Consider the following 56,312-nt stretch of genomic DNA (forward strand, 5'->3'; position numbering starts at 1 on the left):
TCAGCTGTCCGGTTCGGTGAGCGACGCTTCCCACCGCCGCGACCACTCCCACACGCCTTCCAGCGCGACACCGAGTTCTGTTCCCGCACTGGTCAGTTCGTAGGACTTGTCCGCGTTCTTCACGATCAGCCCGGTGCTCTGCAGGTGCTGCAACCGCACCGAAAGCATGCTGGAGGAGCAGTTGTCCATCCGCCGGCGCAGCTCGAGGAACCCGAGCCGACCGGGCGCCAGCTCCCACAACACGCGCAGAATCCACCGCTGTCCCAGCAGTTCCATCGCGGCCGGCACCGGCGCGCTCGCCGGATCGCCCCGGCCGTTGGGCGGCTTCGCCCCGCTTGCGCTTCTCATTTAGAACTACCATAGTGATTCTGATTTAGAAGCAATCCGCCGGGCCGACGGTCCGCCATCGAGAGGGAAATGTGGGTCATCCAGCCGGACAGCGAGTCGTTCTGATCACCGGTGCCTCCCGCGGCATCGGCGCCGAAACCGCGCGCATTCTCGCCGCCCGCGGCGACCACGTGATCATCAACTATCGGGAAAAGCTCAAGCGCGCCAAGACGATTGCCGACGAGATCATCGCCGCGGGCGGCAGCGCCTCGACCGCCGGCGCCGACATCTCCGACGCGACCTCCGCCCGCACCCTGGTGGAAACATCGTCGAGCAGTTCGGCCGCCTGGACGTCCTCGTGCTCAACGCCTCCGGCGGCCTCGAACGCAACGCCGCCCCCGACTACGCCATGTCGATCAACCGCGACGCCCAGACCCGCCTGGTCGAACTGGCCGTCCCGCACATGCCGTCCGGCTCCCGCATCGTCTTCGTCACCAGCCACCAGGCCCACTTCCACGGCCGCAAGCCCGTCCCCGCCGACTACGAACCCATCGCCGCCAGCAAACGCGCAGGTGAAGACGCCCTCCGCGGCATGATCCCCACCCTCGCCACGCACGGCATCACCCTGCACACCGTCTCCGGCGACATGATCGACGGCACCGTCATCGTCCAACTCCTCGAACGCCGAAATCCCGCCGCCGTCTCCGCCCGCCGCGACACCGCCCCCCTCCCCACCATCCCCGAATTCGCCACCGCGGTAGCCGAAGCCACCACCAGCCCCACCGAATCCGGCCACACCGTCTACATCGGCGGCCCCGACTACCTCACCGCCCACTCGCACTGACATCTCACTCGGCAGCCCTTCTTCACCGAGCCTGCCGAGGTGCGGCCTGGATCGACTTGGTGTTGCTCGCACCGTATTTCGAGGACTGTGGCGTCGACTCGGAGCCGATCATCGCCGGGCATCCGGTCACCGAGAACGTCGAGCCTGGGGTGATCGATGCGTTCGTGTGCGCGCTGGCCGGGTACTGGGCGGTCAACGCCCGGAGACCGTCGCTGCCGCGTTCACCGCATCTGCGCGCGCATCAGGCGCGATTTGCCCGACTCGCCCGGGAATGGTTGGGGCGGCGGGTGGGCTGGGCATAGCCGCAGGTGAATACTTCCGAGTGGCAGATTAAGGTGTGGTCACTCTAGGTTTGCCGCGGCCGATTCCGGGGGCGGCGTACTGGTGGGGAGATGGCTGACCGGTGCGTGTCGGACGGGCGGAAGTAGGTGAAATCGAGGTGAAGGGGGGAAATCTCGTTCACGCTATCGATGTGTGCCAAGTGCGGGATGTGCTGCGGCAACGGCGTCACCACCCGAGGGGCGGGGCGCACCGGCGCACGGCCAGGTGGGGGTGTTGCGATGGGTTATGACCGAAGACTGCCGGGGAAGGACCTGCTGCTGGCCGCGTTCCGCGGCTTCCCGCACGCCGATCATCCGATGCTGGAGGCGGCGGGTGAACTGGCCCAGCTGCACCTCGCGCGCGAACGCACCCCGGCCATCGAGGCGGTGAAGATCGATCGCCGCCGCACGCAACTGGTGCGGACCATCGATCGCTGGGTGACGCTGGCGACTCCGATCCCGGAGATCGCGGCGCCCGAACACTCCGAAACCGTCGGCCGACTGGTGGACCGGCTCGCGGGCCTGACCGCGCAGGCGTTCGCCGGACTGGCCTTCGCCCCGGAAGCGGTCTTCTACGACGCCTGGGTGCAGATCGAGGAAATGGCCGACGGCTACCAGGATCTCATCGACGACCTGCGCAACGGGATCCGCCGATTACCCGACGACCCGTACGACCACTGGTGACTCACTTCCGCCCGAACAACCGGAACGACCGGCTCCTTCGCTGCGGCAAAGTGGCATAAACCATGGTCATATCGGCGAACACCTCCGCCTCCCGCTCCCGATCGACCCCGAATTCACTGCGCCCGAGCACATGCTCGACCGACTGCGGCGAAATCGACGGCAGCATCAGCGTCAACGCCGGCGGCACCGACGCGGAGCGATCCGACTCCTGGGTGCCGTGCCCGAGCAGCATGTGTCCCACCTCGTGCAGGATGATGTGATCGGCATTGCGATCGGTCGCCTCCGCGTCATAGATGACGAGGTCGTCGTGTTTGCGCGCGACCCACAAACCGCCTCCGCCACAACCGATCTCGTTCAACAGTGCCTTGGGCGCGGTGTGCAGGCTGATGGAGCGGCCACGGTGCGCGGCGACGGCGGCGAGGTAGGCGGTGACGTTCCACGGGTTCGGGAGGGGCACGGTTCGGGTCGCGTCACCGAAACGAGCTTCCATGCTGGTCATCTCGGCACACATTACTCACAGGGTCGGCACTAGTCATCTAGTGATCCGGACGAACCCGGCGTGAGTTGGTGCACTGTCCAGGACCAAGATCCACTATTCGGCCGGCGGTTCCGCGGCCGCGGGTTCGGCGTGCAGGTACCGGATCAGCACCTGATTCACCGCCCACAGCACGACGCCGATCGCCAGCAGAATGCCCGCGATCGTGTATTGCTGCGGATTGCGATCGGTCCACGGCGTCACCAGGAACCCGCACGTCAGCGCGCCGATCACCGGCAGTACGGTCGGCGTGTGGAAGTGCTCGTGCTCCACCCGATCCCGGCGCAACACCAGCACGGTGACATTCACGATGGTGAACACCGCGAGCAGCAGCAGCGCCGTCGTGCCGCCGAGTTCCGGCACCTCGCTGACGAACGCGATCAGCGCCAGCGCGAGCAGCGTGGTGAACAAGATCGCAATATAGGGCGTGCGCCGACCGGAATGGACCCGCCCGAGCGCCCGCGGCAACACCCCCTGCTTGGCCATGCCGTAGAGCAGGCGACTGGCCATCAACATGTTGATCAGCGCGGTGTTGGCCACGGCGATCATGCTGATGTAGGCGAAGACATGCGTCGGGAACGACGGCCAGCCCACCCGCACCACCTGCAGCAACGGTGTGTCGCCCTGGCTGAGCTCGGACACCGGCACCAGCGCGACCGCGGTGATCGACACCAGCACATAGACGACGACGGTGACGGTGAGCCCGGCCAGCAGCACCTTCGGGAAGATCCGGCTCGGCTGCTTGCACTCCTCGGCCATGTTCACCGAGTCCTCGAAGCCGACCATCGCGTAGAACGCCAGCGTGGTCGCGGCGATGACGCCGCCGACGGCGGTCCGGTCACCGGTGTCGAATTCGGTGATCCGCCCGAAATCCCCGTCCCCCGCGCCGAGCGCCCAGCAGCCGATCCCGATGACGATCAGCAGACCGGTCAGCTCGACACAGGTGAGCACCACGTTCAGCTTCACGCCCTCGCTCACCCCGCGCAGATTGATCACCGCGATCACCGCCATGAAGCCCAGCGCGATCACCGTGACCACGAAACCGGTGCCGATATCGAGGTTGAACGCCTCGGCGAAGTTGGCCGCGAAGGCGCGCGAAGCCGTCGAGGCGGAGGTGATCCCGGAGCACATCACCGCGAACGCGACCATGAACGTGAGGAACTGGATGCCGAACGCCTTGTGCGTATAGAGCGCGGCCCCTGCGGCATTCGGGTATTTGGTGACCAGCTCCAGGTAACTCATCGCGGTGACCAGCGCGACCAGGAAGGACACCACGAACGGCACCCACACCGCGCCGCCCACCTCGTGCGCCACCTTTCCGGTGAGCGCGTAGACCGAGGAGCCGAGGATGTCGCCGATGATGAACAGCAACAGCAGCCACGGACCCATCACCCGCTTCAGCTCCGGTTCTGCTTCCCGCTGTGTGGTGACGTCGGCCATGCGGTCCCTCCCAGATGTTTCGCAACAGATGGTTGAAGTACCCGAATCGTCCGAAATTAGTCGACCGATGAACCGAATCGCACGCTATTTCGGTATCTCCTAGGACAGCCGCCCACGACATGCGGGCAACCGCCGGTTCCCGGCAAACCGGCGGGGATATCCGCAGGATGAGAGCGTGCAGATGAGCCTGCTGACGGTGCCGTCGCGGCCGCGGATCGGGGCGGTCGCCCAGTGGTGGGTGCTGACCTGCCGCCTGATCCGGCCGTCCTGGCGCAACGGCGAACTGGTGACCGCGGTGGTCGCGCCGACCGTGTTCACCCTCGGGTTCTATGTGCCGTTGAACCTGGTCATGAGCGTGTACGGGCACGGACTCAGCAGCTACGCGCAGTTCCTCATGCCGATGATCGTGATGCAGGCGGTGGCGTTCTGCGCCACCTCGGCCGCGTTCCGCGCGGCCAGCGACGCCAAGGACGGGCTCACCGTGCGATTCGGTTCCATGCCGATGCCCGCGGCGGCGCCGCTGGCGGCCCGGATCACCGCGGCCATGTATCGCGCGGTGATCTCGTTGGCGGTCGCGATGCTGTGCGGCCGGGTGATCGGCGTCCGGTTCTACGGAAGTTTCTGGGAGACCGCGGGATTCATGGGTTTCGCGGTGCTGGTGGCGTTGGCGCTGTGCGTGGGTGCGGATCTGATCGGCAGTCTGGTCAAGAGTCCGGAGGCGATCACGCAGGTGCTCATCTTTCCGCAGCTGATCCTCGGCCTGGTGTCCACCGGTCTCGCGCCCGCGACTCAATTCCCCTCGTGGTTGCAAGGTTTCGCGCGCAACCAACCGGTGTCGCAGTTCGTGTACGGAATGCGGGCGCTGGCCGGTGATTCGACCGGCAATGCGGGCGTCGTCGGCTGGCCGGTGCTCGGACCCGGCTTGGCTTGGGCGGCAGGGATACTCGTGGTGCTCGGTGCGCTGGGCGTGGCGGTAGCCGTGCGGAGGTCGGAATGACGACGACCGAGGACCGTGCCGCGAATCTGCCCTTGGTGCACGGCCGGACCGAGACCTGGCGGCTGCTGGTGCCGCAGACCATTATTCAAACGCGACGCCTGTTATTGCGTTGGTGGCGTGACCCGTTGACGATGGTGCAGTCGCTGGTTTTTCCGGCGTTGCTGCTGATCGTGTTGAATACCGTGCTCGGCAAGCAGATTTCGATGTTCTCCGGGGCGAGCGCGTTGTACGGGTCGGTGCCGATGGTGGCGCTGGTCGGGGTGATGTCGGGGTCGCTGGCGGGCGCGATCACGCTGGGCCGGGAACGCGATCAGGGTCTGCTGGCCCGGTTGTGGGTGCTGCCGGTGCATCGCGCGTCCGGGCTGGCCTCGCGGATCGTGGCCGAAGGGGTGCGGATTCTGCTGTGCACCATGGTGTTGTTCGCGGTGGGCATGGTGCTCGGTTTCCGGTTCGAACAAGGAGTGCTCGCCGGGCTCGCATTGTTCGGGGTGCCACTGCTGTATGGGCTCGGGTTCGCGACATTGGTTACCGCCGTCGCGGTCTTCAGCGCGAAAACAGCTCTGGTGGAAGCGGTTTCGCTCGGCTCATCGATCATGATGTTCTTCAGCACCGGCTTCGTGCCGCTGACCGCGTACCCGGCCTGGGCCAAACCGATTGTCGCGCATCAACCGATGACCTACGCGATCGATGCCATGCGCGGACTGTCACTGGGTGGGCCGGTGCGCGCGCCACTGTTGGCGACCGTGACCTGGTCGGTCGGCGCGATCGTGGTGTTCGCGGTGCCGGCCGCCGTCGGATACCGCAGGGCCAGCCGGGCTTAACGACCCATCCGCGCGGCGGTGTCCATGATCATCTCCGCGGAGTCCCGCGGGCTCAGCGCCATCGCGCGCAACTGGTCGAAAATCACGCCGAAGCGACGTATTTCGGGATGCCCCTCGATCAGCTCGTCACCGGCGATGCCCTCCACGTACACCAGCTCCGGGTCGGCCGGATCGTGGAAATCCAGCAGCGTGAACGAACCCGCCATGCCCGGATGCGCGCCCGCGTCGAACGGCAGGATTTGCAGGATCACGTTCTTGCGCTTGGTTTCCTGCAGCAGCCGATCCAACTGCCCGTGCATGACCGCGGGCCCGCCGACGGTGCGCCGAATCGCCGCCTCGTCCATCACGACCCACAGTTCGAGCGGCTCTTCCTTGGTCAGATTCGCGGCGCGATCCATCCGGGCGCGCGCCCGATCCTCCATGATCGCCGCTTCGACCTTCGGCATCGACGTGTCGATCACCGCCGTCGCGTACTCCATCGTCTGCAAAAGCCCTGGGATGGTGGAGGTCTGGTAGTGCCGGGCGGACAGCGCCTCGGCCTCGAAGTTGATGTAGGCCGCGTACACCTCCGACACGCTGCCCTCGTACGCCCGCGACATGCCCGGTTTCAGCGCGTCCGCCAGCAGTTCCATCGCGTCCTCGCGCTGTTCCTCGCTCATGCCGTACAGGTCGAGCATCGCCTGGAGGGTGCGCCGCTGCGGCCGCGCCTGGGCCGTCTCGATCCGGTACAACGTGGTCACGTTGATCCCGGTCTGCGCGCTCACCTCCTCTTTGCTGAGTCCGGCGTGTTCACGCATTTCGTGCAGCATCGCGGCCAACCGGCGCAATCGCACGGTCAGGACGGTGCGCTTGCCTGCCATGACAACATCCCTTCGGTCCCGCCTGCGACGACAGCGCGCATTCGATAGGACGAAAGAGTACCGCTTCCTAACCTGGTGAGGTCCAAGGTTTCCGGTTCCGAACTGGCAGATTCCCGAAGCCGGTCAGCCGCGCTTGTGCCGGAACGCGTCGAGGCCGTTGCGGCCGAGCATGGACACGGTGGTCTTCCACCACGGCCGGGTGGGGTCGGGATCCGCGCCCGCGCCGAGGCGGTGCAGTTGGTCGGTGTGCCATTGCAGATCGAGGGCGCCGTCCAGCGAGCGGAGGCTGGTGAACGCGGACAGCGGGCCGCGCAGGCCCATGGCGATGCCCGCGCTGCGCAGGCGTTCGTCGCGGCCGGTGAGCACCGCGTCGGCGGCGTCGGGGGTGAGGCAGGTGGGGCGGCCGATGCCGATCACGTCGCAGTCGCCGGAGGACACGGCCTCGGCCATGGCGGCGCGGGAACGGAAGCCGCCGGTGACGGCGAGGGGCAGGCCGCCTGCCGCGGCGCGGACGGTGCGCGCGTAGTCGAGGAAGTAGGCCTCGCGGGCGAGCGTGCTGGCCGCCGGTGCGTCCTTGCGGCCCATCATGGCGGGAGATTCGTAACTGCCGCCACTGATTTCGATCAGGTCGAGGCCCTCGGTGGAGAGTCGCTCGACCACCGCGCGGGACTCGTCCTCGGTGAATCCGCCGCGCTGGAAGTCGGCGGAGTTGAGCTTGATCGCGACGGCGAAGCGCGGGGCGACCGCGTCGCGAATCCGCCGGACCACCTCCACGGCGAAGCGCATGCGGCGCTCGGGATTGCCGCCCCAGCGATCGGTGCGCTGATTGGCCAGCGGCGAAAGGAATTGCGACACAAGGTATCCGTGCGCGCCGTGGATCTGTACGCCGTCGAAGCCGGCGATCTCGGCGATCCGCGCGGTGGCCGCGTACCGGTCGATGACGGCCTCGATCTCGGCGTCGGTGAGCGCTCGCGGGGTCGGCATGCCGGGGATCTTCGGCGCGATCGCCGAGGGGGCGACCGGCCGGGTTCGCGTGGCCAGCGGATTGGCCTGCCGGCCGGGGTGATTGATCTGCATCCAGATCGGCGCACCGCCGTCGTGGGTGGCCTTGGCCCACGCGGTCAGCGCGTCGAGGTCGCGCTCGTCGTCGACCACGACATTGCCCGGCTCGCCGAGGTGGCCGCGGTCGACCATCACGTTCCCGGTGACCACCAAGCCGTAGCCGCCCGCGCCCCAGCGCGTGTAGAGCCGGGTCAGCCGCTGGTCAGGCGCGTTGACGGGGTTGCCGAGCCCCTCGCTCAGGGCCGACTTCATCAGCCGGTTCGACAGGACCTGGCCACACGGCAGCGGGAGTGCGTCGGCGAGCGTTGTCATCGGTGAGTCCTTTTGTCGCGCAGGGTGTTCGGGATCGGCGATGGGCACGGCGACCGCGTGCGTGCGTCCGGCCGGCCGGCCGGGGTGATCGGCGGCGCATTCCTGTTACGGCGGGTCACGTGTGGTCTCAAGGTAGTAGAATGATCGGTCTATCGCAAGCGGGAGATGGGTAAGCTGCGACTATGACGATGCGGCCACGTGAACGGCTCATCATGGGCGCGATCGACCTGATCCGGCGCAATGGCGTCGCGGGCACCGGCATGACCGAGCTGCTCGCGCACAGCAACACCGCCCGCCGGTCGATCTATCAGAACTTTCCGCGCGGCAAGCAACAGCTGATCGAGGAGGCGACCCGGACGGCGGGTCAGGTGATGGCCGCGGCTATCACCGCCACCGAGGAGGGCGGAAGTTCGGCGTCGCGGCTCGCGAGCTTCGTCCGGATGTGGAAGGACACGCTGCTGGCCGCCGACTTCACCGCGGGGTGCCCGGTGGTCGCGGCCGCGCTGTCCGGCTCGGAGGTGCCCGCGGCGCCGACCATCGCCGCGGAGGCCTTCGCCGAATGGGAAGGGCTGATCGCCGAGCAGCTGACCGGCGAGGGGCTCGATGCCGCGGCGGCGGAATCGCTGGCCACCATGGCGGTGGCCGCGATCGAAGGCGCTGTTGTCATGTCCATCGCCACCCGTTCGGTCACCCCGCTCGACCGCGCCGCGGAGCAGCTCGACTATCTGCTGCGCTGCCGGATGTCCGAACGCGGGTAGTCGCCAACGTTTTCCGGATCGGAAACCTGCCGAAACCTGGAGTTCGGCTTGGGCACGTAGGTTCACGCGGTATGACTGGGGCGGGATCGACCTCGAAGCGGTTCGTGCACATTCTCGCCGTGCTGGTGGCGACTTTGGCGCTGGTCTTCGGGCTGTCGACGGGGGAGCAGTCGCCGCGCTCGGTGTACGCGGACTCGGTCACGCTGGTCAGCACCGCCATCCCGCAACGCGCCTGGGACACCCTCGCCCGGATCGACGCGGGCGCCTGGCCGCCGAACGACGGGTCCGGCACGAAGGGCGGTGGGACCTGGTCGAATCGGGAGGGGACGCTGCCGAGCACGGATTCGGCGGGACGCCGGATCGCTTATCAAGAGTGGGACGTCAATATCAAGAAGCCCGGCCAGAGCCGCGATGCCGAACGCATCGTCACCGGAAACGACAAGTCCGCCTGGTACACCGGCGATCACTACGCCACGTTCACCCGCATGCGCTGACCCGGAGTAATCAGACCCGGGCGCGGTTCGCAACCCACCTTGACATGTTTTACGGCGGATAGTGCGATCTATGGTGTCGATGAGCAACCGCTCGGCATCCATTCGGACGCAGGCCGATCGGCTATCGGGACACGCTGTTGCCAAGTCTGAAGCGGGCAGGGGGAGTCGGCTCGCGCATCGCCCGAGGTCATCGGCGACGCCCCTGCTCACGGGGTGCGGAAGCTGTTGTCCGGGTACGAAACCGGACGGTCGAGAGTGCGGGAACAGACGGGTCGCAGCAATGCAGACGCACTCTTGCGTTCTTGCATCAGTAAGTGCATGATCCAGCTAGCCTAGTTGTGAACAACCGATCCGATGACCGGGATAACCGAATCGAGAGCCAATTATGTTGGTACAAAGCGTGTTGGTGTCGGGCGAACTCGGGGTGAACGTATGAGTGCGCCAACGGTGGGGGTACTGCCGACAGCTCCGCAATTACTGTGTGCCTTTCAAGGACGCCGTTTTCAAGATCGAGAAATGCTCCGCTCCGCCCATGCGCTCGCCGAGTTGCATGCGCGCAGGCAGCAGGTGTGCGATTCCGCGCTGATCATCGAAATCGACTGTCGCCGAAGTGAACTCGTCGACGACATCAACGATTGGATCGGCAAGGAGATTCCGCAGCATCGCAACGGAGCCTCGCTGCACACGGAAAGCCTTGGGGCGGTGGTGGACCGGATGGCGCGCAGTTGGGTGGACGCGAACCAGGCCATTGACGTCGACGGCGCGCGCAGCGACAATACCCATAAACATTGGTACCACCTGGCAGAACTTGTCGATGGGTACACTGATTTGGTAACCGACGTGGCCGGTGGCCGCCGCCGATTGCCAGAGCAGTGATCATTTCCGATCGACGGTTTACCCCGCGATAGTGACACTGCCCCGACAGCGTCGCTTGCTCGAGGGCGATGTCCCAGGGTGGTCATCCGACCAGTGACCCCCTATGGACGAAACGTCGCCTGCCCAGTGACGGCGGGCGCAACGGGGCGCCCCGCCCGGCGTGCCGCGTGGTCGACTGGCGCGGCACGCCCGCTGAGAATTTCACCGCACCGCATTCGGTGCCGCCCCTCATTCGGCAACGGTGAAGATTTCGTGCGCCATCACTCGGACGTTGCTCTGCCCGTGCGTACGCATTCTGGCGAGTAGTTCCACCCACGTCGGCGTCCAGCCGAAGTGATTGCCGCACTGCGCGATCAACGCCAGCGCGGCCAGCGCGGTCGCACTGTCGACATCGGTGGACAGATCCCGCGCGACCGTCGTCATGGTGTCGGCATCGACCATCTGCCCGGTCCGCGCCAGCCGTATGCGCAGCTGCTCGGCGGGGTAGACCACCATCGCACCGCGGGCCAGACCGCACGCCTGCTGAATCGCCCGCACGCTCGACGCCGTATCGGCCCAACGGATCTGGGCGAGCAGCAGATCGATGGCAAACCGCCGCCACTGCGTCTCGCCGGAGAGGCGCTCGGCCACCGCGACCGCCGTCGCCCGCGCCGACTCCGACCGTCCGGCCGCCTGCTCGAGGCTTTCGAGCAGGCTCGAAAGCCGTTGCCGGGCCGGCAGATCACGACCGGGGATGACGATGTCCTCGGCGGCCAGCAGCCGATCCACGGCGGCAGGCACCTCCGCCCGGAAGGCGCCGCCGACCAGCACCCGCGCGGACTGCCGCCACAGCCCGGCCTCACCCAGATCGGCGAGCCTGCGCACCAGCATGTCGCCGGTGTCGGCGGGCGCCCAGCGCTGCCAGGCGCTGAGCACCCGCATCGCCTCGGTGGCCAGCTGGACGTCGGTGCCGCCCGCCATCTCCCGCACCAGCGCGGCCATCCGGCGGCGCTGCGGAATCGGCAGCAGCGTCGGCGTGAGATTCAGCGCCTCGCCGGCCACCGCCGGGTCGAGGGACGCGTCGGTGAGGATCTGCCAGGCCTCGTCGTGGTCGAGCAGCCAGCGACAGGCGAAGACGACCGCGCGTTTGACGTCGCGATGCTGATTCGGCCGGTCCCAGATCGCCCGGATGGTGTCGATCGCCTCCGGTACGTGCAGCGCGGCGAGCAGCCGCACGCCCTCCTTGAGCGAGGTGATCTTCGGCGAATCCAGCAGCGGGGTGAGCGCGGCCGCGAGCCGATCCGGCGCGATGCTCCTGGCCCGGGAGGCGATGCCGCTCACCGCGACTCGCGCCCGGTCCGAATCCACGTAGCGACCGAGCACGCCGATCGCGGCCTCGGCATCGGCACTGCGGCCGAGCGCGGTGAGCGCGGCCTCGGCGACCGTCAGTTCGGCATGCTCGACGTAGCCCACCAGGCGCGCGAAGCTACCCGGCAGGCGGCCCAATCGCCGTACCGCCCAGGTCTTCTCCCACAGCGAGGACTCCTTCGACCGGACCAGCCCGGTGAGCGCCCGCGCGTACAGCTCGATCTGGCGCGGCGTCCAGCCGTCGAAGCCGGCCGAGAACTCCGGCACCAGACGCACTTTCGGCGCGATGAACCGGCCCGGGGTGGCCCCGTTGAGCACCAGGTCGAGCAGATCCGTTCGGCGCGTGGCGATCACGTGCTGCACCCGGGGTAGCGAGATGAGCGAGCGATCCCGGTTCAGCAGGACGGCCAGGTGCTCGTCGCGGGTGATCGGGTTGGCCAGTACCAGATCTACGGCGTTGTGGATCACGGAGTCGTTGCGCGCGCCGCAGGCCCGGAGCAGCAATTGCTGCAAGGCGCCGACCTTCCATGCCCGCTTGTTCAGGCCGTTGGCCAGGCCGAGCGTCAGAGTCCACTCGTCGCGCATCGCGTCGTTGTCCAGTCGCCGGTGCAGCGCCGCGAACAGCCGATGCTCCGCGCCGCGGGGCAGATTGCGGTCCAGATCGCGCAGCGGGATCGAGCTGGCATGCGCCGCAAGGCTTTCGATCAGCCGCAAGGCCGACTCCGTGCAGGCCGGATCGTCGATGCGGGCGCCGTGCACCAGCAGGGTGCGCGCCAGCGTGCCGACCGCGCCGGTGGTCATGGTCGATCGATCGCGGGCTTGCAGTGCGTCGGTCGCCAGGATTTCCAGCGCGGGCAGGTGCGCGGGGTGCAGCAGGCTCGGCGGGATCTCGTTGATCGCCTGTAAAGCGGTGCGCCGCACCGGGTCCTGCTCGTTGCGCAGGCGGCGCAGGGATTCGAACAGCGCGCCAACCACGTCGGGATCGCGGCTGCCGACCGCCGCGACCACCAGCAGCGGATACGCCTCGGACCGCTCGTCGGCGGTCGGCCTGCGGATGCTCTCGTGCAGGACGGGTTCGGCCTCCTCCCAGGAAAGCCGGGCGATCAGCCGCTCCCGGATCTGCCGATCATCGGAGCCGCCATGGCGCGAAAGCAATTCGCGCGCGAGCGTCGCTCGATCGGACCGGGGCAGGCTGTCCAGCGCATCGAGATCGACCAGCGCGGCGTCGACACCGGGGCGGATGAACACCTCCCGCACCAGTTCGGTGCGCCGGCTCGGCGGCAGCGAATGCAGGAATTGCCGCCGGTGATAGCCGGAATACGCGGCGCACACGGCGATCAGCCGATCGTCGGACAGCTCGCGCAACGCGGTGAACACCGCGCGCCCGGCGAGGCAGTTGCCCCGGCCGCTCGGGTGCAGGATCAGTGCGACGACCGCCTCGGGGTCGTGCCGAGTCAGCTTGCCCGCGATCGCGTGCAGGCCGTTGATCTGCAGGTGCGTCACCGCCTGCGCGGCGAGCGCGAGCAGGCGGTCCGGGTCGTGGATCGCGAAGGTGCCTGACCCGGTGGCGATGCGCGGCCACAGCTCGGGCCAGTCCGACTCGCCCGCCTGGGCCGCGAGGTCGGTCAGGTAGGTGAGTACCGCCTCGCCGTGCCTGCGGGCCAACGTCTGCCAGTTCGGTGCCGCGTAGGCGAACTCGGGCAGGTACTCGGTGACCAGTCGCGTCGAGCAATAGGGGAGGATGCGCGCGGCCTCGGCGTCGCCGAACAGTCGTCGTACCTCGGGTAGCAGGGCGTCGGCCAGACCCGGGTCGTGTGCGCGGCGGCCGACCGCGCGATACAGCACCCGCCGCGTCCGGTGCGCCATCCGCGGCAACCGGTCGACCAGCAACCGCGGTTCGACGCCGAGCCGGACCAGCGCGACGACCGCCCGCGAGACGAACTCCTGGCCGGACGAATCCAATTGGCCGACAAGGTGATCGCGCTCGGCGGCGATCGCCGCCAGATGAATCGAGAGGACCCGCTCGTAGCGTCCGCGTCCGGCCAGATCGGTCAGCAGCGCGGTGAGTTCGGCCGTGCCGGCCAACCGCAGCGCGACCGCCGCGATGGCCCGGCGCCGCTGCGGCGCGGACAACGGCTCGATGTCCTTCACTAGCTTCGTCGCCGGTGATGCCATTGTTCGACCGCCAACCTTCCCTCTGAAGCGGAGGAATCCCCCGTGGTCGTTGTGAGGATATGTCGCGCACACCGGGTTTCGCCGGACCGAGATCGAATCGGCGGCCCGTGCGGCAACCCGCCGCGCTCAGGTAGCGGCGGCGCTGCGCGCCTCCCGGCGCTCTCTGCGGCGGCGCAGATAACGGCGGATGCGGGTGGCGAGGAAGGCCACCAGGATCAACCCGGTCACCAGCAGCGCGCCCGCGACGATGGCCGCGAGCAGCGGATGGAAGATGGCCAGGGTGACGATGCCCGCGACCGACACGTCCTCGGCGGTGCTGGTCACGATGTTGGTCACCGGTTCCGGCGAGGTGTTGATCGCCATCCGGGTGCCCGCCTTGACCAGGTGGCTGGCCAGCGCGGTCGCGCCGCCGACTGCGCCCGCCGCCAGCTCGGGCAGCGAACCGTCTTGTCCCGCAAGCAATGCCGCGACGACCGCGCCCGCGGCGGGGCGGACCACGGTGTGCAGCGCGTCCCAGAACGAGTCCAGGTACGGAATCTTGTCCGCGACCGCCTCGATCAGGAACAGCACCGCCGCGGCGATCAGCACGTCGGTGCGCTGCAGGGCGTCCGGCACCGCATCGGACAGGCCGGTGCGGCCGAAGAGGCCGAGCAGCAGCACCACGGCGTAGGCGTTGACGCCGCTCGCCCAGCCCGCGGTGAAGATGAGGGGAAGTGCTGACACGAAGTCATCCTAGGTCGAGACGGGATCGCCCGCCTCGACCGTCGAGAACACGCGGGGTCAGCGCAGGGCGGCGCGGCTGCGCAGGCGGCCGAGCAGGATCAGCGCGACCAGAGTGACCAGGACCAGGAGGGTGGTGCTCGCGGCGGCGTCGAAGACCTCGCCGCGGTCGGTTTCGGCGAAGATGCCGACCGGCAGGGTCTTCCAGGTGGCCGGATAGACCATGATGGTCGCGCCCAGTTCACCCATGGACAGGGCCACGGCGAGACCGGCGGCCGCGCCGAGCGCCGGCAGCAGCAGCGGCAGCGTGACCTGGCAGAGCACGCGGATCGGACTCGCGCCGAGCGATTCGGCGGCCTCGCGGTAGCCGGGGTCGAGGCGGTCGAGCGCGGCGGCGACCGCGCTGAACGCGTAGGCCAGCACGAGCACCGAATGCGCAAGGATGACAATCCATTTGGTGCCGCCGAGCAGCACCGGCCGCTCGTTGAACGCGATCAGCACGCCGAGGCCGATGGCCACCGACGGGACCGCGACCGGCAGGTGGAACACCGCGTCGGTGCAGCGCCGCCACCAGCCCGGCGCCTCGCGAGCGGCCAGCGCCGCCCAGGTGCCGAGGACCAGCGAGACGGCCCCGGCCAGCAGCGCGGTCTGGAGACTGACCGACAGGCTGGCCGCCTGTTCACCGGACAACGCGCGGTCGAAGTTGGCGAAGCCGAGGTCGGAGGGCAACGGGCCGGTCCAGTGACCGGCGAACGCGGCCGCGATGACGGTGGCGATCGGCGCGACGAACACCACGAACACGACCAGCGCGAAGGCGGCGAGCACCAGGCCCCGGCCGCGTTTGGTCCACATCAGCATCGCGTCAGTTCTCCTTCCGGGCCGTGAACCGGGCGAAGATCAGCCGGTACCCGATGTACAGCGTGAGCGAGAGCAGCACCTGCACCGAGGCGAGCACTGCCGCGCCGGGCAGGTCGAAGGTGACGATGCCGCGGGTGTAGATCAGCGCGGGCAGCGTGATAACGCCTTTCGCGCCGGTGAACAGGACGATGCCGAACTCGTTGAGCGTCAACAGCAATACGAGGCTGCCGCCCGCCGCGAGTGCGGGCCACGCTTCTGGCAGCACCACCTGGCGCAGCACTCGCCACGGCGAAGCGCCGAGACTGGCTGCCACGTCGAGCTGTTCGCGCGGGAGTTGGGCGAACGCGGCGAGCAGCGGGCGCACCACGAACGGCGTGAAAAAGGTGATCTCGGCCAGGATTACGCCGAGCGGAGTGCTCAGGAAGTTCAGTACCGGTTCGTTGTTCCCGGTGACGCGGGAGATCAGAGCGTTCACCGCGCCTGCCGTTCCGTAGAGGAACGTGAAGGCCAGCGTGATGAGGAACGACGGCAGCGTCAGCACGGTATCGATGAGCCGGCCGACCACCTGCGAGCCCGGAAACGGCACGAACGCCAGCACGATCGCCAGGAACGTGCCCAGCACCAGGCAGCCCGCGACCGAGCTGACCGCGATGAACACGGTGCGCCACAACGCATCCCGGAACGACTCCGAACCCAGCACCTGCGACCAGACCGAAGTGCCCCGGCCGGTCGGCGTCACCGTCGACTCGGCGAGCACCCGGATAATCGGGTACACCGCGATGAACAGGACCACCAGCATCGGCGGCAGACTCCACACCACCGGCTTCCAGTTACGTTGCCGCCCCGGAAGACTCGACGGCTCGGCCGCAGCAATCGGCTCCAGCACCGCGGGTGCACTCATGCCCGGCCGCCTTCCAGCGCGCCGCATACCCCTTGATCTCCCGCACACCGAATCGCATGCGATTGCGTATGCGGTGAGTCAGCAGGTGTGCGCGAATTCTGGTTGCGCGTCATTGCGGGACCTCGATGGGGGTGGTGCGGCCGACCGCGCGGGGGATCAGGACGCCGGCGGGGTCGGGGAAGCGGACGCCGACGACCGCGCCGATGGCGGTGTCGACCTGGCCGGGGACGTCGGCCGTGACCTCGTCGGCCAAGCCGTCTACCGCCACATTCAGCCGGGTGGACGCGCCGCGCCAGACGGCGGAGATCACCCTGCCGCGCAACGCGTCTCGCTCGGAGGTCGCGCCGATCCGCACGGTATGCGGACGAACGCACAGTAGTGCGGGGGAGTCGAGGACCCAATTCTCCTGGCCGACACCGGGGGTGGGTGCCTCCGCGCGCAGCGTCTGGGTGCCGACCGTGACGAGTGCCGACCCGCCCGACAGTCGATTCACCGTGCAGGGCAGCAGGTTCGCTCCACCCAGGAAGGCGGCGGTGAAGTCGCTGGGCGGTCGCCGCCACAGGTTCTCGGCGGTGTCGATATCGACCAGATGCGCGTCACACATGACCGCGATCCGATCGGCCAGCGCGAGCGCCTCGGATTGATCGTGTGTCACGTACAGCATCGCCGTGTCCGGCAACGCCTTTCGCAACTCCTGCAACTCGCCGAGCATGGACTGGCGCAGCTGCGCGTCCAGCGCGGCGAGCGGCTCGTCGAGCAGCAGCACCTTGGGCCGGATGGCCAGCGCCCTGGCGATCGCCACCCGCTGCTGCTGGCCGCCGGACAGCTCGCGCGGCAGCCGCTTGGCGTACGCGCCCATGCCGACCATGGCCAGCGCCTCGGTCACGCGGGCGTCGATCTCGTTGCGCGGCACCCGATGTGACTTCAGCCCGAAGGCGACATTGCCGTGCACGCTCATGTGCGGGAACAGCGCGTAGGACTGCACGACCACGCCGATCCCGCGCTTGGCGGGGGACAGGTCGGTGACGTCGCGCCCGGCCAGCCGGACCGCGCCCGAGGTCGGCCGGACGAAGCCGGCCAGGGCCTTGAGCGCGGTCGACTTGCCGGAGCCGCTCGGTCCGAGCAGGGCGACGGTCTCGCCCGCGGCGACGCGCAGCGTGAAATCGGCCAGCGCGACAGTGGTTTTGCGGCCGCTGCGGTAGCTGACGCCGACCCGGTCGAACACGATCGCCGGTTCGGCGGCGGCGGTTCTGGGCGGGGCAGAGGTGGATGACTTCGTGAGCGCGTCACCGGTGGACATGTCGACTCCCTAAGTGGTGGACGGCGTTTCAGCTACCGGTGGCCTTCTGGTAGGCGGCCAGGTCGCCGTCCAGGTCGGTGAGCACCTTGTTCCAATCGACCGGCAGCAGCTCGACGCCCTTGAGCGCCGAACTCGGCGACGGCCCCGATCCGGTGGCCGGGGCGTCCCGCAGTTCCGCGCGGGCCGGCACCGCGAACGCGTCCGGGCCCAACGTCTTCTGCGCCTCGGCGGAGAGCAGGAAGGTCATCAGCTTGGTCGCCTCGGACTTGTGCGGTGCGCCCTTGGCCAGGCCCATCACGTAGGGGACCGCGACGGTCGACTTCTTGCCGTCGGCGGTGGCCGGGAAGAAGACGTTGAACTTCGAACCCTTGTCCTTGATGGTGGTCAGGTTCATCTGTACGTCACCGTTGGCGACGGACAGCTCGCCTTTGTCGACCTTGGCCTGCAACTTGCCGGTGGACGAGGACGGCCCGACGTTGTTGGCCTGCAACTTGTTCAGGTAGTCCAGCGCGCCCTGCTTGCCGAGCAGCTTCTGCAGCAGGATCAGCACCGCGGTGCCGTCGCCGGCCTGGCCGGGCGTCGAATACTGCAGCTTGCCTTTGAATTCCGGCTTCAGCAGGTCGTCCCACTTCAACGCGGCGGCGTCGACCGACGGGTTGGCGATGAAGCACAGGTAATTGTTGGCCAGGGTGACGAACTTGCCCTCGGGGTCCTTGTCGGCCGCCGGGACCGCGCTGGTGTCGACGCCGCTGTCCTGCAGCAGCCCACTGGCTTTCGCCTTCTGGATGAACGGCGGCAGCGTGACGACCACGTCGGCCTGCGGGTTGGCCTGCTCCTTGTCGACCCGGTTGACGACCTCGCCGGAGCCCGCCTCGACCAGGTTGACCGCGATCCCGGTCTCCTTCTGGAACGCCGCGAACTGGGTCTGGTACCAGGGGCCGACGCCGTCGGCGGAGTAGACCGTGACGGTCTTGCCGCTGGCGCTCTCGGTCCCGGTGCCGCCGCAGGCCGCGGTCGCCGCGACGGCGGTCGCGGTGGCGACGAGCAGGGTGGTGCGGGCGAGGGTGCGTGCCAGCTGGACCGGCTTGTACGAAGTACGCACGATGACTACAACTTTCGGTTCGTGAGGAGTGTCGGAGTCGAAGGGGCGGATGGACCGTCGGCGGCCGAGGCCGGTCGACGGGGGTCAGTTGTGCTCGGCCAGCACCAATTCGGCGAACTCGACCACGGACGGCACGACATGGGTTGCCCCGGCCGCGCGCAGCTGCGCCTCGTCGTGCGCGCCGGTGAGCGTGCCCGCGACGATCCGGGCGCCCGCGGCCAGGCCGGTGGCGACGTCGCTGGTCGTATCGCCCAGCACCGCAACGCGATCCACGGCGTCGGCGTGCAGGCGCAGCAGCGCGGTGAGCACCAGGTCGGGGTAGGGGCGACCACGACCGGCGTCGGACGGGGCGAGCGTCAGGTCGGCGATGTCCTTCCAGTCCAGCGCGTTCAGCAGGCGGTCCTGGGTGCTGCGGCTGAAGCCGGTGGTGAGCGCGACCTTGACGCCCGCGCCGCGCAGCTTGCCGATGGCTTCGGCGGCACCCGGAATCGGGGTGATGTCGACCTCGTCGATCAACGCCTCGTAGGCGCGTTCGAAGGCCGCGTTCGCGGCCTGGGCGCGGTCCTCGTCGTCGAGCAGCGCGCGGAAGACGGCGATCTTGGACTGGCCCATCGTGTCGAGCACGTACTTGCGCGCCCGTTCACGGTGCGGCCCTTCGGCTTCGATGCCCGCCGCCGTCGCGGCGACGTCGAAGGCGCGCAGGACCAGTCCGCCGTCGGCCACGGTGGTGCCCGCCATGTCCAGCGCGACTAGTTGAATGGTGTTGTTCGACAACGTGATTCCTTAAAGATTCAGCAGGTCGGCGGTTTCCTCGCCGAGCGCGGGGCCAAGGGTCATGCCACGGCCGCCGGGGCCGGTGATCACCCACGTGTGCTCGCCCGCCTGCGCGCGGGTGACGATCGCGGTCGGGTCGAGGCTCTGGCTGTACACGCCGGCCCAGCGCCGAACCACCTGCGGCAGTTTGCGTCCGAGCAGTTCCTCGGTGACCGCGGTGAGGTGTTCGTAGGGGGACTCGTCCACGTCGAACGCGAACGGCTCGTCGTATTCGTGGGTGTCGCCGATGGTGAGCCCGCCGTGCAGGCGCTGCACGCAGAGCAGCTGCATCTTGTGCTCGGCGGCGGTAGCCGATTGGGACTGTTCGCGATTCAGCGTGTCCACCTGCTCGCCCGCGAAGCCGGGGTAGTAGCGGAAGCTGTCGCCGTCGGCGATGGCGGTGGCGAGCGGTTCGCCGAGCGGGGCGGTCTGCATCATCTGCAACCGGACCCGGCGCACCGGGAGGTGCTCGACCAGCTCGCGGGTCAGGCCGCCGTGCGCCGCGCCGGGGCAGGCCAGCGCCAGGTCGGCGTCGAAGCGGCGGCCCTGATCGTCGAGTACGGTCGCGCCCGTGCCGGTGTCGGTGACCGACCTGGCCTCGGTGCTCGCGTGGAAGGTGTAGCGGCCGGTGGCGGCCATATAGGCGCGCAACGCGGGCAGCGCCTGCCGCGACTCGACCGCGGCGTCCGTCGAACAGTGCAGTCCGGCAAAGAATTTCCCGCGCAGTGCGGGGTTGAGCGCGCGCACCTGTTCCGGCTCGAGCAGCTCGAATCCGCGCGCCTCGGCCGACGGACCGGACGCGGCGGCCTCGGCGACGGCCAGCTCGACCGGGGTGCGGACCAGCGTGATCGATCCGGCCGGCCGGAATCCGACGCCGGGAACCTGGCCGCCGATCTCCTCCCACAGCTCCCGGGAGCGCAGCGTCAGCTCCAGTTCGGCGGCGGAGCGCCCGGAGACCCACACCAGGCCGAAGTTGCGTACCGTGGCGCCGCGGGCCTCGGTCTCCCGCTCCAACTGCACGACCTCGTGCCCGCGGCGAACCGCGGCCAAGGCGTGGGCGGTGCCGAGGATTCCACCTCCGATGATGACCAATCGCATGGCACCCATGGTGCACATTGGTCTAGACCAACGGGTGTTTCCTGCGCAAACGCCAGGTTAACAATTGGTATAGACCAATTGTGGGTATGCTGTGCCACATGAAAGCAACGGAGGTGGACGGAGTCGGCGCCGCGGTGGCGCCCGGCGAGATGCCCGGCGGGCGAGCCGAATTCGCGCTGCCCGACCGGCTGCCGAAGTCGTATCGCGTGCGCACCGAGTTGGAGACCATCCTCGACGATCTGGCCGAGGGCGATCCGGTGCCGTCGGAGCGTGATCTGGCGGTCCGGTTCGAGGTGGCGCGCGAGACCGTCCGGCAGGCGCTGCGAGACCTGTTGGTGGAAGGCCGAATTCGCCGGCAAGGCCGCGGCACCGTGGTCTCTCGCCCGAAAATGGTGCAGCCGCTGTCGCTTCGCTCCTACACCGAGGGCGCGATCAGCTACGGCCGCGTCCCCGGCCGCCTGCTGGTCAGCTGGGACGACGTCCCCGCCGACGCCGACACCGCCCGCGATCTCGCTGTCCCCGTGGGCACTTCGGTCATGCACCTGGAACGAGTGCTGCTCGCCGACGGTGAACGCATCGGCCTGGAAAGCACCTTCCTCCCGCTGCACCGCTTCGCGGACTTGCGCAGTACCTACGACCCGACCACCTCGCTGTACGCCGCGGTCCGCGGCTCCGGCGTGATCTTCGGCCGCGCCACCGAGCGCATCGAGACCGTCCTCGCCTCCCCGCGCGAGGCCGCCCTCCTCGAATGCACCACGGCCCTACCGCTTTTGCTCCTGCACCGCCGCAGCCTCGACGCCGACGGCGATCCGATCGAACGCGTCCGCGGCCTCTACCGCGGCGACCGGATCGCCTTCGAAGCCCACCTCACCAAATAGCTCAGGCCGGGAGCAGTCGGCCCATCGAGTGGATTTCGTTCACGTCGGCACTGGTGATGAAGGACCAGGGGGCGGTGAAGAAGCCGTTTTTGCCCCAATTCGGGCCCCAGGAATTCTCGACCGTCACGCCTTTCGCGTCGTAGGCGACGATGGTGACCTCGTGGCCGCCCAGGATTTTCTCGCGGGGCGAGGGGTTGTAATTGTCGTTGGTGCTGTCCAGGTCTTCGAAGCTTTCCTGGCGTCGAAGCCGAAGGGGACCGGCAGGCCGGAGGCGATCGCCTTCTTGATGTTGGTGACGATATCGCCCTTGGTGAGATCCAGTGCGCCGGACAGTTTGTAATGAGTGGCGTTCGCGCGTTCCTTGGCGTCGGGCTGGGTGGTGTAGTCGAAATCGCCCTGCCAGTAGTCGGCTTTGGTGTCGATGCCCTGCTGCTGTTCCAGCGGCAGCGCGACTCCGGCGTAGGTGCCTTGATCGTTGCCCTGCGCGATCTGCGCGTAGATGAACATGGGCGCCATCGGATCGCCGGCGATCTGCTGCTCGTTCATCAGTACCCCGTACCCGGTGTATCCGGTCGCCCAGGTGACGCACGAGCCGACCGGGCCCTGATCGCCCGCGGGTAATGCGTACTGGCGCAACGAATATGCGGCGGGTGGCGCACCGATCGCGCCCAGCTGAACCGGCAGCGCCGACCCGACGGTGGTGTCGCGGCCGAGGCTGTCGTGCGCGGCCGCGCGGTCGAGGCCGAAGGCGTGGTGCTTGATCTGCGGAGCGGGTTCGTCCGGGGCGGCGTGCGCGGTGACCGACACCGCGAGGCTGATTCCCAGGGCGGATACGAAAGCGGTGGACAAGCGCGAATAGTGCAAGGTTCCTCCTGCTGAGCCCCCATGGTCAATCACTTCCGGATGGAATGATCGGTGAACTGAACAGGGAGTGTTCCACGGCATTTCGGCGGCGACAATATAAAAGTCACGATGATTCATTTAAGTCATGGTTAACGGCGATGTCTCGCAAGTAAATTCGCCCAAGTCGCCCATCCCTCCGGTGATTCGGCGCGACCTTATTGCGGCCGGCTGCGCGGATATGTAGCGTGCCATGGTATTTCCGCTCGGAAGGATGAGGCATGGCGCGAAAATGGAAGCTGTTCGGCGGCCCCGTCGCGATGTTGCTCGCCTTGGCGCTGCACGGATCCGCGGTCGCCGACCCGGGCCCGGTCGAGGGGAATGCGGGCGGGCGTTCCTATGGATTGACGGTGACGCCGAATCTGCCTCGGGTGCCGGAACCGCGCGTCGCTGTTTTCGGCGCGCAGACCCTGCCGTATCTCCAGCAGGCCCAGATCGCCGATCAGTGGTGCTGGGCGGCCGACGGCTCATCGATCGCCACCTACCTGCACCGGCCGATCAGCCAGAATCAATACTGCGCACTGGTACACGGCGTCAGCGCCGAGGGCGCCTGCCCCGACGAGGAGGCATCGCTCGAGCAGATCGCCTCGGCATTTCGAGGGATCGGGTTCGACGCGGCCGTCGGCGCGCCCTTGTCGATGACCAAGGTCGTCGACGAGATCTCGGCCGATCGGCCGATCCTCACCGGTATCGCGTGGGCGTCCGGGGGCGGGCACGCGCAGGTGATCTACGGGTTCGACGTGGATGCGGGCACCGTCACCTACGGGGACCCGTGGCCGTCGTCGCGGCGCAGTGTCACGCAGTCGATCGACTCCTACACCCGGAATTCGGACTGGACATGGTTCGGCGAGGATTACGGCATCGCGCCTCGATGAGCGGGTCGGTGCTGCGTTTCCTGGTCGGGCTGTCGGCTGTCGGGGTCCTGGCGGGGTGTGCGGATGATGCCGCACCCACGCCGGCGTGGGAGCGCGAGCCGGACAGCGGTGTCGTCGACAGTGCGATCGATACTCCGGCGGCGCAGCGCCTCGTGGGGTCGTTCCTTCGATCGTCGGGTGCGTCGAATGATGCTGGCGCCGTGAAGTTTCGGCGAGACGGCGCTCCGGTCACGGTGTACGCGACCGATCCGTCATTCCGTGACGATCCCGGACGCACCCTCGAGCGCGCCGGGATCGAGTCCTATCTCGCGGTGCCGGTTCGCGTCACCGGGCGCGATGCCGCCGATACGTTGCAGTTGACGCCATCGCCCGCGTATCTCCCGCAGGCCATGGCAACCGGGGTGGAAGAGACGAGTCAACCGCGCGCCGCCGACGCGCGACTGCTGCTCGACTATCCGACCCATACCTGGTTCGCGTGGACGCGAACCAGGGTCACCGTCATTTCCTCGGGCACGACCCCGGCCTTGGCGGGCAAGGCATTCGACGGCCCGGAGTTCCACGCCTGGCTCCGAATGCGTTGACCCGCCCCGGGTTTCGGCTCAGCCGACCTGCGGGGCAACCTTCGCGCCGAGCAGTTCGATGTTGTGCAGGACCTTTTCGTGCGGCAGCGTGCCGACGCTGGTGTGCAGCATGAAGCGGTCCAGGCCGAGGGTGTCGCGGATGTCGGCGATCTTCTCGGCGACATAGTCGGGATTGCCGACGAACAGCGAACCTTCCTTCGAACAGAGGCCGTCGAACTGGGCGCGAGTCATCGGGCCCCAGCCGCGTTCGCGGCCGATGACGCTCATGGCTCGGGCGTACGGCTCGTAGAAGTCGGCGACGGCTTGTTCTTCGGTGTCGGCGATGTAACCGTGCGCGTGCACGGCCACCGGCTGCTTCTCGTGGCCGCCCTCGGCGAGGGCGCGGTGGTACAGATCGACCAGCGGCTTGAACCGGGCCGGCTGTCCGCCGATGATCGCGATGGCCAGCGGGAGGCCGAGAAGTCCGGCGCGAACGACGGATTCGGGGGAGCCGCCGACCGCGATCCACACCGGCAGCGGACGGTTGTCGGTGCGCGGGTAGACGGTGGCCTCGCGCAGCGGTGCGCGGAACTTGCCGTTCCAGGTGACCGGCTTGTCCTCGCGGATGTGCAACAGCAGGGCCAGCTTCTCCTCGAACAGCTCGTCGTAGTCGCTGAGGTCGTAGCCGAACAGCGGGAACGATTCCGTGAACGACCCACGCCCGGCCATCAGCTCCGCGCGACCGTTGGACAGTCCGTCCAACGTGGAGAAATCCTGGTACACCCGTACCGGATCATCCGAGCTGAGCACGGTAACCGCACTGGTCAGCTGAATCTTCTCGGTCCGCGCCGCGATCGCCGCCAGCACGACGGCCGGCGAAGAAGCAGCAAAATCCTTGCGATGATGTTCGCCGACGCCGTAGACGGCAAGTCCGGCCTGCTCGGTGGCCACAGCTTCCTCGACCACCTCGCGCAACCGCTCGGCCGCACTAGGCGCGGGTCGATCCCCGGCCGGATACAGCTCGGCGAACGTCGTGAGTCCCAATTCCACGGTCGAGCCTCTTCCTTCAGTAGTGTCTACGTCAACCAATAGCGTAAACGGACCACGGTCCGCAGGTATTCCACGCAGGTCGAGCGGGCCGACCGATGCCGGTCACGGTGATGGCGCGTCGTGCTCCAGCGTGCTGAGGTACTCGGCTGCGGGTTCCGCCTCGGGAACCCCGAGGCGCTGGTAGATCTCGACGGCTTCGCGTAGGTCGGTCACGGCGGCGCTGTGCTCGCCGAGGCCTGTCCGGCAGCGGGCGAGCCCCTCCAACGCACGGGCCTGTTCGAACGAGTTGCCGGTGCCGCGGGCAAATCCGAGCGCATCGGTGAAGACGTCCAGCGCATTGCGCAGCTCGCCGGTGTCGATCAGCAGCTGCCCGATCTCGTTGAACGCGATGGCTTCCCAAAAGCCGCTACCCAACTCACGGAGGATGGCGACCGCTCGCTGGAACAAGGCGGATGCCGCGGTGTAGTCCCCGGTCCGCCGGTGCACGATGCCGAGGTTGCCGAGCGCGTGGGCCTCGCCGAGGCGGTTGCCGATCTCATGGAGGATGGCTCGCGCCTGCTCGGACGCGGCAATGGCCTCGGCGAAGTTCCCGGTGCGTTGGTGCACGACACCGAGATTCGTCAAGGTTGTGGCTTCGCCGAAGCGGTTGCCGAGGTCGCGATAGATGACCAGCGCCTGCCCGCACAGGGTGACTGCCTCGGCGTAGTCCCCGTTGCGCTGGCAGTGGAAGCCGAGATTCATCAACGTGGTCGCCTCGCCGAAGCGATAGCCGACGTCGCGGTAGAGGGTCAGCGCTTGGCGCAGTTCGGCGGTCGCGGCATCGCCGCCGATCCACTGACGCAGCGCGCCGAGGTAGACCAGGGCGTTCGCCTCGCCGAGGCGGTCACCGAGGTCGCGGTAGATGCCGAGCGCTTGGTGCAGTTCGGCGGTTCCGGCGTCGTCGCCGACCCATTGCCGCAGTGCGCCGCAGTAGGTGAGGGCGTTCGCCTCGCCGAGGCGGTTGCCGAGGTCGCGGTAGCCGTCGAGCGCCTGTTGGTACAGGTCGATCGCCTCGGCATGGCGTTCGGTCAGCGCGTGCGTCCGACCCAGGTCGGTCAGCGCGTTCGCGTCACCGATCCGGTCGCCGAGCTGTCGGGCAGTGACCTGCGCCTGCCGGTGCAGCGTCTGCGCCTGCGGCCACGGACCGTCGTATTCCAGCAACCCCGCGAGTGCGCCGGTCAGGTCGGCGACTCGCGAGATCTGGTGCGCGGCCGCGTAATCGAGGCAGTTCAGCAGATTGACGCGCTCGCTGCGCAGCCAGGACAGCGCCTGCACCTCGGCACCGAAATCCCGGATCACGACGCCCGCGGCCACCGCGGCCGCGGCCGACCTGGCCGGGCGGGTGGAATGGGCCAGCCGCCGGTCCGCGTTGACGGCTGTGTGCTGGTAGTAGTCCAGTAGCCGATCCAGCGCTCGGCCGTTGTCGTCGGACGGGTCCGCGGCGGCGAGCACCCGGGCGTATTCACGCAGCAGATCGTGTAACCGGTACCGGCCGGGCATTGTCTCGTCGATGAGATGGTCTACGTAGAGAGCATCCAGCTCCCGCCGCGCTTCTGTGGTGCGGAGACCGGCCAGGGCCGCGGTGGCGGCGATATCGATGTCGATGCCGGGGTGCAGGCCGAGGCACCGGAACAACCGCTGCCGCACGGGCGGCAGGTGCTGGTAGGACATCGTGAACGCCGCGTACACGGCGCGGTCACCGGCGTCGAGTTCGGTGAGCCGATCGCTGGTCGCGGCGAACCCGTCGGCCAGGGCCGGGATGGTCCAGGCCGGGTGGTGGGCCAGCCGCCCCGCCAGCAGCGCGATCGCCAACGGCAAGAAGCCGCACAACTCCACGATCCGCGCGACCGCGCGCTGATCGGCGCCGGTCATGGCCGGACGGTGGGCGAGGACACAGAACAGTTCGACGGCCAGAGCGTGGTCGAGGACATCCAACGCCAATGGCTTCGCCGCATCGAGGGCGATCAAGCGCCGGCGGCTGGTGACCAACGTCAGGCAGTCCGGGCCTGCGGGCAGCAGCGGTTCGATCTGGGCATGATCGCGAGCATCGTCGAGCACCAGCAGTACTCGTTTACCCGTGAGCCGATCACGCCATTGATCGCGGCGGCCATCGAGACTGTCCGGAATATTGCGCGGATCGATACCCAGACCGATCAGCAACCTGCCCAGCACATCTGCGGGATCGGCTGGGCTGTGCCCGGGCGTGTGGGTGTGCAGATCGATGAAATAGCGGCCATCCGGAAACTTCGGCGCCAGTACATGGGCGGCTCGCGTGACCAACGCGGTCTTGCCGACCCCGGCCATGCCGTCGACGGTGTGGACCGACACCGCTCCCACTGCGTCCAGGATGCGTTGCAGCTCGTCCTCACGGTCGATGAAGACCCCGACATCACGGCGCAACGCGGTGGTCACCACCGGTCGCGGTGGTGGCGGCGCGTGCACGGACGCGTCGATCGTGCCGGTGTTGTCGCCGGCCACGTTGACCTGCCGAGCCTGATCGCGAGCGTCGAACTCCGGCACGGGCGCTACCCGAGGTTGATCGTGCCGCTGTTGTCGCCGTGAATGTTGACCTGCTTGGCGTCGTCGAAGGCTTGGGCCACGAACACCTCCGCCGTCCGATCCTGCCGGGCCGCGGTCACCAGCCGCTCCACCTCCCCGGCAAAGCCTGGATCGTGCCGTGCCACCGCGGAGATACGGTCGGCAACCACCGATCGGGCCTGCGCGGTTTCGACCGAAGTGGTCAGCGCAGTGTGGGTTTCGGGCTCGTCGCGGAACCTGGAGGTGACGAGTTCACGGAGCCGTCCGACCGCCCGCCAGGCGCTCCCGCCTGCGTCCCTCGCCAGCTCTTCGCCGAACTTCGACGCCAGCAACGCCGCAGCCGCAATCCCGAGCGAAACCGGATCCATACCCCACCTCAGTTCTAGGACCGACGACACCAAGGGTAGGTCTCGCGCCGGGACGACGCGGCCGAACCGAGAGCACACCGTCGCAACACCGAGACGACACGCCGACCCGGCTCCGCAGGGCCTCCGGTGTCGTGTCGGTCTGGTGCTCGAGCGCTCGGGACGGGGGCCGATTAGGCTGTTCGCATGTCTGTCCGCACTCGCAAGCCGCTCGTACCCGGCACCCAGTCACCCACCCGCGAGGTTCCGCGCACGATCGAGCGCCCGGAGTACGCGTGGAAGAAGACCGTCAACGAGGGTCGGGAGCCGTGGGTGCAGACGGCGGAGACGATCGACAAGATGCGGATCGCGAGCAAGATCGCGGCACAGGCGCTGGAAGAGGCGGGCAAGGCGGTCGCGCCCGGCGTGACGACCGACGAGCTGGACCGGATCGCGCACGAGTACATGTGCGACCACGGCGCGTACCCGTCGACGCTGGGCTACAAGGGATTTCCGAAGTCCTGCTGCACCTCGCTGAACGAGGTCATCTGCCACGGGATTCCGGACTCGACGGTGATCGAGGACGGCGACATCGTCAACATCGATGTCACCGCCTACATCCACGGCGTGCACGGCGACACCAACAAGACCTACCTGGCCGGTGACGTGGACGAGGACGTCCGGCTGCTGGTCGAGCGGACCGAAGAGGCCACGCTGCGGGCGATCAAGGCGGTCCGGCCGGGCCGGGCGCTCAACGTCATCGGGCGGGTCATCGAGTCCTACGCCAACCGATTCGGCTACGGCGTGGTCCGCGACTTCACCGGGCACGGCGTCGGCCCCACCTTCCACAGCGGCCTGGTGATCCTGCATTACGACCAGCCGGCCATCGAGTCGATCATCGAGCCGGGCATGACCTTCACCATCGAGCCGATGATCAACCTCGGCGGCATCGACTACGAGATCTGGGACGACGGCTGGACCGTGGTCACCAAGGACCGCAAGTGGACCGCGCAGTTCGAGCACACCCTGGTCGTCACCGACACCGGCGCGGAAATCCTCACCCTTCCGTGAGGAAGCCCGACAGCCGCACACCCCTTGATTTCCCGCATACCGAATCGCATGCGAATCCGTGTGCGGGAAATCAAAGGTTGTGCGGCGTCTGGGCTGCGCGGTGAAAGGGGCGCTGCTCGTCGCGGGGACTACTTCGGACGCGGGCAAAAGCGTTGTGGTGGCGGGCATCTGCCGGATGCTGGCGCGGCGCGGAGTGCGGGTGGCGCCGTTCAAGGCGCAGAACATGTCGAACAACTCCGTCGTCACCCTGGACGGCGGGGAGATCGGCCGCGCGCAGGCGTTGCAGGCGCAGGCGTGCGGGCTCGAGCCGAGCGTGCGGTTCAACCCGGTGCTGCTGAAGCCGGGCAGCGATCGGCGCTCGCAGCTGGTGGTGCGGGGTAAGGCGGTCGGCACGGTCGGCGCGCGCGACTACTTCCAGCATCGGCAGCGGCTGCGCGAGGTGGTCGCCGGCGAACTCGCTTCGCTGCGCGCCGAATTCGACGTGGTGATCTGCGAGGGCGCCGGATCGCCCGCCGAAATCAACCTCCGCGCAACCGATCTGGCGAACATGGGCCTCGCGCAGCCCGCCCGGCTGCCGGTGCTGCTGGTCGGCGACATCGATCGCGGCGGCGTGCTGGCCCACCTCTTCGGCACCGTCGCCATCCTGGAACCCGAAGACCAGCAACTGATTTCCGGCTTCGTGATCAACAAGTTCCGCGGCGACGTCGAACTGCTGCGTCCCGGCCTGGACCGGCTGACCGAACTGACCTGCCGGCCCACCCTCGGCGTGCTCCCGTACACCGACGACCTCTGGATCGACGCCGAGGACTCGCTGAGCACCCTCGCCGACGCACCGGTCGGCCGCCCGCGCCCACCGGTCGGCACCGAATGGCTCACCGTCGCCGCCATCCGGCTGCCCCGCATCTCCAACTCCACCGACATCGAGGCATTGGCCTGTGAGCCGGGCGTTTCGGTGCGCTGGGCGAGCGAACCGTCCCGCCTGGCCGAGGCCGACCTCGTCGTGCTGCCCGGCAGCAAGGCGACCGTGTCGGACCTGGAGTGGTTGCGCCGCACCGGAATCGCCGACGTGCTGCGCGCCCGGGCCGCGGCAGGCCGCCCGATCCTCGGCATCTGCGGCGGCTACCAGATGCTCGGCAAACGGATCATCGACCCGATCGAGTCGGGCGCGGGCTCGGTCGACGGACTGGACCTGCTCGACCTGGAGATCGAATTCGCCGACCCGAAAGTGTTGCGCCGCACCAGCGGCCACGACACCGCGGGAATCCCGGTGCACGGCTACGAGATCCACCACGGCCGGGTGATCGGCAACGGGGACCCGGCCTGGCTCGACCTCGACGGCGAACCGGAAGGCAGCGTCCGCCAAGCACTCTGGGGCACCCACCTGCACGGCCTGCTCGAATCCGACGAATTCCGCCGCACCTGGCTGCGTTCGGTGGCCGCCGCGGCCGGCCGCACGGGTTTCGTTGCCGCCGAGGACACTTCCGTCGCCACCGTGCGCTCGAACCAACTCGACCTGCTCGCCGACCTCGTCGAGCAGCACCTCGATCTGGCCCAGCTGGAGCGCCTGCTCACCGACGGCGCGCCCGCCGATCTGCCCACCCTGGCAACCCACGCGCTCCCCACTTCGGCAACCTCGCGTACCTGAACTGTTGACGCGACGTACCTCGCCCCTTACCTTTCAGTAAGGAATTCGGCTCCGGGTAAGGCGCGCGGGGCGATGGGCGTGGGAGTAGCACGGGTCGGTGAGTGAAGTGGCAGACAAGAAGTCCAACAGCAGGGCGGGAAACGTGGTGTCCGCGACCGTGACGAGCAAGGGACAGATCACCATCCCGATCGACGTCCGGGTCGCCATGGGCCTGCGGGCCGGGGTCCGGGTCGCCTTCGTGCCCACCGTCAACGGCACCTACGAACTGGTCCCGGAGACCCGGACCATCAAGTCGCTCAAGGGAATAGTCGGCTGGTCCGGCTCGCCGATCGGCCTCGAGCAGATGAACGAGGCGATCACCGGCAACGTCGTGGAAGGCAAGCAGAAATGATCGGTCTGGACGCCAATGTGCTGATCCGCTACCTCACCCAGGACGATCCGGAGCAGTCCGCGCGCGCCAATCAGGTGATCGACGGCCTCAGCGAGAGCCGCCCCGGGTACGTGACCATGATCGTGCTCGCGGAGATCCACTGGGTGCTGCGCCGCGGCTACAAGCAGGACCCCGAGGCGGTCACCGACGTGCTGCTCGGCCTGCTCGACTCGACCGAGATCGTGGTCGAGCGCGCGGACACCGTGCGCCAGGCGCTGCGCCAGGCCGCCGACGGCGCGGACTTCGCCGATGCGCTCATCCAGCAACTCGGTCAGGAGGCCGGTTGCGACCTCACCGTCACCTTCGATCACAACGCCGGTGAACGCGCGGGTATGCGGCTGCTGGCCTGACGAAGACCGGGCTTCGTTCAGCAGACCCGTGTAGCGTCATTCGGCATGAAATCTCGGCAGATCACGGTGGGCGATCGGGCATGGACCGTGCGGGTCGACGGCCCGGAATCCCGGCACAGCGTGCTGTTGCTGCCCGACGCGAACGACCCGGCGGACGTCTACGACCAGGTATGTGCTCGATTGCACAATTCGGATCTGCGCACCGTGGTGCTGGAGTCGATCGACGGGCTCGACGGCGCGGGCGTCACCGCGATCCTGGATCAGATCGGCGTGCCCTGGGCGAACGTCGCCGCGCGCGGCACCGGCGCGGAACTGGCGTGGCGGGCCTGCGCGGCCGGATTCGGGCGCTTCATCAGCCTCGTGGTGGCCGATCACGGCCATCCGGCGGCTCCGGGCCCGGACGGGACCGTCGCCGACGCCACGGTCCGTCCAGTCGAATTGCCGACCACGGTGCTGGTGACCAAGAACCTGCCGCGCTCGGTGGCCGACGCCTCCGGCCGCTTCGTCTACGGCGAATTCCGGGTGGTCGACATCGACGTCACCAATGTGGCGACCGAGGCCGACCACGAGCTGGCCACGGAGATCGTGCTACGCACCAGCACCTGGTGAGCTGGACTCGGCCCGGTAAACGGTCAGCCACGCGAGCCAGCTGTCGAGTTCGGCGAACGCGTGCGCGAGCGGCTCGGCCGAGGACAGGAACACGTCGTGCTTCGCGCCGTCGATCGGCACGATGTTGGTGCGGTCGCCGAGGCAGCCGGACCAGCGCTGAATCTGCTTGACGTCCAGCACCGCGTCGGCCACGTCCACGGCGGGGCCGTAGCGGCGGGCGAACTTCGTCATCCGGGAACGCAGGATCAGCGACGGCACCCCGATGTCCAGCCCGCCGTGCAGTTTCGCGTGCCCGTTGCGGATCGCCCGCAGCCAGCCGAACCGAACGGGGAAGCCGTGCAACGGTTTCCAGTCCAGGTTGTAGTCCCATTCGCCGGCCACGCTGCGATGCAGGCTGTCACCGTAGGTGCTGACCTTGCCGCTCGGCAGCTCGAACATCTTCCGAAACCGGCCGAGCCCCTTGATGATCGGTGTCCCGACGGTCCGGTAGTAGGACGGACCCTGCAGATCGAACCACGGGCTGTTGAGCACCAGGCCGGCCACACCGGCCGCCGCCGTGCCGCCCGCGCGGTTGAGCCGGTCCAGCCACAGCGGCAGGATCAGCCCGCCGGTCGAATGCGCGTTCAGCACGACCGGTGCGCCGGTCTCCGCCCGCACGATTCGCAATGCCTCGTTCAACTCCGCGTCATACAGTGCGAGATCGGTCACATAATGCGGCGTCTGCCCCTCGCGCAGCGACCGTCCGCATTTACGCAGATCGAGCGCGTAGAACTGGTACCCCTGTGCCGCGAAATGCTCCGCGAGATGTTCTTGGAAGAAGTAGTCGGTGAACCCGTGCACATACAGCACGGCCCCCGCGCCTGCCTCGACTTTTCCGCCGGGCAGATAGCGCACCAGGGTGGCCACGGCCTCGCCTTCGCCGTCCGGATCGGCCCCGAAAGACAGCGTGCGCTGCTGGTAGTTCGCGCCGAGGACATCGGCTTTCCACTGGCCATCGCCCTGGGTGTCGGATTTCGGAGCGGCGAGTGAAGTTTCCTTTGTCACATACACAATCTAGGTCACATTCGGCGGGTTCGGCGCGGGGGATCGACGTGGTGAGGTGCACAATTGGGGCTAGGTGAACGGCGGGTAACCTAGCTCCCGCCATGGTTTAGGAACTCGAACCGAGGCAATAACTCGCAAGCACCGTGCCCAGGCAGGTCCACCCGCCCGGTGGGCCCGCGTAGAAGGACAAGGAAGTCGATCTAGCCGTGCCGAACGCTGCCATGACTGAAAAGACCGATGTTGTACTCATCGGCGCCGGCATCATGAGTGCCACCCTCGGTGCGCTGCTGCGCCAGCTGCAGCCCGATTGGTCGATCTCCCTGTTCGAGCGGCTCGACGCCGCGTCGGCGGAGAGCAGCGACCCGTGGAACAACGCGGGCACCGGCCACTCCGCGCTGTGCGAGCTGAACTACAGCCCGCAGAACGCCGACGGCTCGGTGGACATCAGCAAGGCCATCGACATCAACGAGCGGTTCCAGGTGTCGCGCCAGTTCTGGTCCTACGCCGTGGAGAACAACGTCCTCGGTGACCCGTCGCGGTTCATCAACCCGATCCCGCACGTGAGCTTCGTGCACGGCGCGGACAACGTCGAGTACCTGCGCAAGCGCTACGAGGCGCTGTCGCCGCACCCGTTGTTCGAGGGCATGGAGTTCATCGACAGCCCCGACGAATTCGCCCGCCGCCTGCCGCTGATGGCCCGCGGTCGCGACTTCTCCGATCCGGTCGCGCTGAACTGGACCGACGGCGGCACCGACATCGACTTCGGCTCGCTCACCAAGGAACTGCTCGCCTACCTCGGCGCCAGCGGCGCGGACCTGGCCTTCGGCCACGAGGTACGCGACCTGTCCAAGCAGTCCGACGGCTCCTGGCTGGTCAAGGTGCGCAACCTGCGCACCCGCGAAACCCGCACGCTCATCAGCAAATTCGTCTTCGTCGGCGCGGGCGGCGGCGCGCTGCCGCTGCTGCAGAAGTCGGGCATCAAGGAGATCGACGGCTTCGGCGGCTTCCCGGTCAGCGGTCAGTTCTTCCGCTGCACCAACCCGGAGCTGATCCAGCAGCACGAGGCCAAGGTGTACGGCAAGGCCGCGGTCGGCGCGCCGCCGATGTCGGTGCCGCACTTGGACACTCGCGTGATCAAGGGCGTGCCCGGCCTGCTGTTCGGTCCGTACGCGGGCTGGACGCCGAAGTTCCTCAAGGAGGGCAAGCTCACCGACCTGTTCAAGTCGGTGAAGCCGAACAACCTGTTCTCGCTGCTCGGCGTCGGCGTCACCGAACTGGGCCTGACCAAGTACCTGGTCAGTGAGCTGCTCAAGTCCGAGGCGGGCAAGGTGGACACGCTCAAGGAGTTCATCCCGCGCGCCGACGGCCGGGACTGGGAGCTGATCACCGCGGGCCAGCGCGTGCAGGTGATCCGGCGCAAGGGCGCGGGCGGCGTGCTCGAGTTCGGCACCGCCGTGGTCGCCGCGGCCGACGGCTCCATCGCCGGCCTGCTCGGCGCCTCCCCGGGCGCGTCGACGGGCGTCACCGCGATGCTCGACGTCATGCAGCGCTGCTTCCCGACCGAGTACGCCGGGTGGACGCCGAAGCTCAAGGAGATGATTCCCTCACTCGGCGTGAAGCTGTCCGAGGATCAGGCGTTGTTCCACGAAGTGTGGGATTGGACGTCCAAGACGCTGAACCTCACGGGTGGCACAGATAACACGCCCAAGCACGCGGGGGTCGCGGCAAACCGCTAGGTGTGATAGCAACAGGCGATGATGTCAACGGTTGCTCTCAAACGGTCATGGGCGTTGGATCTCGACAACGCCACCCTCTATCAGCTGTTGAAACTTCGCGTCGAAGTCTTTGTCGTCGAGCAGAAGTGCGCGTATCCGGAACTGGACGGGCTGGACCTGCTGCCGGAGACTCGGCACTTCTGGCTCGATGACGAGGGCGAGGTGATCGCCACGCTGCGGCTGCTGGAGGAGCACGCGGACGGGGTGAAGTCCTTCCGCATCGGCCGGCTCTGCACGGTTCCGCCCGCCCGCGGCCACGGCTACACCACGCGCCTGTTGCAGGCGGCGCTCGCTGAGGTCGGCTCGGCGACCGTGCGGTTGAACGCGCAGTCCTACCTGGTGGACATGTACGCCAAGCACGGGTTCAAGCCCGATGGTGAGGAATTCGACGAAGACGGGATCCTGCACATTCCGATGCGCAAGGGGTGATCGCCGAGCCGTTGATCGGCCGCCGCCCTCGTCGCCCACCCGCGACGAGGGCGGTGGTGTCTCCAGGGGATGCCTCGATCCGCAGGGCAGCGTCGGTGGACTGCGCGAGCGCGCATAGAGTTGGGGCGTGTCGTTGTCCCATGCCGAAACTGTGCCGTCGCCTCACTCGTTGACCGGATCACGTACGCGTCCGGGCAGCGACCTCGAGGTGGGTTTTCCGTTCTCCGCCGTGGTCGGTCAGGAGCGGCTGCAACTGGCGTTGATTCTGTGCGCGGTGCACCCCGGCATCGGCGGTGTGCTGGTGCGCGGCGAGAAGGGCACCGCGAAGTCGACGGTGGTGCGCGCGCTGGCGCAGCTGCTGCCGCCGGTCGTCGACGAGACCGGCGCGCGGCCCGCGCGACTCGTGGAACTGCCCGTCGGTGCGACCGAGGATCGCGTGGTCGGCTCGCTGGATCTGGAGCGGGTGCTGCGCGACGGGGAACAGGCGTTCCGGCCCGGTCTGCTGGCGGCCGCGCATCACGGCGTGCTCTACGTCGACGAGGTCAACCTGCTGCACGACCATCTGGTCGACGTGCTGCTCGACGCCGCGGCGATGGGCCGGGTGCACATCGAACGCGACGGCGTCTCGCACTCGCATCCGGCGCGATTCGTGCTCGTCGGCACCATGAACCCGGAGGAGGGCGAGCTGCGTCCGCAGCTGCTGGACCGGTTCGGGCTCACCGTCGACGTGGCCGCCTCGCGGAATGTGGACGTGCGGATGTCGGTGGTGCGCCGGCGGTTGGACTACGAGGCCGATCCGGCCGGATTCGCCGATAGTTATGCCGCCGCGGATCGGGCGGTGGCCGAGCGCATCCTCGGTGCGCGGGATCGGGTCGCTGAGGTCGGGCTCGACGACGGGGAGCTGCGGCGAATTGCCGCGCTGTGCGCCGCCTTCGACGTCGACGGCATGCGCGCGGACCTGGTGGTCGCACGGACCGCGACGGCGCACGCCGCGTGGCGCGGCGCGGACGCGGTCACCGAGGAGGATGTGCGGATCGCCGCGGAACTCGCGCTGCCGCACCGGCGTCGGCGCGATCCGTTCGACGAGCCGGGGATCAGCGAGGACCAGCTCGACGACGCGATGCGCGATGCCGCCGAGGAAGTGGATCGCGAAGCGCAGTCACCCAGTGCGACAGACGAGTCGCTCAGCGAGACAGACGAATTCGAGTCCGGTGAGCAGCGGCAGTCGCCGGCGGGGGCAAATCAGTCCGAGTCCGAGGATTCCGCCGCCGATCAGTCACCGCCCGCCGACGGAGATCAGGGCCCGGATGACGACCCGGACTCGCCGCCTGACGGCCCCGGTAGCGGGCAGCAGCCCAGCGCGCGCGAAGGTCGCAGTGGCGCACCGGGTTCGGCCGCCGCGAAGCCGCCGCGCTGGGAAGTGCCCGGCATCGGCGAAGGCGCTCCCGGCCGGCGCTCCCGGGCGGAGTCGCGGCACGGCCGGGTCGTCCGGCCGAGCACCGATACCTCGACCGGCCTGCACCTGCTCGGCACCGTCTTCGCCGCCGCGCCGCATCAGTGGTCGCGCGGCCGCGGCGACGGTCCGCTGAAGCTGGCGGCCGAGGACCTGCGCGGCGCGTATCGCGAAGGGCGCGAAGGCAATCTGGTCGTCTTCGTGGTCGATGCCTCGGGCTCGATGGCGTCCAGGGATCGGTTGTCCGCCGTCACCGGCGCGGTCGTCACCCTGCTGCGGGATTCGTACCAGCGGCGGGACAAGGTCGCGGTCATCACGGTGCGTGGGCAGGACGCCGAACTCGTGCTGCCGCCGACGTCTTCGGTCGATATCGCCGTGCGCCGGTTGTCCGCCATGCGCACCGGCGGCAAGACGCCGCTGGCCGCCGGGCTGGTGAAGGCGCGCGAAATCGTACTGCGGGAACGGGTCCGGGACCCGCGCCGCCGTCCGATGCTGGTGCTGCTCACCGACGGTCGCGCCACCGGTGGGGTGGATCCGCTGCCGCGCGCCCGCGCGGCCGCCGCCCGCCTCGCGAACGACGGGGTCACCTCGATCGTGGTGGACTGCGAGCGCGGGATGATCCGGCTCGGTCTCGCCGCCGAGCTGGCGCGCGAGCTGCGCGGGGGATACCTGAAACTTGCTGAGCTGACCGGCGATTCGGTCGCCGACGTGGTGCGCGCCGGATCCGGGCGGCCTGGTTCGGCGGCGGTGCGCGCGGCTTGATCGGCGACGGTCCGCGCGGCAGTCGCGCGGGCCGCGCGGCGGCGAGGATCGGCGTGACGATGTGGGCGGCTCGATGATGAGTCGTGGACTGACAAGGAGATTCGATGCCTAAGGGTGTTCCGGAGACTGTGCCCGACGACGGCCTCACCACGCGACAGCGGCGCAATCAGCCGGTGCTCGCCGTGCACACCGGGCCGGGCAAGGGGAAGTCGACCGCAGCGTTCGGCATGGCGCTGCGGGCCTGGAACCAGGGGTTCGACGTCGCGGTGTTCCAGTTCGTGAAGAGCGCCAAGTGGAAGGTTGGGGAGGAGGCGGTCTTCCGCACCCTCGGCACCCTGCACGAGGAGACCGGGGCCGGCGGCGCGGTCGAATGGCACAAGATGGGTGAAGGCTGGTCCTGGACCCGCAAGCAGGGCAGCGACGAGGACCATGCCGCCGCCGCGCTCGCCGGGTGGCAGGAGATCGCCCGTCGCCTGAAGGACGAGCAGCACCGCTTCTACGTCCTCGACGAGTTCACCTATCCGCTGAAGTGGGGGTGGGTCGACATCGACGAGGTCGTCGAGACGCTGCGCACCCGCCCCGGCAACCAGCACGTGGTCATCACCGGCCGCGATGCACCCCAGGCGCTCATCGACGCCGCCGACCTCGTCACCGAGATGACGAAGCTCAAGCACCCCATGGACGCGGGCCGCAAGGGCCAGCGCGGCATCGAATGGTGAACTCCCGCACTCTCTCTCGGGATCCGCGCCCGGTATGGGGCCCCATAGCCGGTGCGGATCCCGAGACGTGGTGCGAATTCCGCCAGCGGGCGGCAGTTGGTGCGGCGAGCCGTTCGGCGTTCGCTGGGAAGGTCGTTGCCTTGCGGGTTGGGGAGGTCTCGTGAGTGCGAGTGTGCCTGCGGTGGTGATTGCCGCGCCTGCTTCCGGGAGTGGGAAGACCACGGTGGCAACGGGATTGATCGGGGCGCTACGGCGGGCCGGTCATCGGGTTGCGCCGTTCAAGGTGGGGCCGGATTACATCGATCCGGGGTATCACGGGTTGGCGGCGGGGCGGCCGGGGCGCAATCTCGATCCGGTGCTTGTCGGAGCGGAATGTGTTGTGCCGCTGTATCAACACGGTGCGCGGGACTGCGATCTCGCGGTGGTCGAGGGCGTGATGGGGCTGTTCGATGGTCGCATCGATGAGAACCATGCCGGGCCGGTCGCCGAGGGATCTACCGCGCAGGTCGCGAGTTTGCTCGGTGCGCCGGTGATTTTGGTGGTGGATGCTCGTGGGCACAGTCAGAGTTTGGCCGCGCTGCTGCACGGTTTCGCGACCTTCGACAGCGGTATTCGGCTCGGCGGGGTGATCCTGAATCGGGTCGGTAGCGAACGGCACGATCAGGTTTTGCGGGCGGCCTGTGATCGCGTCGGACTGCCGGTGCTCGGATCACTGCCGCGGATGGCCGAATTGGAGTTGCCCTCACGGCATCTCGGGTTGATCCCCGCGGTGGAGCACGGAGCGGCCGCAACCGCTGCGGTGTCTTCGATGACGGATCTGGTGGCGGCCCATGTAGATCTACGGGCAATTGCGGCCCTGTCTCGTTCGACCGCGAGCGGACCGGCCTGGGATCCGGTAGAAGCGGTGTGGGAAGAGCACGCTGCGGGCGGTATGAATGGCGCTACGGACAGCGCGGTAACTTCGTTCGGCAACAACGGATTCGGCCTTGCCGGTGCATCGACCGGGGGAGCCGACGGTCTGACGTCCGGTCCGGTCGGCGACCGATCCACCGGCATTTCGGAGCTGTCCACAGGCTCCGGCCCACTGATTGCGATGGCGGGCGGGCCTGCCTTCACCTTCGGTTACGCTGAGCATCGCGAATTGCTGCTGGCGGCAGGCGCGCAGGTGGCGGTGTTCGATCCGCTGCGGGACGAATTACCGAGCGGGACGGCGGGTTTGGTGTTGCCCGGCGGTTTCCCGGAGGAGCATGCGGCGGCGCTGGCGGCGAATACCGCTCTGCTGAGCGCGGTGGCGGAGCAGGCCCGACGGGGTATGCCGGTGCATGCGGAATGCGCGGGATTGCTTTATCTGACGCGTTCACTCGACGGACATCCGATGGCCGGGGTGATCGACGCCGACGCCGAATTCGGCCCACGACTGACCCTCGGCTATCGAGATGCGGTGGCGCTGGCCGATTCCCCGCTGTGGCGAGCGGGCGAACGCGTCCGCGGACACGAATTCCATCGAACCCGCGTGACCGCAGCCGCCTCGGCCACCCCCGCGTGGGGTTGGCGTGGCAGCGACGGCGCACCCGCCCGCGAGGGCGCGCTCGTCCACCACGTCCACGCCTCCTACCTACACACCCATCCAGCCGGAAACCCCAAAGCCACATCCCGTTTCGTCACAACCGCAACCGAGTACGCGCGCGCTCATGCCAGCCACTGAGCGGGCGGAGTCCTCGAGCCTGCACCACTTTGTGCCGCAACCGATTTGGTGGGTGCTGGTCCAAGCCGTCGAGTGGATGGGTACCTCGAATCCGCGATCCGCTTCGTGGCGGCGGCCGAATACGCGGGTGCTCGGGTCGGTTATCCAGTGGCGGAAGCCCCGGGCCGCGGCGTGGATCTTGCTGCGCCGAGCGACTGCTGTCGCAATTCCATCCGCCGCACGCCGTGTGCGACTCTCCGCTCTTATGAGCATGAAGGTGATCAGTGCCTGAATTGATTGTCGGCCTAGGGCTGCGTCCCGGGACCTCCGCTGACCGCATCGTCGTGGTGGTACGTAAAGTGCTGGCCTTCAATGAGGTCAGTTGCTTGGCGACCATCGATCGACGCGCCGCAGAGCCCGGTTTGCTCGATGCGGCGGCAATCCTGGGCGTGCCGATTCGGACCTTCACCGCCGCCGAACTGGCCGAAGTGGCTGTGCCGAACCCTGATTCGCGGACGGTGGCCGCGGTGGGCACGGCGAGCGTCGCCGAGGCGGCCGCCATCCTCGCGGCCGGCGGCGGCGACTTGGTGGTCCCCAAACGCACTGTGCACGGCGTAGTCATCGCTGCGGCACGGCGCATCTCCGACTGAGGGCTCCGCGCGCGCTCATCGAGTGGTTTGATGACGGAGTGGATATCCGAGGGATCGACAACGTGCTGGTTCCCGTGGGGGATCTCGACGCCGCAGTGGACTTCTACGCGACCGGACTAGGCCTCTCGCTGCGCTTCACCGTGCCCGAGCGCGGCATCGCACTGTTCGGCGTCGCGGCGGAGACCCCGGGCATCATGGCCATGGTCGATCCGGCCGCAGGCCAGGGCGGGCCGCCCGCGATGCGGGTCTGGCTGGAGGTGCCCGACGCCCAGGCCGCCGCGGCCGAACTCGAAGGGCGCGGTGTCGAGATGCGCACCGCGCCCTTCGAAGTCGCGACCGGCTGGAGCGTGGAGATCGCCGATCCGTGGGGCAATGTGATCGGCCTGACCGATTACCGCAAGCGTCCCGAACTGGCCCGCCCCGCGTTCTGACCTACGGCGCGACCGAGCCCCAGTCGGCGAAGCCGGTCGGGTCGTGCCGGCCGAGGCTGGCGTGTTCGAACAGTCCCCAGCCCTCGGCGTCGCCGCACCGAGCATGCGCCACATGGTCGATGACGCCGTAGGGCGTGCGCGCGACGATGGCCGGATCGGTGAGGTCGTACACGCTGGATAACGACCAGTCGCGCCCCTTCCACTGACCGTGCTGCCAGTCCGGGTCGCCGCCGTAACCGCAACCGACGTGCAGCGGCACATTGGTGCCCGTGGTCACCTCGATCTCCAGCGGCTTGCCGTCCGGCGTGGTCAGTTCCAGTCGCGCGCCGACGGGAATCCTTGTGCCGGAACGGTAGTCGATCGAGATGCGTGGCCAGCCGAGCTGCTCGGTGCGCCCGTCCGGCCAGATCCGCACGGCGTCGTTCAGCGTGCGGGTCCCGTCCGGGTCCTCCTGCACGATGACGACGACCGCGAAATCGTCGAACCGCAGCGGCACGTACATCCACCAGAAGCCGCCGGCCGGTTCGCTGGCCACGCGCCCGGGCGGCTCGCTCTCGCCGACCGGTCGGATGCCCCAGGACCGATCCCTGGTGCCGGTCCACACCGCCGGGTCGACGGTGATGTCGTCGCCGTCCACGTGCAACGTCCCGGCCCACGAGCCGAGCTGGGCGAACCGCGACGCCTGGATGATCGGCCGATTGCCGGCCAGGATCAGGTGCGGCTGCTCCTGCACGGTCGGGAAGGCGCCCTCCCAGGTGAGGTCGAAGGACAGGTCGTCGTGCTCGCAGATCACCCGGATGCGTTGCAGCGGCTCGACCACCTCGATGCGGTAGCCGCCGACCCGCTGCTCCAGGCTGCGGTCACCGAGCGCGTCGGAGAAGCGCACGCTGCGTTGCACGTCGCCGCGGCGGACCAGCGCGTAGGCGTCGGTCACCCCGAGGTTCGGGTAGACGCCGAAGCCGGTGATGAAGAAGGTGCCGCCGTCGCGGTTGTGACCGTTGAAATAGCTGCGGTCGTAGAAGTTGCGGTCGGTGCTGGCCACCCGGGCCAGCGAGAGACCGGTCTGGTGAATCGGGTACTCGTCCAACGGAACTGGCATGGCAGATCTCAATCCCACTCGTAGGTTCCTTCGAGCAGCCGTTCCAGGCTGGCTCGATGCATGACATAGTCGTCCCGGTCGGGGGTGTCGGTGTCCTCGCCGAAATGGATCATCCGACGCTTCACCCTGGCCATCACGATGCCGTGCCGCAGCGCGGCGTAGATGATGTGCCAATCCAGGTTCTGGACCGTATGACCGGTCAGCTCTTCGTATTTCGCGACCACGTCGGCGCGGCGCAGGAAGTCGGGCAGGCCCGGCTGCTCGAATCGGGTGGCGATGTCCTGGAAGAACCGGTGGATGAAGATCACCCAAGCGACGTCCAGCTCGCGCGGCCCCAATGCGGCCATCTCCCAGTCCAATACGGCGGCGGGATCGAATTCGTCGTAGATGATGTTGCCGGGCCGGGCGTCGCCCCAGCTGAGCACGTCGGGTCCCGGATCGGCGGGCCAGTTGTCGTCGAGCCAGGCGAAAGTCCGCTCCAGCAAAGGGATCTCGAAGCCGTCGTCGGACAGTGCCCAGCGGTACCAGGCCTTCTGCGCCTCGACGTGCCTGCGCAGCGACTGCCCCGGACCACGCAGGGCCGGGAACCGAATGGCCGGATCCGGGATGGCGTGCACCTTCGCGATCACCTCGACGGTGTTCGCGGTGAGCCGCGCGCGTTCCTCGGCGGTCGCGTCGAACAGCCAGCCGATGAACACGTACGGCGGATTGTCCGTGGGCACCCGGCCGTCGACCCGCTTCATCACGAAAAACGGTGTGCCGAGCGCCTTCTCGTCCTCTTCCAGCCAGCACAGGCCGGGCACCGGCACGTCGGTGGTCTCGGCGACGCCGGCCATCACCTTGTACTGGGTGGCCAGATCGTAGGTCTCGAATACCGGGAACGAGCCGTCCTCGGGCGCCATCCTGGCCACGAACGATCCGCGCTCCTGCCGCCCGTCCACGCTCCATTCGGCGTCGAACAGGATGGAGGTGCTCGACATCCCGCCCGACTGCGGCCGGGACAGCCCGGAGACCTTCGGCGGATGATCGGCGGAGACGCGCGAATCCAGCCAGCGCGCCAGATCCTCGGCGAGCACGTCGAGATCGCGCTCGCTGACGGTCAGCTGCTGCCGCTTGGCGGGATCCGGATCTTCGGCCATCGTTGTCCTCCTGACGCCATGAAACGCGGGCCTGCCTCGGCACAGCCCACATCGACGGCGGTCCGCCGCGATACGCGACAGTAACGCGTTCCAGTCGGCCCGTGGGCGGAAAACGATCGAGGTTCTCGAACCCGCTCACTGGCCGGAACCGGGCCTTGACATGCGAGTACTCGGCGACACCCCGGGTTGGCACGAGGGTCTGGGTGTGGGTAGCACGTACGACTGATTACCTAGGGAAAGACCGGGGATTTCCTGGATGTCGGCAACTCCTCGCCGAAATACCGTTGGCCGCACGCGGAGGTTTTCGGATTGAGGGGTTCGTTTTGAGTGCTGTCAGAACGGTGTCGGTCGAACGGGACCGAGACGCGGAAGCCGTGGATGCCGGCCCGGACAAGCGGTGGAACCTGTTGACCCGCATCGCATTCCGGTTCTGCTTCACCTATTTCGGGCTGTTCTGCCTGATTTTTCCGCAGTTCCTGTTCGTCTATTCGGGGGCGCTCGGTCCGAAGCTGCCGGAGCGGGCGATCAATGGGTTCCTGTATCCGCTGAGTCCGATCTGGGAGTGGGCCGGGCGGCACGTCTTCGGCGCGGACGTCGAGTTGCACCTGGACTCGGGCAGCGGCGATCAGGCGATCATCTGGGTCTTCCTGTTCTGCATCCTGGTGGTCGCGGTGCTGGTGGCGGCGTTGTGGACGGTGCTGGATCGCCACCGCCCGAACTATCAGCGGCTCAACGCCTGGTTCCTGCTCTTCCTGCGGCTCTGCCTCGGCGGGCAGATGCTCTTCTACGGCATGGCCAAGGTCATCCCGTCGCAGATGCCGGAGCCGCCGCTGGCCACCCTGCTCACCCAGTACGGCGACTTCACCCCGGCGGCGGTGCTCTGGATGCAAGTCGGCAGTTCGCCGGTCTACGAGATCCTGCTCGGCTCGGCGGAGGTGCTCGGCGGGCTGTTGCTGTTCCTGCCGCGGACCGCGACGCTGGGCACGATGATCAGCCTGGTGAGCATGATGCAGGTGTTCGTGCTGAACATGACCTTCGATGTGCCGGTGAAGATCCTGGCCGGGCACCTCATGCTGATCTCGCTGGTGCTGCTCGCGCCGCAAGCCGGGAAGCTGGCGAACGTGCTTGTGCTGCAACGCTCTTCGGCACCCGCGACGCAACCCGAGCCGTTCCGTTCGCGTCGCGTCCGGTTGATCGCGGCCGGGGTGCAGGTCGTGCTCGGCGTGTGGGTGCTGCTCGGTCAGGTGCAACAGGACCTGGAGTTCTGGAAAGAGAGCGGCGGCGCGGACAAACCCGCGCTGTACGGGATCTGGACGGTGTCGGAGTTCAGTCAGGACGGCCAGCCGCTCGCGCCGCTGGCCACCGACCAGAACCGTTGGCAGCGAGTGGTTTTCGACATCGGCGGGATGAACTATCAGAAGATGGACGGCACGCTGGTACCGGTGGTCGGCACGGTCGACACCCAGGCCCACACCCTCACGGTGTCCCAAGCGGCAGGCGAAGCGTTGCCCGGGCAGATCGCGCAGGCGCAGCCGACGCAGGTCGCCTCGTTCACCTATACCCAGCCCGCGCCGGACCGATTGAGCCTGGACGGCCAACTGAACGGCCACCACGTCACGATTTCGCTCGAGCAAGTGGACCTCGACTCGTTCCCGTTGCGCAGCACCGAGTTCAAGTGGGTCCAGGACTACCCGCACTTCAGCTGACCGACGTAGCCGCACGCTATCCAGGGCGTGCGGCTACTTCACACAGTGTCCGGCGTCCACGGGCAAGGTGACGCCGGTGATGAAACGCGCCTCGTCGGAGGCGAGGAACAGGCTGGCGTTCGCGATGTCCTCCGGCTCGACGGATTCCACCGGCAACAGGTGCATCGCCTTCCCGAAACGGTGCGGTGTCGGGTGCACCGTATTCACGCGCACGTGGTGTTGCGCCAACTCGTTCGCCAGCGACTTCATCAGCCCGACCACGCCGTGTTCGGCGGTCGTGGCCGAACCTACGCCGGCCAGGCCGCGTAACCCGCCCACCGATCCCAGCAGCACGATCGCGCCACCACGTCCACCTTCGACGAGGTGCGGGATGCCCGCCTTGCAGATCCGCCACACGCCGGTGAGGTTCGCCTCCAGCGCGTTCCTCCAGTCCGGCGCCGCAACGTCGAGCGCGGGGCCGGTCGAATCGACATCGGCTGTGGCGCAGAGGATATCGAGCCGACCCAGCGCATCAACACCGGCGGCGATCGCCGCGCCGAGCGCCGCATGGTCGCCGATATCGGCCTCGAACGCCCGAATCCGCCGGTTCAACGCCTCGACCCGGCCGACTGTTTCGGCGAGATCCCACGACGACGTGTCGATCGCGACGATATCCGCGCCTTCCTGCGCGAAACGCACGGCCTGCGCGCGTCCCACCTGATGCGCCGCCCCGGTGATCAGCGCGACCTTGCCGTTCAACCGTCCCGTCATCACGCGACCTTCTGCGCCAGGCCGGCGTCCACGACCAGCTGTAGTCCGGTGACATACCGGGATTCGTCGGACGCCAGGAACAGCACGGCATTGCTGACATCGATCGGATCCACCCAGGGGACGGGCAGCAGCGTCCGGCCCGCCAACACCGGCGCCACGTCCTCGGCCGTCGGATCGTCCAGGTCGGGTCGTAACCGCGCGAAGGTCGTGGGATTCAGGATCATCGGCGTGGCCACGGAGCCCGGATGCACCGAGTTCACCCGAATAGAGCGCTCGCCCAACTCATTCGCGAGTGTCATGGCCAGACCGGTGATCGCGTTCTTGGCCGCCGAGTAATGCGATGACCCCGCGTGCGACTTGACCGTCGCCGTGGAACTCATGATGATCACCGATCCGCCGCGCGGATTCAGCTGCGCGACTGCGGCTTTGACGGTGTTCCAGGTGCCGGTCACGTTCACGTCGATCGAGCGGAGCCACACCTCCTCATCGATCTCCCAGGACGGCCCCGGCGCATCGAAAATCCCCGCATTGGCCACGACGACGTCGAGCGGGCCGAGCTCGTCCACGCCCGCCCGCACCGCGACCGCGACCGCGTCGAGGTCGCGGATGTCGGCGGTCGCAACGACCGACTTGCGCCCGAGCTCACGCACCGAATCCGCCAGCGAGCCCAGTGCGCGGTCCGATTCCGGCCCCGGCTGATCCAGGGCGACAATGTCCGCGCCCTGCTCCGCGAGTCGTATCGCGCACGACCGCCCCACGCCCTGACGTGCACCGGTGATCAGCGCCACCTTGCCGGCCATCCGCGTCATCTCATCTCCCTCCGCAGGAACAACATCAATTGCGCGCCATCTCGTGCTCCACTGATGTGGCTGCCGACAGCACGGTGAAAACCAGTGCGGCACCGCCGATTCCGATGGCCGTGGCCACCCAGAAGGCGACCGGAATGCCGGTCCGAAAGCCGCCGGCGACCAGCGCCGCGCCCAGTTGGCTGCCCACTGCGCCGCCGACCGTGCGCATCACGGTATTGATGCCATTGGCCGTGGCAGCCTGCGCCGGTTCGACAACCCGATGTAGTTGAGCGGGCAGCGCCGTCATCACCAGGCCGGTGCCGAGGCCGATCGGAATCGCGCAGACCGCCAGCTGCCACGGCTGCGCGTGGTACAGCGCCAGCAGCGTCGTCCCGGCCGCGGTGACCAGCAGCCCGCCCGCCAGCGGGATGCGCGGCCCGACCCGGGCGATGATCCGCGCGGCGACCCCGCCGGTCGGCAGGATCACCAGCGTGTGCGGCACCATGACGAGCCCGGCCACCGTCACCGACCGGCCGAATCCGCCTGCGTCGACGGACAATACGGTCAGTTTGGGTACCAGTACGTAGTACAGGAACTGCATCAGACCGAGTGCGAAGGCCGCGATGTGTGCGATCCCGACTCGTCGATGTAGCACAAGATCCATGTCCAGCAACGGATATCGCAACACCCGCTCGACCCGGACGAACACCACGAGCAACACCACCCCGGCCCCGGCCAGCGCGAGCGTCGGGGCGGACGACCACCCGCTGCCCGGTCCGATGGTGAGCGCCAACAGGATTCCGCTCAGCGCGGCCGTCAGCAACAGTGCGCCGACCGGATCCAGCCGCCCCGCCTTGTGCGCAAGGCCTTCCGGGACGAACAGATAGCCGGCGACCAGCGCGGTGCCGGCCAATCCGGTGCCGACCACGAAAAGCCAACGCCACGAGGCATGGTCGACGATCAGCCCACCGCCGATCAGGCCGATGCCCGCGGTGCCGCCGATCATGCCGGACAGCAGCGCGAGCCCGGCAGGCACCCGCTCGGGCCGCAGAATATCCGGCACCGCACCGAAGGCGAGCGGTAGGACGGCCAAACTGATGCCCTGCACCGCCCGCGCCGCGATCAGCCAGCCGATCCCGGGTGCGACCAGCGCAACCAGCATCGCGGCCAGCGCGAGGCCGAGCACGATCAGCAGCACGCGCCGTCGCCCATAGCGGTCCCCGAGCCGGGCGGCCAGCGGCGTGACTATCGCGCCGGCCAGCAGCGGGGCGCTGAGCACCGCCCAGGTCGCGCCGGCGGCGCTGGTGTGCAGCGCCCGCTGCAGCACGCCGATGGCCGGGACCATCATGGTCTGGGTCAGGCTGTACGACAGCACGCCGAAGCCCAGCGCCGTCATGGCGCCGATCGGATGGACCGTGGATGTCCGAGTCTGCACCGCACCTCCTCGCTGGTGATGACGACCCTGTTTGCCGACTACTTGCCGAGAACGGAATTCGCTTCCCGAATGGCCCCGGTCGGACAATTGTTCGTGGCAATCTCCAGCTCGGACAATGCCGCGGATTCGCGACGAACCCGTGCCTGATTGGGTGCCACCGGCTCGAACGAATTGGGATAGGCGCCGAAGCACAGCCCGGTGCCCATGCAAGACTTCCGGTCGACGTAGAAACGGCGCTCTTCCATGGGATTACGCTTTTCCATGCGCAACACCCTTGTTGACTCGAAGCTTTCGAGGACTACGGGTCACCATGCGGATGATCCAGGTGAGTTCATCGATATCGTCGGCCAGCGTCAGATCGGGGAACGCCCGCGCGAGCCCACGGAGCGCGAGCCCCAGTTCCCACCGCGCCAGCCAGGCGCCGATGCACAGATGCGGCCCGGAGCTGAAGGTCAGATGCGGTACCGGAAGATCGACTTCGGTGTCGATCTTCGAAACCGGGCAGTGGAATTCCGGATCGTGGTTGGACGCCACCACATCGATGGCGACCACATCGCCCTTACGGAACTGCACCCCGCCGACGACGATGTCCGACTTGGTATACCGCAGTGGTCCTGGCCGGTGTTTCCGGTCGCCGAGCGGGGTTATTCGCAGCAGATCCTCGACGATCCGCTCCATCTGGTCGTCGTCCGCGGTGCGCAACGCCGCCCAGGCTTCCCGGTCGTAGGCGAGCAGATAGACGAGGAAGTTCCCGAGCATCGACATCGTCGTCTCGTGGCCCGCCATGATCAGGACGCAGACGAGGGTGGTCAGCTGCCCCTCGGGAATCGTCCCGTCGTCGCGTTGCACCAGGTAGCTGATGAGATCGTCACCGGGTTCGGCCCGCCGGGCCGCCATGAGTTCCCTGGCCCAGTCCTTGAATTCGTTGTTGCTCTGCTGGATGTCGTCGAGGGTGACGCCCTCGGTGGTCAACGAGATCTCGCTCCAGCGCAGCATGTCCGATTGGCGCGCGGCGGGTAGTCCCATCAGTCTGGTGATCACCGAGACCGGCAGCGTGTGGGTGAATTCCGCGATCAGGTCGAAGCCGTCGGGCAACTCGTGCAACGCCGAAACGTACTGCTCGACGACCGATTCGATCCACGGGCGCCAGAGCGCGATGGCCGACGGTGTGAACGTTCGCTGGAGTAGACCGCGGAGGCGTCGGTGGTCGGCGCCGTCGAGATTCGTCAGGTTGTCCGGATCTTCGATCATGTTCGGCGAGGGAACGAGATCGGGCAGTTCTCCGGAGAACAGATCGGCCCGGCCGAAGCTGGGATCCGCGAATACCTTTCGAGCATCTTCGTAACTGGTGACCAACCAGCATTCCGGCCCGGCCGGCAGCTTGAATTTCGTCGGCGGTGCGTTGTTCCGCTTGGTAGACAAATGTGTGGGCTGCACGTTTCTCCCCTTCCCTGGATGGATATTCAATCCGCCCGGCGTGCTAGCGCTCGATGGAGCTGTGTGTGATTCGAAATCACGACGGGTCTGGCGTCTGTGGCAAATCAAGAGATTGTCGAAAACCCCCAGCGGCATCTGCGATCAGGCAACACCACCATGCGACTAACGCAGGGGCGCAATAGGATTCGAAGTGATGTTGCTGTCTTATCGCCCCGCTTCGGACATTACGTCACCTAAATACCGACCGCAACGGCTGCACCTGAGCCTGTGATCCAAGTCATCGAAGATCATTCGAGGCCGATCTGCGTGCTTCGAGCCCAAAGCGGAAGTGTGCCAAACGGGTTCTGCCAGAACATGTTTCGTCCACGTTAGACACGGCATCGGTTGCCCCAAACAAGCGCTTGGTTGTACTCTGTGCGGGTAACTGCTGACAACGTGGGGAAGGTGGCGGTTTGCGAACCCTCGAATGTGACGTCGATGTGGACTGGATCGATATCAACGACCATATGAACGCCCAGTACTACGGGATCGTGGTCTACCGCGCCCATGCCGCGTTCACCGACGCCCTCGGACTCGGCGACGATTACGTCCGGACCACCGGATTCGGGAAGGTCGTCGTGCAGACGGCCATGACTTACGAACGAGAGGTGCGGCAAGGGTCACGGCTGGCCGTCGATTCCTGGTTGCTGGGAGTGGATGCCAAGCGGCTGCACTTCTTTCACGAGGTACGCAATCTCGGCGACCGGACGCGGGTGGCCGTATCCGAACAGTTGGACCTGCACGTCGATCTCGGCACGAGAAAGACCGCCCCGTTGCCCGCCGACGTCTTCACCCGCCTCACCCGGTTCGCCGCCGAACAGCGCGCAGCGGGCCAGCCCGACGGGGTGGGGCGCACGATCAGGTTCCCGCGGAATTGACCGTCACCGTGCTCCACCTACGCCGTGCAACACGATCTCGAAGTACTTGTCCGACAACTCTTCTGCCGACCTGCCGCAGCCCGGGCGGTACCACCGGACCGCCGACCAGACCGCATCCCGCAGATACTTGTAGGTCATATCCACGTCGAGGTCGGCCCGCAGCCGCCCGAGCGCGATGCCGGCCCGCAGCAGTTCGGTCCAGTTCCGATGGAACTCGAGGTTGTAGTCGTCGAGATAGGCGAACCTCGCCGAGCGTGCGGTCAGCTGAGCCGATTCGGCCTGATAGATGACGACGGCGTCGTGATGGATGAAGATCGACTCGAACGATGCCGCGAGGATGAGCCGGAGGGTTTCCACCGGATCGAGACCGCTCAGCTTGATGTCGCCGTAACGGCCGAACAGGTCCTCCAGGAATTCGCGCAGAATCTCGTCCACCATCGCGTCTTTCGACTCGAAGTGGTAGTAGATGCTGTCGGCGAAGGTGCCGGCGGCCTCGCCGATATCGCGAACCGTGGTGGCCGCGAACCCCCGCTGCGCGAACGTCCGCGCGGCGGTGCGCAACAGCTCCGCCCGCCGTTCGGGAGCTGAGATGTCAATCGCGACAAGGGGATCGCAGTGCAGTTCTTCGAAAACGTCGGACATGATTCCCCTTCACTGGTCCGCAACGCTGGTGCGCATCCCAGGCCCTGTGCTCGTAATGCGAAGTGCAGCAACGTATTCGAGCACGCGCACCCCACCTGGAACGGTGGTTGTAACGAACTTCCCACACTCGCGGCGGGTCGATCAAGGCGTGATCGGGACACGATCATGAAGGTGAACTGAATGATGGGGGGTACGGGTGATCGAACGGCAGGAAGTCGAGATCTTTCTCACCTTGGCCGAGGAGTTGCATTTCGGGCGAACGGCGAAGCGGTTGCATCTGTCGCCGTCCTCGGTGAGCCAGACCGTGGGAAAGCTGGAGCGGCGCATCGGAACTCCGCTGTTCCATCGCACGAGCCGGCAGGTGAAGCTGTCCGAGATCGGCGCGCAGCTGTATCAGGATCTGCTGCCCGCCTGGTCGCAAGCGCAGGCCGCGATGGCCAGGGCCATCCGAGCGGGGCAGGGCGGCGAGCATGCCCTGGACATTCTGTTCATCAGCATCGGTGGTGGACACCTGCTGACCACGGCCGCCGACGAGTTCCGTCGCCGGTCGCCGCACTGCCAGGTGCGCATCCGCGAGGCCCAGCTGGCCGACGTCATGCAGCGGCTGCGCGCCGACACCGCGGACGCGGCGTTCATGCCGTACCCGGTGACGGATCCGGATATCGTCGCGGGGCCGGTCCTGATCACCGAACCTCGGTTGCTCGCCGTCTCGGCGACGCACCGGTTGGCCGGGCAGCCGGACATCTCCCTCGAGGAGCTCGCCGACGAGCAGCTGCTCCGGATGCCGGAATCGATGCCGGAATCGGTTCGGGTGGACCGTAATCCGGTCTACACGCCGGCGGGTCGACGGATCCCCCAGGGCGCGGTCTCGGAGACCTTCCTGGAGCTGATGATGCTCGCGGCGGCGGGCAAAGGAGTGGTCATCGTCTCCGCGCACACCGCACTGTTCCACGTCCGCCCCGACCTGGCGTATGTGCCGATCCGCGACGCCGGTCCGCTGCAATGGGGTCTGGTGTGGCGCGCCGATCGAGACACGGCGCTCCTGCAAGCATTCAACGAGGTGTGTGCCACCGTCGCCGCCGCAGATCCGCTAGCGCAGTAACGTTTCGGCACTCCCGCCGCGCAGCCGCACCAGTTCTGATTTCCCGCACCGGGAATTGATTGCGATTCCCGGTGCGGGAAATCAAGAGTGGTGCGGCTGAGGTCAGGCGATGGTGATCGCGTCGAGGCGGGTGCGTAGGAAGTCGGCTGAGACGACTGGTGGGAGGCCGGTTACGCGGCCGATCGGTGGTTCCAATGGGGTGACGACGGCGTCGTGGTCGAGTTCGTAGAAGAAGATCAGCGAGACCAGGTCTTCTTCAGGGGCCTCCGCTTGCGGTGGCAGCACGCGGTGGCGACCGGACGGCCAGCGTTCGCCGCTCCAATAGGCAAGCAGGTCACCGATATTCACCGTCAGTGCGGTGGGATCGTAGGGAGCGTCGGCCCAGCCTTCCGCCTCGGTATAGACCTGTAGTCCGCCTGCGCCGGGCTCGCGGTCCAGCACGGTGACGGTGCCGAAATCGGTGTGTGGGCCGATCCGGAACTGGCCGGGTTCCGGTGGGCCGACCATGGACATCGGTGGGTAGTGATTGATGTTGCAGGTCCAGGTGGGGCGGCCGGCCAAGTCTTGGAAAGGGTTGGCGGGCAAGTGAAGTGCCGCGGCGAACAGTGCGAGGAGTTCGTCGGACAGGGTGTGGACGGCGTCGGTGTAGGCGGTCAGTAACTCGCGCAGTTCGATCACCTCGTCCGGCCAGACATTGGGCAGGAACCAGACGTCATCGATGTGCCGATCGCCGGTGGCGGTGTCCGCGCCGACGGCGAAGGTCTCCTTCAAGTCGGGCGGTGTCTCGGTGCCCTCGGCATAACCGTTGGCCTCCTTACCCGGTCCGATCCACCCGCGCCCGCCGACCGTGACGGCATAGCGTTCCTTCACCGCGTCCGGCAGCGCGAAGAAGCGCCGAACGGCCGCACGCACGGCACCGGCCAGGCCTCCCGGCACGCCGTGCCCGTGGACCAGCAGGAACCCGGCGCGACGCAACCCCTCGTCCACCTCGCGCTCGACCTCGGCCGCCGCGGCGCCGCCGGCCCGCCACGCGGCCAGATCGATCGTTGCGATCGCGTTTATCTCGTCTCACTCTCTGCGGGACTGGTTCGCTACGCCTCGACCTCGTCGGCGACGCCGATGTCTTCGTTCCAGAGCGCGGGATAGTCGGTGATGAACCTGGTCATCATCTCGACGCACCGGTCGTCCTCGAGCACCGTCACCGCGACGCCGTGCTCGGCCAGCCAGTCGTGGCCGCCGTGGAAGGTCTGCGATTCGCCGACGATGACCGCGCCGATGCCGAACTGACGGACCAGCCCGCTGCAATACCAGCACGGCGACAGGGTGGTCACCATGATCGTCGAGCCGTAGTCGCGGCGGCGGCCCGCGGCGCGGAAGGCGTCGGTTTCGGCGTGGATGCTGGGATCGCCGGACTGCACGCGGCGGTTGTGGCCGCGGCCGAGCAGGGTGCCGTCGGCCGCGAACAGCGCGGCGCCGATCGGGATGCCGCCCTCGGCCAGGCCGAGCTGGGCCTCGTCGTATGCCACCTCGAGCAGTTGTCGTGCCGGTATCGCCTGCGTCATGGGTCCAGCCTCCAAGGGAACCGCGCCGGCCGCAACGTACAGATCGTCCGCCCGGTCTGAGCCTGCGGATGACAGGATGACCGTATGTTGCCTACCGTGCGCGAGTTGCTCGACGATCAGTTCGTCGCGGCCGATCCGCTCGTCCTGGCAGGTCGCAGCGCACTTCGACGGTCGGTGCGGTGGGTGCACTCGAGCGAGATCTACGAGATCAGCCCGCTGCTGTCCGGCGGGGAGCTGCTGCTCACCACCGGTCTCGGGCTGACGGGCGTGGACGCGGGGATGCGGCGGCATTACCTGCGCGAGATCGCCGGGCGCGGGGTGGCCGGTGTCGCCTTCGAACTCGGCCGCACCTTCGATGCCATCCCGCCGGACATGGTGGCCGAGGCGTCGCGGCACAGCCTGCCGTTGATCGCGTTGCGCAGTGTGGTGCCGTTCATCGATCTGTGTCGCGCGGCGAACACGGAGATCGTGTCGCGCGAGGTGCGGTTGCTGCGGATGCTCAATGAACTGGCGCGCGATCTGACCGGCGAGCTGGCGGCGGGGAACGGTCTCGCGCAGCTGCTCGCCAGGATCGGTCGAGTCACCGGTTGCGCGCTGATCGTGACGAGCGGCAATGGTGCGCTGATCGCAGCGCACGGCGTCGATGATGATCGATCGGCCTGGGCCGCAGTCGAATCCGCCGCCGCGGCGGCTTCGATTCGCGCCAAGGACAACACCCTGGGGACCCTCACCGCAGGGCCGGGCTCGTCCCTGGACAGCGCGACCCTCGCCGTCGTCCTCGACCAGTCCGCGCCGAGTCTCGGCCTCGCGCTGGCGAATTCGGGCGCCCCGGCCGGACGCCCGCAGCTCGCCGCGACGACGCTGCTCGCGGACCTGTTGGACGGCAAGCCGATTCGCCAAGCCGATCTGAAGGTACGCGCCGCGGCCGCGGGCGTGCCCGCGCTGGCCGGACGCAGGCTGGTGCCGGTGGCGGTCGACGCACCCGATGCCCGCATCGCGACCCGTCTGATCGACACCGCGGCAAAGGAACTCGGCAGGCCGGGACTGATCGCCGAGGTGCACGCCACCACCTACGGGGTGCTCGCACTGGACCCAGCCACCGCCGACCCGGTCGGTGAAACGGTCCGAATGCTGCGAAACGCGTTCACCACCAACAGCATCGACGGCGTCACCCTGGTGGTCGGCGATCCCTGCGACTTCACCTCCGCCGCGCTCACCGGCTCACTCGAAGCCACCCGGTCCGCGCTGCGCCTGGCCACCCGCCACCGCCGCGACTGGCTGGCCGGCAGCCCCATCTCCACCTGCCGCGAACTGGCCACCGAACTCGTCGTCGAATCCCTCCCCGCCACCGAGCGAGCCCGCCTCATCGCCACCACCATCGCCCCGCTGATTGCCTGGGACACAACCCATCACAGCAACCTCACCCGAACCCTCGAGGTCTACCTCCGCCACGGCGCCAGCCCCACCCGCTGCGCCACCACCCTGCACATCGGCCGCCAATCCCTCTACCAGCGCCTCGACCGCATCCGCGACCTCCTCGGCTACGACCCCGCCGCCCCCGCCCTGACCGGCACCCTCCTCCTCGCCCTGTGCGCCCATCGCCTCGCCACCCCTTGACTTGTCGCGCCGCTGCGGCGACCGATTCGACCATGGCGACGAACTCCTCGACCTGCTCCGTCCGCACCGCTCGTCGACCCCGCTCTCGGGCTTCGGACGCGAATGCGAATCCAGACGATGTTTACGGCGATTGCCATCCCAGTTGGCCGGACGTGCCTGCGGGGCAGCTCGCGGACGCCGGCCGGCTCAATTGCATCACCCCAGGCTTGCTCAGTCGCTGGTGCCGCCGCGCCGGCCGAGCACGAGGTAGGTCGCCGCCGCGAGGACGAAGCCGACGAAGAAGGTGATGTCGCCGAGGTCGGGGAGTTGGCGGACGAGGTAGCCGGTGAACTTGGCCTGGTTGGAGAACAGGAGGACCGAGATCGCCAGGCCGAGTAGGAATGCCGTTACGCCAGGCCAATTGGTGTACGACCGGTTGTAGAGCAGGTCGTCGATCTTGCGGCCGCGGCGCAGGTATTGGTCGACGAACATCACGCCCAGCCACGGGCCGATCCAGTACGCGACGATCAGCAGGAACGCCTCGTAGCTGGCGGCGGCGTCGGGCAGCGCCCACCACGCGACCAGGAAACCGATGGCGCCGAAGCCGATCGAGACCACGGCCCGCTGCGTGCGGATCGGCAGCTTGATGCCGATCGTCACGAATGCCATTGCGCCCGAATACACATTCAACGCATTGGCCGCGACCGCGCCGAGCGCGATGGCGAGCAGGGTCAGGTTCGCCAGCAGGCCAGGCAGATTCGCGGTGAACACATCCGTCGGACTGCCCTGCACCGAGCCGGCAATGGTGGCCGAGGCCGCGCCGAGCGCCGAGAGCCACAAGCAGGAAACGAACAGCCCGGCCCCGGCATAGCCGCCGGTGGCGACCCGCGACACGGTCTTGGGCAGGTAGCGCGAGTAGTCCGCCGCGTACGGATTCCAGCCGCCCGCGTAGCCGAACGCGGTACCGACGGTCAGCAGGAATCCGCCGATCCCGCCGACGCCACCGGACGGTGCGGCCGCGCCGAGGTCGGCCTTGGTGAAGATGACGACGGTCACCACCAGGAACACGACCGCGAGCACCGGGAACACGAACCGCTCGAACGCGTGCACCAGGTTGTGGCCGAACGCGGCAAACCCGGTCTGCACCAGCACGATCAGGATCAGCGCGGTGAGCTTCGGCATCCCGGTCAGCGTGCTCAACGCGAACGCGCCGCTCACGCTGTTGGTGGCGAACCAGCCGACCCCGCACATGATCGACA

The 56,312-nt window shown here is 67.9% G+C and carries 56 protein-coding genes and 1 pseudogene (1 of these 57 cut by a window edge); 27 read left to right on the forward strand and 30 right to left on the reverse strand.

Going from position 1 to position 56,312, the window contains the following annotated elements; translation table 11 throughout:
* Window positions 1–348 (reverse strand): helix-turn-helix domain-containing protein, encoded by a 348-nt coding sequence (locus tag AB0M22_RS03880; RefSeq protein ID WP_364720683.1) that lies wholly within the window; start codon window positions 346–348, stop codon window positions 1–3.
* Between the two features lie 101 nt (window positions 349–449).
* Here AB0M22_RS03880 and AB0M22_RS03885 point away from each other — a divergent pair.
* From AB0M22_RS03885 to AB0M22_RS03895, 3 genes and pseudogenes are all read left to right on the forward strand, one after another.
* Window positions 450–1,171: pseudogene (locus AB0M22_RS03885) on the forward strand (SDR family oxidoreductase).
* Between the two features lie 59 nt (window positions 1,172–1,230).
* Window positions 1,231–1,473, forward strand: coding sequence for a hypothetical protein (locus AB0M22_RS03890; protein ID WP_364720686.1), 243 nt, complete (start codon window positions 1,231–1,233; stop codon window positions 1,471–1,473).
* A 258-nt stretch (window positions 1,474–1,731) separates the two neighbouring features.
* Entirely contained in the window at window positions 1,732–2,175 is a 444-nt protein-coding gene (locus AB0M22_RS03895) for a DUF4254 domain-containing protein (protein WP_364720688.1), read from the forward strand.
* A gap of 1 nt (window position 2,176) precedes the next feature.
* On the opposite strand, the gene AB0M22_RS03900 is transcribed toward AB0M22_RS03895, so the two are convergent.
* Window positions 2,177–2,674, reverse strand: coding sequence for a hypothetical protein (locus tag AB0M22_RS03900; RefSeq protein WP_364720690.1), 498 nt, complete (start codon window positions 2,672–2,674; stop codon window positions 2,177–2,179).
* Window positions 2,675–2,767: 93 nt separating this feature from the next.
* Window positions 2,768–4,150, reverse strand: a complete 1,383-nt coding sequence (locus tag AB0M22_RS03905) for an APC family permease (RefSeq protein ID WP_364720693.1) — start codon at window positions 4,148–4,150, stop codon at window positions 2,768–2,770.
* Window positions 4,151–4,331: 181 nt separating this feature from the next.
* On the opposite strand from AB0M22_RS03905, the gene AB0M22_RS03910 reads away from it, so the two are divergent.
* Window positions 4,332–5,147, forward strand: coding sequence for an ABC transporter permease (locus tag AB0M22_RS03910; RefSeq protein ID WP_364721646.1), 816 nt, complete (start codon window positions 4,332–4,334; stop codon window positions 5,145–5,147).
* Window positions 5,144–5,968 carry an ABC transporter permease gene (locus AB0M22_RS03915; RefSeq protein WP_364720695.1) on the forward strand — a complete coding sequence of 275 codons (825 nt, stop codon included), beginning with the start codon at window positions 5,144–5,146 and terminating at the stop codon, window positions 5,966–5,968. The genes AB0M22_RS03910 and AB0M22_RS03915 overlap by 4 nt, the downstream gene beginning before the upstream one ends.
* Here AB0M22_RS03915 and AB0M22_RS03920 read toward each other — a convergent pair.
* Window positions 5,965–6,828 carry a helix-turn-helix transcriptional regulator gene (locus tag AB0M22_RS03920; RefSeq protein WP_364720697.1) on the reverse strand — a complete coding sequence of 288 codons (864 nt, stop codon included), beginning with the start codon at window positions 6,826–6,828 and terminating at the stop codon, window positions 5,965–5,967. The two genes, AB0M22_RS03915 and AB0M22_RS03920, sit on opposite strands and share 4 nt — an antisense overlap.
* 123 nt (window positions 6,829–6,951) lie before the next feature.
* A complete protein-coding gene (locus AB0M22_RS03925) occupies window positions 6,952–8,202 on the reverse strand; it encodes an NADH:flavin oxidoreductase/NADH oxidase family protein (RefSeq protein ID WP_364720699.1) in 1,251 nt (416 codons plus the stop codon).
* A 182-nt stretch (window positions 8,203–8,384) separates the two neighbouring features.
* On the opposite strand from AB0M22_RS03925, the gene AB0M22_RS03930 reads away from it, so the two are divergent.
* The 3 genes from AB0M22_RS03930 (at window position 8,385) to AB0M22_RS03940 (ending at window position 10,330) form a co-directional block, all read left to right on the forward strand.
* Entirely contained in the window at window positions 8,385–8,960 is a 576-nt protein-coding gene (locus tag AB0M22_RS03930) for a TetR/AcrR family transcriptional regulator (RefSeq protein WP_364720701.1), read from the forward strand.
* A gap of 71 nt (window positions 8,961–9,031) precedes the next feature.
* Complete coding sequence (locus AB0M22_RS03935; protein ID WP_364720704.1) at window positions 9,032–9,454, forward strand: ribonuclease domain-containing protein; 423 nt, start codon at window positions 9,032–9,034, stop codon at window positions 9,452–9,454.
* A 516-nt stretch (window positions 9,455–9,970) separates the two neighbouring features.
* Window positions 9,971–10,330: a DUF4254 domain-containing protein gene (locus AB0M22_RS03940; protein WP_364721648.1), complete on the forward strand. Its 360-nt coding sequence runs from the start codon at window positions 9,971–9,973 to the stop codon at window positions 10,328–10,330.
* Window positions 10,331–10,558: 228 nt separating this feature from the next.
* On the opposite strand, the gene AB0M22_RS03945 is transcribed toward AB0M22_RS03940, so the two are convergent.
* From AB0M22_RS03945 to AB0M22_RS03980, 8 genes are all read right to left on the reverse strand, one after another.
* Entirely contained in the window at window positions 10,559–13,852 is a 3,294-nt protein-coding gene (locus AB0M22_RS03945) for a hypothetical protein (protein ID WP_364720706.1), read from the reverse strand.
* Window positions 13,853–13,978: 126 nt separating this feature from the next.
* The gene (locus AB0M22_RS03950; RefSeq protein WP_364720709.1) at window positions 13,979–14,575 is read right to left on the reverse strand and encodes a DUF4126 domain-containing protein; all 597 of its coding nucleotides are present in this window, start codon (window positions 14,573–14,575) and stop codon (window positions 13,979–13,981) included.
* A gap of 57 nt (window positions 14,576–14,632) precedes the next feature.
* Window positions 14,633–15,430 (reverse strand): ABC transporter permease subunit, encoded by a 798-nt coding sequence (locus tag AB0M22_RS03955; protein ID WP_364720712.1) that lies wholly within the window; start codon window positions 15,428–15,430, stop codon window positions 14,633–14,635.
* Window positions 15,431–15,434: 4 nt separating this feature from the next.
* On the reverse strand, window positions 15,435–16,331 hold the full coding sequence (locus AB0M22_RS03960; RefSeq protein ID WP_364720715.1) for a 2-aminoethylphosphonate ABC transporter permease subunit: 897 nt from the start codon (window positions 16,329–16,331) through the stop codon (window positions 15,435–15,437).
* Window positions 16,332–16,440: 109 nt separating this feature from the next.
* Window positions 16,441–17,631 (reverse strand): ABC transporter ATP-binding protein, encoded by a 1,191-nt coding sequence (locus AB0M22_RS03965; protein ID WP_364720718.1) that lies wholly within the window; start codon window positions 17,629–17,631, stop codon window positions 16,441–16,443.
* 28 nt (window positions 17,632–17,659) lie between these two features.
* The gene (locus AB0M22_RS03970; RefSeq protein WP_364721650.1) at window positions 17,660–18,679 is read right to left on the reverse strand and encodes a 2-aminoethylphosphonate ABC transporter substrate-binding protein; all 1,020 of its coding nucleotides are present in this window, start codon (window positions 18,677–18,679) and stop codon (window positions 17,660–17,662) included.
* Window positions 18,680–18,817: 138 nt separating this feature from the next.
* Complete coding sequence (locus AB0M22_RS03975; protein ID WP_364720721.1) at window positions 18,818–19,507, reverse strand: phosphonatase-like hydrolase; 690 nt, start codon at window positions 19,505–19,507, stop codon at window positions 18,818–18,820.
* 9 nt (window positions 19,508–19,516) lie between these two features.
* Complete coding sequence (locus tag AB0M22_RS03980; RefSeq protein WP_364720724.1) at window positions 19,517–20,644, reverse strand: TIGR03364 family FAD-dependent oxidoreductase; 1,128 nt, start codon at window positions 20,642–20,644, stop codon at window positions 19,517–19,519.
* 149 nt (window positions 20,645–20,793) lie between these two features.
* On the opposite strand from AB0M22_RS03980, the gene AB0M22_RS03985 reads away from it, so the two are divergent.
* Complete coding sequence (locus AB0M22_RS03985; protein ID WP_364721652.1) at window positions 20,794–21,522, forward strand: GntR family transcriptional regulator; 729 nt, start codon at window positions 20,794–20,796, stop codon at window positions 21,520–21,522.
* 1 nt (window position 21,523) lies between these two features.
* On the opposite strand, the gene AB0M22_RS03990 is transcribed toward AB0M22_RS03985, so the two are convergent.
* Entirely contained in the window at window positions 21,524–21,649 is a 126-nt protein-coding gene (locus AB0M22_RS03990) for a hypothetical protein (protein ID WP_364720727.1), read from the reverse strand.
* The gene (locus tag AB0M22_RS03995) at window positions 21,646–22,371 is read right to left on the reverse strand and encodes a hypothetical protein (protein ID WP_364720729.1); all 726 of its coding nucleotides are present in this window, start codon (window positions 22,369–22,371) and stop codon (window positions 21,646–21,648) included. Before AB0M22_RS03995 ends, AB0M22_RS03990 begins: the two co-directional genes overlap by 4 nt.
* Window positions 22,372–22,643: 272 nt before the next feature.
* Here AB0M22_RS03995 and AB0M22_RS04000 point away from each other — a divergent pair, with 272 nt between their 5' ends.
* A complete protein-coding gene (locus tag AB0M22_RS04000; RefSeq protein WP_364720731.1) occupies window positions 22,644–23,297 on the forward strand; it encodes a papain-like cysteine protease family protein in 654 nt (217 codons plus the stop codon).
* 200 nt (window positions 23,298–23,497) lie between these two features.
* Complete coding sequence (locus AB0M22_RS04005; protein WP_364720733.1) at window positions 23,498–23,878, forward strand: hypothetical protein; 381 nt, start codon at window positions 23,498–23,500, stop codon at window positions 23,876–23,878.
* An 18-nt stretch (window positions 23,879–23,896) separates the two neighbouring features.
* On the opposite strand, the gene AB0M22_RS04010 is transcribed toward AB0M22_RS04005, so the two are convergent.
* The 3 genes from AB0M22_RS04010 to AB0M22_RS04020 all read right to left on the reverse strand — a co-directional run bounded on the left by AB0M22_RS04010 (window position 23,897) and on the right by AB0M22_RS04020 (window position 27,852).
* Entirely contained in the window at window positions 23,897–24,907 is a 1,011-nt protein-coding gene (locus AB0M22_RS04010; protein ID WP_364720736.1) for an LLM class flavin-dependent oxidoreductase, read from the reverse strand.
* A 102-nt stretch (window positions 24,908–25,009) separates the two neighbouring features.
* On the reverse strand, window positions 25,010–27,466 hold the full coding sequence (locus AB0M22_RS04015; RefSeq protein WP_364720738.1) for a tetratricopeptide repeat protein: 2,457 nt from the start codon (window positions 27,464–27,466) through the stop codon (window positions 25,010–25,012).
* Window positions 27,467–27,471: 5 nt separating this feature from the next.
* A complete protein-coding gene (locus AB0M22_RS04020; protein ID WP_364720740.1) occupies window positions 27,472–27,852 on the reverse strand; it encodes a hypothetical protein in 381 nt (126 codons plus the stop codon).
* 183 nt (window positions 27,853–28,035) lie between these two features.
* On the opposite strand from AB0M22_RS04020, the gene map reads away from it, so the two are divergent.
* The 5 genes from map to AB0M22_RS04045 all read left to right on the forward strand — a co-directional run bounded on the left by map (window position 28,036) and on the right by AB0M22_RS04045 (window position 31,933).
* Window positions 28,036–28,899, forward strand: coding sequence for a type I methionyl aminopeptidase (gene map / locus AB0M22_RS04025; protein WP_150405642.1), 864 nt, complete (start codon window positions 28,036–28,038; stop codon window positions 28,897–28,899).
* 100 nt (window positions 28,900–28,999) lie between these two features.
* Window positions 29,000–30,544 (forward strand): cobyric acid synthase, encoded by a 1,545-nt coding sequence (locus AB0M22_RS04030; protein WP_364720743.1) that lies wholly within the window; start codon window positions 29,000–29,002, stop codon window positions 30,542–30,544.
* A gap of 97 nt (window positions 30,545–30,641) precedes the next feature.
* Window positions 30,642–30,935, forward strand: coding sequence for an AbrB/MazE/SpoVT family DNA-binding domain-containing protein (locus AB0M22_RS04035; RefSeq protein ID WP_364720745.1), 294 nt, complete (start codon window positions 30,642–30,644; stop codon window positions 30,933–30,935).
* On the forward strand, window positions 30,932–31,324 hold the full coding sequence (locus AB0M22_RS04040; protein ID WP_150405688.1) for a type II toxin-antitoxin system VapC family toxin: 393 nt from the start codon (window positions 30,932–30,934) through the stop codon (window positions 31,322–31,324). The genes AB0M22_RS04035 and AB0M22_RS04040 overlap by 4 nt, the downstream gene beginning before the upstream one ends.
* 45 nt (window positions 31,325–31,369) lie before the next feature.
* On the forward strand, window positions 31,370–31,933 hold the full coding sequence (locus tag AB0M22_RS04045; protein ID WP_364720748.1) for an alpha/beta hydrolase: 564 nt from the start codon (window positions 31,370–31,372) through the stop codon (window positions 31,931–31,933).
* On the opposite strand, the gene AB0M22_RS04050 is transcribed toward AB0M22_RS04045, so the two are convergent.
* Window positions 31,913–32,878: an alpha/beta hydrolase gene (locus AB0M22_RS04050; protein WP_364721654.1), complete on the reverse strand. Its 966-nt coding sequence runs from the start codon at window positions 32,876–32,878 to the stop codon at window positions 31,913–31,915. The two genes, AB0M22_RS04045 and AB0M22_RS04050, sit on opposite strands and share 21 nt — an antisense overlap.
* Before the next feature lie 305 nt (window positions 32,879–33,183).
* Here AB0M22_RS04050 and mqo point away from each other — a divergent pair, with 305 nt between their 5' ends.
* The 7 genes from mqo to AB0M22_RS04085 all read left to right on the forward strand — a co-directional run bounded on the left by mqo (window position 33,184) and on the right by AB0M22_RS04085 (window position 40,880).
* The gene (gene mqo, locus AB0M22_RS04055; RefSeq protein WP_364720751.1) at window positions 33,184–34,713 is read left to right on the forward strand and encodes a malate dehydrogenase (quinone); all 1,530 of its coding nucleotides are present in this window, start codon (window positions 33,184–33,186) and stop codon (window positions 34,711–34,713) included.
* 18 nt (window positions 34,714–34,731) lie between these two features.
* Entirely contained in the window at window positions 34,732–35,181 is a 450-nt protein-coding gene (locus AB0M22_RS04060) for a GNAT family N-acetyltransferase (protein ID WP_364720754.1), read from the forward strand.
* Between the two features lie 169 nt (window positions 35,182–35,350).
* Complete coding sequence (locus AB0M22_RS04065) at window positions 35,351–37,396, forward strand: magnesium chelatase subunit D family protein (RefSeq protein ID WP_364720757.1); 2,046 nt, start codon at window positions 35,351–35,353, stop codon at window positions 37,394–37,396.
* A 104-nt stretch (window positions 37,397–37,500) separates the two neighbouring features.
* Window positions 37,501–38,115 carry a cob(I)yrinic acid a,c-diamide adenosyltransferase gene (cobO, locus tag AB0M22_RS04070; protein ID WP_364720760.1) on the forward strand — a complete coding sequence of 205 codons (615 nt, stop codon included), beginning with the start codon at window positions 37,501–37,503 and terminating at the stop codon, window positions 38,113–38,115.
* 160 nt (window positions 38,116–38,275) lie between these two features.
* The gene (locus AB0M22_RS04075) at window positions 38,276–39,820 is read left to right on the forward strand and encodes a cobyrinate a,c-diamide synthase (RefSeq protein ID WP_364720763.1); all 1,545 of its coding nucleotides are present in this window, start codon (window positions 38,276–38,278) and stop codon (window positions 39,818–39,820) included.
* A 263-nt stretch (window positions 39,821–40,083) separates the two neighbouring features.
* Entirely contained in the window at window positions 40,084–40,449 is a 366-nt protein-coding gene (locus AB0M22_RS04080) for a cobalamin biosynthesis protein (protein ID WP_364720766.1), read from the forward strand.
* Window positions 40,450–40,487: 38 nt separating this feature from the next.
* Complete coding sequence (locus AB0M22_RS04085; protein ID WP_364720769.1) at window positions 40,488–40,880, forward strand: VOC family protein; 393 nt, start codon at window positions 40,488–40,490, stop codon at window positions 40,878–40,880.
* A gap of 1 nt (window position 40,881) precedes the next feature.
* Here AB0M22_RS04085 and AB0M22_RS04090 read toward each other — a convergent pair whose 3' ends face one another.
* Together AB0M22_RS04090 and AB0M22_RS04095 are read right to left on the reverse strand one after the other, a co-directional pair.
* Complete coding sequence (locus AB0M22_RS04090) at window positions 40,882–41,979, reverse strand: hypothetical protein (RefSeq protein ID WP_364720772.1); 1,098 nt, start codon at window positions 41,977–41,979, stop codon at window positions 40,882–40,884.
* 8 nt (window positions 41,980–41,987) lie between these two features.
* The gene (locus AB0M22_RS04095) at window positions 41,988–43,118 is read right to left on the reverse strand and encodes a phosphotransferase family protein (protein WP_364720775.1); all 1,131 of its coding nucleotides are present in this window, start codon (window positions 43,116–43,118) and stop codon (window positions 41,988–41,990) included.
* A 323-nt stretch (window positions 43,119–43,441) separates the two neighbouring features.
* Here AB0M22_RS04095 and AB0M22_RS04100 point away from each other — a divergent pair, with 323 nt between their 5' ends.
* The gene (locus AB0M22_RS04100) at window positions 43,442–44,824 is read left to right on the forward strand and encodes a DoxX family protein (protein WP_364720777.1); all 1,383 of its coding nucleotides are present in this window, start codon (window positions 43,442–43,444) and stop codon (window positions 44,822–44,824) included.
* 33 nt (window positions 44,825–44,857) lie between these two features.
* On the opposite strand, the gene AB0M22_RS04105 is transcribed toward AB0M22_RS04100, so the two are convergent.
* Genes AB0M22_RS04105 through AB0M22_RS04125 form a run of 5 tightly spaced genes read right to left on the reverse strand, consistent with a single transcriptional unit; the run spans window position 44,858 to window position 49,234 of the window.
* Complete coding sequence (locus tag AB0M22_RS04105) at window positions 44,858–45,574, reverse strand: SDR family oxidoreductase (protein ID WP_364720780.1); 717 nt, start codon at window positions 45,572–45,574, stop codon at window positions 44,858–44,860.
* Entirely contained in the window at window positions 45,574–46,383 is an 810-nt protein-coding gene (locus AB0M22_RS04110) for a mycofactocin-coupled SDR family oxidoreductase (protein ID WP_364720783.1), read from the reverse strand. The genes AB0M22_RS04105 and AB0M22_RS04110 overlap by 1 nt, the downstream gene beginning before the upstream one ends.
* Before the next feature lie 25 nt (window positions 46,384–46,408).
* Window positions 46,409–47,797 (reverse strand): MFS transporter, encoded by a 1,389-nt coding sequence (locus tag AB0M22_RS04115; RefSeq protein ID WP_364720786.1) that lies wholly within the window; start codon window positions 47,795–47,797, stop codon window positions 46,409–46,411.
* Between the two features lie 38 nt (window positions 47,798–47,835).
* Entirely contained in the window at window positions 47,836–48,060 is a 225-nt protein-coding gene (locus AB0M22_RS04120; RefSeq protein ID WP_364720789.1) for a ferredoxin, read from the reverse strand.
* A complete protein-coding gene (locus AB0M22_RS04125; RefSeq protein WP_364720792.1) occupies window positions 48,047–49,234 on the reverse strand; it encodes a cytochrome P450 in 1,188 nt (395 codons plus the stop codon). The genes AB0M22_RS04120 and AB0M22_RS04125 overlap by 14 nt, the downstream gene beginning before the upstream one ends.
* Before the next feature lie 452 nt (window positions 49,235–49,686).
* Here AB0M22_RS04125 and AB0M22_RS04130 point away from each other — a divergent pair, with 452 nt between their 5' ends.
* Window positions 49,687–50,151 (forward strand): thioesterase family protein, encoded by a 465-nt coding sequence (locus AB0M22_RS04130; protein ID WP_364720795.1) that lies wholly within the window; start codon window positions 49,687–49,689, stop codon window positions 50,149–50,151.
* Between the two features lie 3 nt (window positions 50,152–50,154).
* Here the strand turns inward: AB0M22_RS04130 and AB0M22_RS04135 are convergent, their stop codons facing one another.
* Window positions 50,155–50,793, reverse strand: a complete 639-nt coding sequence (locus AB0M22_RS04135; protein ID WP_364720798.1) for a TetR family transcriptional regulator — start codon at window positions 50,791–50,793, stop codon at window positions 50,155–50,157.
* Between the two features lie 196 nt (window positions 50,794–50,989).
* On the opposite strand from AB0M22_RS04135, the gene AB0M22_RS04140 reads away from it, so the two are divergent.
* Window positions 50,990–51,895: a LysR family transcriptional regulator gene (locus tag AB0M22_RS04140; protein ID WP_364720800.1), complete on the forward strand. Its 906-nt coding sequence runs from the start codon at window positions 50,990–50,992 to the stop codon at window positions 51,893–51,895.
* 102 nt (window positions 51,896–51,997) lie between these two features.
* Here AB0M22_RS04140 and AB0M22_RS04145 read toward each other — a convergent pair whose 3' ends face one another.
* Window positions 51,998–52,957, reverse strand: coding sequence for a 2-oxoglutarate and iron-dependent oxygenase domain-containing protein (locus AB0M22_RS04145; RefSeq protein ID WP_364721656.1), 960 nt, complete (start codon window positions 52,955–52,957; stop codon window positions 51,998–52,000).
* Window positions 52,958–52,986: 29 nt separating this feature from the next.
* A complete protein-coding gene (locus AB0M22_RS04150; RefSeq protein ID WP_364720802.1) occupies window positions 52,987–53,457 on the reverse strand; it encodes a nucleoside deaminase in 471 nt (156 codons plus the stop codon).
* Between the two features lie 84 nt (window positions 53,458–53,541).
* Between AB0M22_RS04150 and AB0M22_RS04155 the strand changes: the two genes are divergently transcribed.
* The gene (locus tag AB0M22_RS04155; RefSeq protein ID WP_364720805.1) at window positions 53,542–55,074 is read left to right on the forward strand and encodes a PucR family transcriptional regulator; all 1,533 of its coding nucleotides are present in this window, start codon (window positions 53,542–53,544) and stop codon (window positions 55,072–55,074) included.
* 210 nt (window positions 55,075–55,284) lie between these two features.
* On the opposite strand, the gene AB0M22_RS04160 is transcribed toward AB0M22_RS04155, so the two are convergent.
* Window positions 55,285–56,312, reverse strand: the 3' portion of a protein-coding gene (locus AB0M22_RS04160; protein WP_364720807.1) for a cytosine permease. Its footprint extends 358 nt past the window's final position; the window shows 1,028 of its 1,386 coding nt (coding positions 359–1,386); its start codon lies beyond the right edge, outside the window; it ends in the stop codon at window positions 55,285–55,287.

It is taken from the genome of Nocardia sp. NPDC051756, assembly GCF_040681495.1.
In the GTDB taxonomy this organism is placed as follows: domain Bacteria; phylum Actinomycetota; class Actinomycetes; order Mycobacteriales; family Mycobacteriaceae; genus Nocardia.

Coding starts and splice junctions, on each gene's coding strand:
- AB0M22_RS04110 (WP_364720783.1), bottom strand. CDS start 46,383: ATGACGCGGATGGCCGGCAAGGTGGCGCTGATCACCGGTGCACGTCAG.
- AB0M22_RS04090 (WP_364720772.1), bottom strand. CDS start 41,979: ATGCCAGTTCCGTTGGACGAGTACCCGATTCACCAGACCGGTCTCTCG.
- AB0M22_RS03940 (WP_364721648.1), top strand. CDS start 9,971: ATGCTCCGCTCCGCCCATGCGCTCGCCGAGTTGCATGCGCGCAGGCAG.
- AB0M22_RS03895 (WP_364720688.1), top strand. CDS start 1,732: ATGGGTTATGACCGAAGACTGCCGGGGAAGGACCTGCTGCTGGCCGCG.
- AB0M22_RS04040 (WP_150405688.1), top strand. CDS start 30,932: ATGATCGGTCTGGACGCCAATGTGCTGATCCGCTACCTCACCCAGGAC.
- AB0M22_RS04095 (WP_364720775.1), bottom strand. CDS start 43,118: ATGGCCGAAGATCCGGATCCCGCCAAGCGGCAGCAGCTGACCGTCAGC.
- AB0M22_RS04045 (WP_364720748.1), top strand. CDS start 31,370: ATGAAATCTCGGCAGATCACGGTGGGCGATCGGGCATGGACCGTGCGG.
- AB0M22_RS03955 (WP_364720712.1), bottom strand. CDS start 15,430: ATGCTGATGTGGACCAAACGCGGCCGGGGCCTGGTGCTCGCCGCCTTC.
- AB0M22_RS03965 (WP_364720718.1), bottom strand. CDS start 17,631: ATGTCCACCGGTGACGCGCTCACGAAGTCATCCACCTCTGCCCCGCCC.
- AB0M22_RS04105 (WP_364720780.1), bottom strand. CDS start 45,574: ATGACGGGACGGTTGAACGGCAAGGTCGCGCTGATCACCGGGGCGGCG.
- AB0M22_RS03980 (WP_364720724.1), bottom strand. CDS start 20,644: ATGCGATTGGTCATCATCGGAGGTGGAATCCTCGGCACCGCCCACGCC.
- AB0M22_RS04135 (WP_364720798.1), bottom strand. CDS start 50,793: ATGTCCGACGTTTTCGAAGAACTGCACTGCGATCCCCTTGTCGCGATT.
- AB0M22_RS03910 (WP_364721646.1), top strand. CDS start 4,332: ATGAGCCTGCTGACGGTGCCGTCGCGGCCGCGGATCGGGGCGGTCGCC.
- AB0M22_RS04120 (WP_364720789.1), bottom strand. CDS start 48,060: ATGGAAAAGCGTAATCCCATGGAAGAGCGCCGTTTCTACGTCGACCGG.
- AB0M22_RS03905 (WP_364720693.1), bottom strand. CDS start 4,150: ATGGCCGACGTCACCACACAGCGGGAAGCAGAACCGGAGCTGAAGCGG.
- cobO (WP_364720760.1), top strand. CDS start 37,501: ATGCCTAAGGGTGTTCCGGAGACTGTGCCCGACGACGGCCTCACCACG.
- AB0M22_RS04155 (WP_364720805.1), top strand. CDS start 53,542: ATGTTGCCTACCGTGCGCGAGTTGCTCGACGATCAGTTCGTCGCGGCC.
- AB0M22_RS03930 (WP_364720701.1), top strand. CDS start 8,385: ATGACGATGCGGCCACGTGAACGGCTCATCATGGGCGCGATCGACCTG.
- AB0M22_RS03920 (WP_364720697.1), bottom strand. CDS start 6,828: ATGGCAGGCAAGCGCACCGTCCTGACCGTGCGATTGCGCCGGTTGGCC.
- AB0M22_RS04020 (WP_364720740.1), bottom strand. CDS start 27,852: ATGGATCCGGTTTCGCTCGGGATTGCGGCTGCGGCGTTGCTGGCGTCG.
- AB0M22_RS03925 (WP_364720699.1), bottom strand. CDS start 8,202: ATGACAACGCTCGCCGACGCACTCCCGCTGCCGTGTGGCCAGGTCCTG.
- AB0M22_RS04150 (WP_364720802.1), bottom strand. CDS start 53,457: ATGACGCAGGCGATACCGGCACGACAACTGCTCGAGGTGGCATACGAC.
- AB0M22_RS03880 (WP_364720683.1), bottom strand. CDS start 348: ATGAGAAGCGCAAGCGGGGCGAAGCCGCCCAACGGCCGGGGCGATCCG.
- AB0M22_RS03985 (WP_364721652.1), top strand. CDS start 20,794: ATGCCCGGCGGGCGAGCCGAATTCGCGCTGCCCGACCGGCTGCCGAAG.
- AB0M22_RS03915 (WP_364720695.1), top strand. CDS start 5,144: ATGACGACGACCGAGGACCGTGCCGCGAATCTGCCCTTGGTGCACGGC.
- AB0M22_RS03945 (WP_364720706.1), bottom strand. CDS start 13,852: ATGGCATCACCGGCGACGAAGCTAGTGAAGGACATCGAGCCGTTGTCC.
- AB0M22_RS03900 (WP_364720690.1), bottom strand. CDS start 2,674: ATGACCAGCATGGAAGCTCGTTTCGGTGACGCGACCCGAACCGTGCCC.
- map (WP_150405642.1), top strand. CDS start 28,036: ATGTCTGTCCGCACTCGCAAGCCGCTCGTACCCGGCACCCAGTCACCC.
- AB0M22_RS03935 (WP_364720704.1), top strand. CDS start 9,032: ATGACTGGGGCGGGATCGACCTCGAAGCGGTTCGTGCACATTCTCGCC.
- AB0M22_RS03960 (WP_364720715.1), bottom strand. CDS start 16,331: ATGAGTGCACCCGCGGTGCTGGAGCCGATTGCTGCGGCCGAGCCGTCG.
- AB0M22_RS04060 (WP_364720754.1), top strand. CDS start 34,732: ATGATGTCAACGGTTGCTCTCAAACGGTCATGGGCGTTGGATCTCGAC.
- AB0M22_RS04000 (WP_364720731.1), top strand. CDS start 22,644: ATGGCGCGAAAATGGAAGCTGTTCGGCGGCCCCGTCGCGATGTTGCTC.